Annotated in this window: 43 protein-coding genes and 1 other RNA gene (1 of these 44 cut by a window edge); 26 read left to right on the forward strand and 18 right to left on the reverse strand. The window is 64.6% G+C overall.

Annotation, left to right across the window (positions count from 1 at the left end):
* The 6 genes from ACTPOI_RS25565 to ACTPOI_RS25590 all read right to left on the reverse strand — a co-directional run.
* Nucleotides 1-292: the 5' portion of a DUF2523 domain-containing protein gene (locus ACTPOI_RS25565; protein ID WP_440114370.1), read on the reverse strand. The gene continues 8 nt to the left of window position 1, outside the view; only the first 292 of its 300 coding nucleotides appear in the window; it begins with the start codon at nt 290-292; its stop codon lies beyond the left edge, outside the window.
* 3 nt (nt 293-295) lie between these two features.
* The gene (locus tag ACTPOI_RS25570; protein ID WP_440114373.1) at nt 296-1,282 is read right to left on the reverse strand and encodes a hypothetical protein; all 987 of its coding nucleotides are present in this window, start codon (nt 1,280-1,282) and stop codon (nt 296-298) included.
* Between the two features lie 535 nt (nt 1,283-1,817).
* On the reverse strand, nt 1,818-2,072 hold the full coding sequence (locus ACTPOI_RS25575; RefSeq protein WP_440114376.1) for a major capsid protein: 255 nt from the start codon (nt 2,070-2,072) through the stop codon (nt 1,818-1,820).
* Nucleotides 2,073-2,075: 3 nt separating this feature from the next.
* Nucleotides 2,076-2,282, reverse strand: coding sequence for a hypothetical protein (locus tag ACTPOI_RS25580; protein ID WP_252659394.1), 207 nt, complete (start codon nt 2,280-2,282; stop codon nt 2,076-2,078).
* Nucleotides 2,275-2,463 (reverse strand): hypothetical protein, encoded by a 189-nt coding sequence (locus tag ACTPOI_RS25585; protein WP_440114379.1) that lies wholly within the window; start codon nt 2,461-2,463, stop codon nt 2,275-2,277. The genes ACTPOI_RS25580 and ACTPOI_RS25585 overlap by 8 nt, the downstream gene beginning before the upstream one ends.
* Nucleotides 2,463-2,792: a hypothetical protein gene (locus ACTPOI_RS25590; protein WP_440114382.1), complete on the reverse strand. Its 330-nt coding sequence runs from the start codon at nt 2,790-2,792 to the stop codon at nt 2,463-2,465. Before ACTPOI_RS25590 ends, ACTPOI_RS25585 begins: the two co-directional genes overlap by 1 nt.
* Before the next feature lie 700 nt (nt 2,793-3,492).
* On the opposite strand from ACTPOI_RS25590, the gene ACTPOI_RS25595 reads away from it, so the two are divergent.
* The 5 genes from ACTPOI_RS25595 to ACTPOI_RS25615 all read left to right on the forward strand — a co-directional run bounded on the left by ACTPOI_RS25595 (nt 3,493) and on the right by ACTPOI_RS25615 (nt 9,293).
* Nucleotides 3,493-4,155, forward strand: a complete 663-nt coding sequence (locus ACTPOI_RS25595; protein WP_094287870.1) for an RlmE family RNA methyltransferase — start codon at nt 3,493-3,495, stop codon at nt 4,153-4,155.
* 173 nt (nt 4,156-4,328) lie between these two features.
* Nucleotides 4,329-6,248: an ATP-dependent zinc metalloprotease FtsH gene (gene ftsH / locus ACTPOI_RS25600; RefSeq protein WP_094287872.1), complete on the forward strand. Its 1,920-nt coding sequence runs from the start codon at nt 4,329-4,331 to the stop codon at nt 6,246-6,248.
* Nucleotides 6,249-6,394: 146 nt separating this feature from the next.
* A complete protein-coding gene (gene folP / locus ACTPOI_RS25605) occupies nt 6,395-7,225 on the forward strand; it encodes a dihydropteroate synthase (protein ID WP_440114386.1) in 831 nt (276 codons plus the stop codon).
* Between the two features lie 118 nt (nt 7,226-7,343).
* Complete coding sequence (gene glmM, locus ACTPOI_RS25610) at nt 7,344-8,678, forward strand: phosphoglucosamine mutase (protein WP_094287876.1); 1,335 nt, start codon at nt 7,344-7,346, stop codon at nt 8,676-8,678.
* Between the two features lie 69 nt (nt 8,679-8,747).
* Complete coding sequence (locus tag ACTPOI_RS25615) at nt 8,748-9,293, forward strand: GNAT family N-acetyltransferase (protein ID WP_440114390.1); 546 nt, start codon at nt 8,748-8,750, stop codon at nt 9,291-9,293.
* Between the two features lie 42 nt (nt 9,294-9,335).
* Here the strand turns inward: ACTPOI_RS25615 and ACTPOI_RS25620 are convergent, their stop codons facing one another.
* Together ACTPOI_RS25620 and ACTPOI_RS25625 are read right to left on the reverse strand one after the other, a co-directional pair.
* A complete protein-coding gene (locus ACTPOI_RS25620) occupies nt 9,336-11,588 on the reverse strand; it encodes a sensor domain-containing protein (protein ID WP_252658277.1) in 2,253 nt (750 codons plus the stop codon).
* A 126-nt stretch (nt 11,589-11,714) separates the two neighbouring features.
* Nucleotides 11,715-14,666 (reverse strand): bifunctional diguanylate cyclase/phosphodiesterase, encoded by a 2,952-nt coding sequence (locus ACTPOI_RS25625; protein ID WP_252658276.1) that lies wholly within the window; start codon nt 14,664-14,666, stop codon nt 11,715-11,717.
* Between the two features lie 198 nt (nt 14,667-14,864).
* Here ACTPOI_RS25625 and ACTPOI_RS25630 point away from each other — a divergent pair, with 198 nt between their 5' ends.
* The 5 genes from ACTPOI_RS25630 (at nt 14,865) to ACTPOI_RS25650 (ending at nt 20,357) form a co-directional block, all read left to right on the forward strand.
* On the forward strand, nt 14,865-15,701 hold the full coding sequence (locus ACTPOI_RS25630; RefSeq protein ID WP_094287884.1) for a GNAT family N-acetyltransferase: 837 nt from the start codon (nt 14,865-14,867) through the stop codon (nt 15,699-15,701).
* Nucleotides 15,701-16,573, forward strand: a complete 873-nt coding sequence (locus ACTPOI_RS25635; RefSeq protein WP_094287886.1) for a UDP-2,3-diacylglucosamine diphosphatase — start codon at nt 15,701-15,703, stop codon at nt 16,571-16,573. Before ACTPOI_RS25630 ends, ACTPOI_RS25635 begins: the two co-directional genes overlap by 1 nt.
* Complete coding sequence (locus ACTPOI_RS25640; RefSeq protein ID WP_440114397.1) at nt 16,570-17,661, forward strand: glycosyltransferase family 4 protein; 1,092 nt, start codon at nt 16,570-16,572, stop codon at nt 17,659-17,661. The genes ACTPOI_RS25635 and ACTPOI_RS25640 overlap by 4 nt, the downstream gene beginning before the upstream one ends.
* A 174-nt stretch (nt 17,662-17,835) precedes the next feature.
* A complete protein-coding gene (gene ppk1, locus ACTPOI_RS25645) occupies nt 17,836-19,896 on the forward strand; it encodes a polyphosphate kinase 1 (protein WP_440114400.1) in 2,061 nt (686 codons plus the stop codon).
* A complete protein-coding gene (locus tag ACTPOI_RS25650; protein ID WP_440114403.1) occupies nt 19,893-20,357 on the forward strand; it encodes a SixA phosphatase family protein in 465 nt (154 codons plus the stop codon). Before ppk1 ends, ACTPOI_RS25650 begins: the two co-directional genes overlap by 4 nt.
* An 86-nt stretch (nt 20,358-20,443) precedes the next feature.
* Here the strand turns inward: ACTPOI_RS25650 and ACTPOI_RS25655 are convergent, their stop codons facing one another.
* Together ACTPOI_RS25655 and ACTPOI_RS25660 are read right to left on the reverse strand one after the other, a co-directional pair.
* Complete coding sequence (locus ACTPOI_RS25655; RefSeq protein ID WP_440114406.1) at nt 20,444-20,950, reverse strand: hypothetical protein; 507 nt, start codon at nt 20,948-20,950, stop codon at nt 20,444-20,446.
* A 52-nt stretch (nt 20,951-21,002) separates the two neighbouring features.
* Nucleotides 21,003-22,481 carry a Ppx/GppA phosphatase family protein gene (locus tag ACTPOI_RS25660; protein ID WP_440114409.1) on the reverse strand — a complete coding sequence of 493 codons (1,479 nt, stop codon included), beginning with the start codon at nt 22,479-22,481 and terminating at the stop codon, nt 21,003-21,005.
* A gap of 266 nt (nt 22,482-22,747) precedes the next feature.
* On the opposite strand from ACTPOI_RS25660, the gene pstS reads away from it, so the two are divergent.
* From pstS to phoR, 7 genes are all read left to right on the forward strand, one after another.
* A complete protein-coding gene (gene pstS / locus ACTPOI_RS25665) occupies nt 22,748-23,770 on the forward strand; it encodes a phosphate ABC transporter substrate-binding protein PstS (RefSeq protein ID WP_440114412.1) in 1,023 nt (340 codons plus the stop codon).
* 79 nt (nt 23,771-23,849) lie between these two features.
* Nucleotides 23,850-24,869 carry a phosphate ABC transporter permease subunit PstC gene (pstC, locus tag ACTPOI_RS25670; protein ID WP_063459538.1) on the forward strand — a complete coding sequence of 340 codons (1,020 nt, stop codon included), beginning with the start codon at nt 23,850-23,852 and terminating at the stop codon, nt 24,867-24,869.
* Between the two features lie 33 nt (nt 24,870-24,902).
* Nucleotides 24,903-25,757: a phosphate ABC transporter permease PstA gene (gene pstA / locus ACTPOI_RS25675; RefSeq protein WP_094287902.1), complete on the forward strand. Its 855-nt coding sequence runs from the start codon at nt 24,903-24,905 to the stop codon at nt 25,755-25,757.
* Nucleotides 25,758-25,817: 60 nt separating this feature from the next.
* Nucleotides 25,818-26,600, forward strand: a complete 783-nt coding sequence (pstB, locus tag ACTPOI_RS25680; RefSeq protein ID WP_094287903.1) for a phosphate ABC transporter ATP-binding protein PstB — start codon at nt 25,818-25,820, stop codon at nt 26,598-26,600.
* Nucleotides 26,601-26,612: 12 nt separating this feature from the next.
* Nucleotides 26,613-27,314, forward strand: coding sequence for a phosphate signaling complex protein PhoU (phoU, locus tag ACTPOI_RS25685; protein WP_094287905.1), 702 nt, complete (start codon nt 26,613-26,615; stop codon nt 27,312-27,314).
* Between the two features lie 20 nt (nt 27,315-27,334).
* Complete coding sequence (phoB, locus tag ACTPOI_RS25690) at nt 27,335-28,045, forward strand: phosphate regulon transcriptional regulator PhoB (RefSeq protein WP_063459542.1); 711 nt, start codon at nt 27,335-27,337, stop codon at nt 28,043-28,045.
* A 139-nt stretch (nt 28,046-28,184) separates the two neighbouring features.
* The gene (phoR, locus tag ACTPOI_RS25695) at nt 28,185-29,528 is read left to right on the forward strand and encodes a phosphate regulon sensor histidine kinase PhoR (RefSeq protein WP_252658272.1); all 1,344 of its coding nucleotides are present in this window, start codon (nt 28,185-28,187) and stop codon (nt 29,526-29,528) included.
* Here phoR and ACTPOI_RS25700 read toward each other — a convergent pair.
* The 5 genes from ACTPOI_RS25700 to trxA all read right to left on the reverse strand — a co-directional run bounded on the left by ACTPOI_RS25700 (nt 29,482) and on the right by trxA (nt 35,013).
* Nucleotides 29,482-30,849, reverse strand: coding sequence for an MATE family efflux transporter (locus tag ACTPOI_RS25700; RefSeq protein WP_094287909.1), 1,368 nt, complete (start codon nt 30,847-30,849; stop codon nt 29,482-29,484). The genes phoR and ACTPOI_RS25700 overlap by 47 nt on opposite strands.
* Nucleotides 30,849-32,549, reverse strand: a complete 1,701-nt coding sequence (locus tag ACTPOI_RS25705) for a hypothetical protein (protein WP_440114419.1) — start codon at nt 32,547-32,549, stop codon at nt 30,849-30,851. Before ACTPOI_RS25705 ends, ACTPOI_RS25700 begins: the two co-directional genes overlap by 1 nt.
* Before the next feature lie 108 nt (nt 32,550-32,657).
* Nucleotides 32,658-32,912 carry a type B 50S ribosomal protein L31 gene (locus ACTPOI_RS25710; protein WP_044396829.1) on the reverse strand — a complete coding sequence of 85 codons (255 nt, stop codon included), beginning with the start codon at nt 32,910-32,912 and terminating at the stop codon, nt 32,658-32,660.
* 234 nt (nt 32,913-33,146) lie between these two features.
* Complete coding sequence (gene rho / locus ACTPOI_RS25715; RefSeq protein WP_094287913.1) at nt 33,147-34,409, reverse strand: transcription termination factor Rho; 1,263 nt, start codon at nt 34,407-34,409, stop codon at nt 33,147-33,149.
* A gap of 271 nt (nt 34,410-34,680) precedes the next feature.
* On the reverse strand, nt 34,681-35,013 hold the full coding sequence (gene trxA / locus ACTPOI_RS25720; protein ID WP_008906761.1) for a thioredoxin TrxA: 333 nt from the start codon (nt 35,011-35,013) through the stop codon (nt 34,681-34,683).
* Between the two features lie 110 nt (nt 35,014-35,123).
* On the opposite strand from trxA, the gene ACTPOI_RS25725 reads away from it, so the two are divergent.
* The 3 genes from ACTPOI_RS25725 to ACTPOI_RS25735 all read left to right on the forward strand — a co-directional run bounded on the left by ACTPOI_RS25725 (nt 35,124) and on the right by ACTPOI_RS25735 (nt 42,647).
* Nucleotides 35,124-37,721 (forward strand): PD-(D/E)XK nuclease family protein, encoded by a 2,598-nt coding sequence (locus ACTPOI_RS25725; RefSeq protein WP_440114426.1) that lies wholly within the window; start codon nt 35,124-35,126, stop codon nt 37,719-37,721.
* Complete coding sequence (locus ACTPOI_RS25730) at nt 37,718-41,221, forward strand: UvrD-helicase domain-containing protein (RefSeq protein ID WP_440114429.1); 3,504 nt, start codon at nt 37,718-37,720, stop codon at nt 41,219-41,221. Before ACTPOI_RS25725 ends, ACTPOI_RS25730 begins: the two co-directional genes overlap by 4 nt.
* Before the next feature lie 94 nt (nt 41,222-41,315).
* Nucleotides 41,316-42,647 carry a TIGR03862 family flavoprotein gene (locus tag ACTPOI_RS25735; RefSeq protein ID WP_440114432.1) on the forward strand — a complete coding sequence of 444 codons (1,332 nt, stop codon included), beginning with the start codon at nt 41,316-41,318 and terminating at the stop codon, nt 42,645-42,647.
* Nucleotides 42,648-42,730: 83 nt separating this feature from the next.
* Here ACTPOI_RS25735 and ffs read toward each other — a convergent pair.
* An RNA gene (gene ffs / locus ACTPOI_RS25740) (signal recognition particle sRNA small type) lies at nt 42,731-42,827 on the reverse strand.
* Nucleotides 42,828-43,005: 178 nt separating this feature from the next.
* Between ffs and dnaX the strand changes: the two genes are divergently transcribed.
* The 6 genes from dnaX (at nt 43,006) to ACTPOI_RS25770 (ending at nt 48,580) form a co-directional block, all read left to right on the forward strand.
* Entirely contained in the window at nt 43,006-45,063 is a 2,058-nt protein-coding gene (gene dnaX / locus ACTPOI_RS25745) for a DNA polymerase III subunit gamma/tau (protein ID WP_440114435.1), read from the forward strand.
* Between the two features lie 230 nt (nt 45,064-45,293).
* Entirely contained in the window at nt 45,294-45,626 is a 333-nt protein-coding gene (locus tag ACTPOI_RS25750) for a YbaB/EbfC family nucleoid-associated protein (protein ID WP_055398201.1), read from the forward strand.
* Nucleotides 45,627-45,877: 251 nt separating this feature from the next.
* Entirely contained in the window at nt 45,878-46,468 is a 591-nt protein-coding gene (recR, locus tag ACTPOI_RS25755) for a recombination mediator RecR (protein ID WP_094287923.1), read from the forward strand.
* Nucleotides 46,469-46,562: 94 nt separating this feature from the next.
* On the forward strand, nt 46,563-46,988 hold the full coding sequence (locus tag ACTPOI_RS25760; protein ID WP_094287925.1) for an MAPEG family protein: 426 nt from the start codon (nt 46,563-46,565) through the stop codon (nt 46,986-46,988).
* 172 nt (nt 46,989-47,160) lie between these two features.
* The gene (locus tag ACTPOI_RS25765; RefSeq protein WP_252658267.1) at nt 47,161-48,216 is read left to right on the forward strand and encodes an ABC transporter substrate-binding protein; all 1,056 of its coding nucleotides are present in this window, start codon (nt 47,161-47,163) and stop codon (nt 48,214-48,216) included.
* 211 nt (nt 48,217-48,427) lie between these two features.
* Nucleotides 48,428-48,580, forward strand: coding sequence for a DUF3096 domain-containing protein (locus tag ACTPOI_RS25770; protein ID WP_015013605.1), 153 nt, complete (start codon nt 48,428-48,430; stop codon nt 48,578-48,580).
* 48 nt (nt 48,581-48,628) lie between these two features.
* Here ACTPOI_RS25770 and ACTPOI_RS25775 read toward each other — a convergent pair whose 3' ends face one another.
* Both ACTPOI_RS25775 and ACTPOI_RS25780 read right to left on the reverse strand, forming a co-directional pair.
* Nucleotides 48,629-50,137 carry a transglycosylase SLT domain-containing protein gene (locus ACTPOI_RS25775; protein ID WP_440114441.1) on the reverse strand — a complete coding sequence of 503 codons (1,509 nt, stop codon included), beginning with the start codon at nt 50,135-50,137 and terminating at the stop codon, nt 48,629-48,631.
* A partial coding sequence (locus ACTPOI_RS25780; RefSeq protein WP_440114452.1) for a hydroxyacylglutathione hydrolase C-terminal domain-containing protein occupies nt 50,134-50,298 on the reverse strand: 165 nt, incomplete at its 5' end. The genes ACTPOI_RS25780 and ACTPOI_RS25775, both read right to left, overlap by 4 nt.

The following is a 50,298-nucleotide window of genomic DNA, read 5'->3' on the forward strand; positions in this document are numbered from 1 at the left end:
GCACCCACTTTTTAACGGCGCCGCCGGTCAATCCTTGGAGGACCATGCGCGCAGACACAGCGCTGAGGATGATGGAGAGGAACTCACCGACGCCGAGCATGGAAAGCATGCCGACGACCTCAGGAGGCAGGGACGAGAACGACGATACAACGTTGTTCTTCGCCCAATCGAGGGTGGCGGAAAGGCCGGTGAAGGTGACAACGCTCAAGCCTAGCGATATGAGCACGCGACCCACCAACGTTCCGGCGATGTTGATCAAAGCGCCCATGAGCGCGGCGATAAATGCGGGCATGGCCTATCCCCTGAAAACAATGATGACCCAGAGCAGCGCGCCGAAGGCCAGAAGTGCCAACCTCAACGTGCCGAGCATTGGACAGATGTTGCTCAGCGGCAGCGTGATGCTTTGCCCCATGAGATCGGCCTGCACATCACCAATGCATGACCCGGCGCCCAGCATGTTTGCGTCGCTGTACATGCTTTGCCCAAAGGCGATGGTTTCGTTACCCGGGAGGTCGTCAGTGCGCTTGCCCGTCTTTCCCTTTTCCGCGTCGTAGAGGCGCGACTCTGGGGTTTGGTCGTCGAACAGCTTGCAGGCCCTGCGGTGTTGCTCTTGGGCCATCGCGCACTGGATGGCATCTCCTTCACACTGGAAGCCGCCGCCGCAGGAACCGGAGAAAGAAGAGCCTTTGTCGTCACCGTCACTGCAGAGCTTTGATTTAGGGTTCTCCTGGCAGAAACCGGGCTTGGAAGACGTTGAAGTCTCGGTAGTGGTGCTGGTGGAAGTGGCGCCCGTGCTGTTATTCCTGCGCGTCGTAGTCGTTGTAGTGGTGGTGGTGCACTTGTCGCCAACGCAGTTTGTAGAGCGGTCTACGCGCCGAGTGGTGGTCTCAGTGCCATCATTGGTCTCTGACTCGCTGGAGCCGCCATCCGCGCCACTATCGGGCACTTTGTTTATGCAGACATCGACGCCGTTCACGGTGCCTGTATAGCCGTTAGGGCACTTGTCCGGCTTGGGCGCAGGCTTCGGACTTTCGTTCGGGCCGATGGTGCAGGACTGGTCCACCGTGTTGGAATCCGGGGCCATGGAGATAGTGCCCTCAGAAATCGAATTGCCACCGCCGTAATCGAGATATGCGTCGCGGCTAAAAGTGACCTTGCAGCCCTTTGAAGGTGAGGACATGCCGCCGCCAGGGTTCTCTAGACATAGCTGCTGCCCGTGGGCGATGCTGCCTTGGAAACGGTAATTCTGGGTCAACACACCGCCCGGGAGCGTGCCTTGCACAGCAAGATTCCAGCAGGCGTCTTTGTCCTGGTTCGAGGTGGTGCATTGGCCGTTGGCTTCACGGTAGCCAGCATTGCAAGAGCAAGTGCCAGCGCCTGCGGGGCTGGAGTTTGCGGGGCAGACGGACCCGGCTGGAAGGCTTTGCACAGCATAGAAATAGTAGCCGCCAGACACGTTGGAACCAGTCTGCGCGATGCCATACAAGCACATCCCACTACCGTTGCCGGGATGGCCGGGCGGGCGAGTCTCAGGAGCGCAAGAGACGTTTTCCGCAGTGCAGCCGGGCGCGTTGTAAGTGGGCTGCGGATGAGGAGGACAACCAGACTCCGCAGGGATCAGTGCAAAGACGGTGGTGCACGCGAGCAGCGTACAAGCGGCGACGATCAGGCGGAGAAGATGAGCCACGCAGCCCCCAGAAACGCAACCATGACAATGAGGCCCATAACAGTTCCCTTGACGATGAGCGCACAGCGCGCGCATTGGCAAAGGCCCCCAGGTCTGCAGCCCCGGGGCGCTAGGCGGTTAGGCCCAGCGATCAGCGCATAGCGCCACGCACCCAGCGGAACACGTTGACGGCCACAGCGATCAGCAGGCGGGCATTGCCCAGCAGCACGACCGTTCCGATGGCAGCGGTCATATACGCGACCACATCGGTGACATCAGGCTGCGCAGGGGCAGCGGCGAAGGCCGGCGCAGAAGCCAAGGCCATCACCGCGGCACCGGTGGCAACGCGCTTGCCGTTCTTGACGTAGCGGGCACCGGCTTGTTTTGCACGGAGAAACAGGTTCATTGGTTACTCACTTTCTTTGGTTGAAGTTCCGTCAGAAAAGATGACCCGATAAAGCTCCCGGAACAGGAGCCCTACGGACCACACCGCGATGACGGCAATCGCGAGTTGGCCGCCCTGCTCAACGGTGAGATTGAGCAATGGCGTTGTTAATTCGACCTGCAGCGTTACGGTGCAGGCCGAGGCGCATTCGATAACGACAGGGTCAGCCATGGGCGCGATTGCGGGCGGCTGCGATGCGCTGGCGCTGGGCCATGCGGGCGTGCAGGCGGAGGGCCAGAACGTGCATGGAGCCAACCAGCAGTTGCCACAAAGCCGCGCCTATGAAGCCGCTGCAGATGCCGACGATGGCCAACCGCTGGGCTACGCGCACCAAGTCGATTTCCGGAGGCATTACGCGGCCTTAGGAGCCACAGGAGAAGGGGCCGCAGTGCGAGCAGGGGGCACGGGCGTCAGGCTGGTGAGAACGGCCACCACATCGCCCTTATCCGCGCCGTAGTCAGGCACGCGGAGGGCAAAGCCTGCGCGGAAGACACCGACCTTTGCGACGTCCACCAGTTCACGCGGAACGCGGAGACGGCCAACCGTTTCCAGCTCGCCGTCATCGTTGATCAGGGCCGTTCGGGCAATGTGGGAGACGTAGGGCTTGCCGGTGTCGGGGTTCAGCTTTTTGCTGAGTTCTTCGGAGACCTTGAGGATTTGGATAGTGCTGGTGAATGCCATGGTGTGCGCCTCTATTGGCTGTATTGATGAAGGTCCACATTGACCCAGGTGCTTCTGGCGGTAGGCCGGGCTGTTGATCACTGCACGCTGGCCGCTGGGTGTAAAGTGGCGAACCCCAAACCGGTGTACAAGTAAACCAAATTGGGGTATTTCGATAGTAACCCGAACTGGATTACACATGCAAGACCTGAAACGGATCAATTCGCTAATTGACAGCGCCCGGCTCTACTGCCCTGAAGGGAGTGACGCGACGGTGGCGGCCAAACTGGGCATAGGCTCTAAAGTTCTGAGCAACTGGAGAACGGGCCATAAGACCCCATCCCTCGAAGCGCAATGCGAGCTGGCAGCGATAGGAGGCGTAAGCGTGCCCACGACAGCACTCTTATCGATGATGGAAAACGCAGAAGGCTTGCGACAACGACGGTTTGCCGAGGCGCTAGAGCGTCAAATGGACCTAGAGGGAAACGCAAACCCAGTGCTGCGTGAGAGGATTCGGCAAATCACCATGAGCCACGAAATAGCATCCAGCACCATCGAGCGGCTTGCGCGAATCGATGAAACGCGTAAACCTAAGAACAAGAGCAGAGAAACGCTAGAGGCTGTGGTCGCACAACTGGACCCGACAGACGAAATCCAGGCGGGAGCAGCAAAGATGATCCAATCGATGCTGGACGCGTTCCCCCCAACCGAAGAAGCAGAGATGAAAGTCAAAACCCAGAGCAAGAAGGTCAACAAGGCGTGGCTGAACGACCACGTCAACGACACCTACGTCAAATTGGCGCAGAAAGAGGGATACCGCGCGCGCGCTGCCTACAAGCTCAAGGAAATTGACGAGCAGTTGGGCCTCATCAAGCCGGGTTACACCGTGGTGGATCTGGGTTCTACCCCGGGTGCATGGAGCCAATACCTGCGTCGGCGCTTGTCCCCCACCGGTGCGGCTGCGGGGCAGCTCAATGGCGCGATCATCGCGCTGGACATTCTGCCCATGGAGCCGATCGAGGGTGTAACGTACCTCAATGGCGATTTTCGTGAGCCCGATGTGCTGGAGCGCCTGGAGCAGGCGCTCGATGGCCGGGTGGTGGATGTGGTGGTGTCCGACATGGCGCCCAACCTTTCTGGCATCGGGTCGGCCGATGCGGCCCGTATTGCCCACCTGGTGGAGCTGGCGGTGGATTTTGCTTGCAACCATTTGAAACCGGACGGGGCGCTGGTCGTCAAGCTTTTCCACGGAAGCGGATACAACGATCTGGTGACCTTGTTCAAGCACACCTTCAAAGTGGTCAAACCGCTCAAACCCAAGGCCTCGCGCGACAAATCGTCAGAGACCTTTCTCGTGGGCATGGGGCTCAAGAAGGCGGCCTGAATTGGCTTGCCACCGGTCAAGAATTCGTGAAATTTGGCAGCAAAGCCCGCGCTGATCCCATGGCCGTCAGTGGGAATATGGGTGGCCCGGCGGCTTGAAAGACCTAAAATGCACCGCACATACGCCGTGACGGCAGTGTGTCCGTTTTCTGTTCCCCGCAACTGGAGCCCCGCTTGAACAATCAGTGGTTTTCAAAAATTGCCGTATGGCTGGTCATCGCCATGGTGCTGTTCACGGTGTTCAAACAGTTTGACACCCGCACTGGCGCCAGTGCCGGACATATCGGCTATTCCGAATTTCTTGACGAAGTCCGGAACAACCGCATCAAGAGCGCGACCATTCCCGAGGGGTTGAGCGGCGGTGAAATCGTGGCGATCACCACCGATGAGCGCAAGATCCGCACGAATGCCTCGGTGCTGGACCGGGGGCTGGTGGGCGACCTGCTCAACCACAACGTCAAATTCGACGTGAAGCCCCGCGAAGAAGGCTCGCTTCTCATGACCCTGTTGGTCAGCTGGGGCCCGATGCTGCTGCTGATTGGCGTGTGGGTGTACTTCATGCGCCAGATGCAGGGCGGCGGCAAGGGCGGGGCGTTCAGCTTCGGCAAGAGCAAGGCGCGCATGCTCGACGAGAACAACAACCAGGTCACGTTCGCGGACGTGGCAGGTTGCGACGAAGCCAAGGAAGAAGTCAAGGAAGTCGTGGACTTCCTGAAGGACCCGCAGAAGTTCCAGAAGCTCGGCGGCCGCATTCCGCGTGGCCTGCTGCTGGTGGGCCCTCCCGGTACCGGCAAGACCCTGCTGGCCAAGTCCATTGCAGGCGAAGCCAAGGTGCCGTTCTTCAGCATCTCGGGTTCGGACTTTGTGGAAATGTTCGTTGGCGTGGGTGCCGCCCGTGTGCGCGACATGTTCGACAACGCCAAGAAGAACGCCCCTTGCATCATTTTCATCGATGAAATCGACGCTGTGGGCCGCCAGCGTGGTGCCGGCCTGGGTGGTGGCAATGATGAGCGCGAGCAGACGCTGAACCAGATGCTGGTTGAGATGGACGGCTTCGAAACCAACTTGGGTGTGATCGTCGTGGCTGCCACCAACCGCCCTGACATCCTGGACGCGGCTCTTCTACGCCCCGGTCGTTTTGACCGCCAGGTGTATGTGACGCTGCCCGACATCCGTGGCCGCGAACAGATCCTGAACGTGCACATGCGCAAGATTCCGGTCGGTCAGGACGTAGCCCCTGCGATCATTGCCCGTGGCACGCCCGGCATGAGCGGCGCCGATCTGGCCAACCTGTGCAACGAGGCTGCGTTGATGGCGGCCCGCCGCAACGCCCGCACCGTGGAGATGCAGGACTTTGAGAAGGCCAAGGACAAGATCCTCATGGGCCCCGAGCGCAAGAGCATGGTCATGCCCGAGGAAGAGCGCCGCAACACGGCCTACCACGAGGCCGGCCACGCCCTGATTGGCAAGCTGCTGCCCAAGTGTGATCCGGTGCACAAGGTCACGATCATCCCCCGCGGCCGTGCCTTGGGCGTGACGATGAGCCTGCCCGAGCAGGACCGTTACAGCTATGACCGCGAATACATGCTCAACCAGATCAGCATGCTGTTCGGTGGCCGCATTGCCGAAGAAGTGTTCATGAACCAGATGACCACCGGTGCGAGCAACGACTTTGAGCGCGCCACGCACATCGCACGCGACATGGTGACCCGTTACGGCATGACTGCGGCCCTGGGGCCAATGGTCTATGCCGAAAACGAGGGTGAGGTCTTTCTGGGCCGTTCGGTCACCAAGACGACGAACATGAGCGAGCAGACCATGGAAAAGGTCGATAGCGAAGTGCGTCGCATCATCGACGAACAGTACAACCTGGCGCGTCGCCTGATCGAGGAGAACAGCGACAAGATGCACGCCATGGCCAAGGCCTTGCTCGAATGGGAAACCATTGATGCCGAGCAACTGGACGACATCATGGCGGGCAAGGAACCCCGTCCTCCTAAGGACTGGACGCCTCGCACCCCGCCCTCGGGTGGTGACAACTCCAGCGGCGGCACCCCTGCAGTGGCGGCAGATACCGCGCCCACGGCGGCTTGAGGGTTTGCCTGTTCAGCCGTTCCCACGGGGCCTTGTGCCCCGTTTTTCGTTGTGTTTGAGGCTGTTGCCTTTCTTCTCCTGCGCTTTCAGGTTCGGTCCATACGCGCCGTATCCACTGGCTCCACAGGCTCTCTTGTAGTGATTTCATGATCTGGCAAACATCCCGCTTTTCCATCGATCTGGAGCGGCCCAAGGTCATGGGCATCGTCAATGTGACCCCGGACTCCTTCTCCGATGGTGGGCGCCATGCCTCTACCATCGCAGCGTTGCGGCATTGCGAGCAATTGCTCAAGGACGGAGCCGATATCCTGGACATCGGGGGCGAGTCCACCCGCCCCGGCAGCCCGGCCGTGCCTCTGGACGAAGAGCTGGCCCGTGTGGTGCCGCTGGTGCGCGAGGCGGTGGCGCTGGGCGTTCCAATTTCGGTGGACACGTACAAACCTGCCGTCATGCGGGCGGTGCTGGACCTGGGAGCCGATATCGTCAACGACATCTGGGCCTTGCGGCAACCGGGGGCGGTGGCCGTGGTGGCTACCCACCCGCAATGTGGTGTGTGCCTGATGCACATGCACCGAGACCCCCAGACCATGCAAGCGACTCCCATGACGGGAGATGTGGTGCCGCAAGTGCTATCATTTTTAGAGCTGCATGCGCATAATCTGCAGGCCCAGGGGGTTAAAAAGGATCAAATTCTCCTGGACCCGGGCATCGGCTTCGGCAAAACGGTGGAGCAGAACTTCGCCTTGCTTGCTCGACAGCATGACCTGCTGGGGGCCGGTTATCCGCTGTTGGCGGGCTGGTCGCGCAAGTCGTCGTTGGGTGCCGTCGCGGGGCTGGATGTAGACCAGCGCATGGTGCCCAGTGTGGCTGCTGCGGTGCTCGCAGTAGAGCGGGGAGCTTCGGTGGTGCGCGTGCACGATGTGCGAGAGACGGTTGCTGCGCTGGCAGTGTGGTCGGCCATGCAGCGAGCGGGCTGAAGGGGCAGCGCGCGGGGTATTCATGAGGGCGGTCTTGGAGCCTGTTCACACTAACCAAACAGATGGGATGGCGTGCTGTCCCGCCAACAACTAGATCAACACGAGGAGACGCAGCAACATGACGCGCCAGTACTTTGGAACCGATGGCATCCGTGGCACGGTGGGGCAGCCACCCATTACGCCGGATTTTGTGTTGCGCCTGGCTCACGCAGTGGGGCGTGTCTTGCGGCAGACGGAAGAGCGCCCGACGGTGTTGATCGGCAAGGACACCCGAATTTCTGGCTACATGCTGGAGAGCGCACTGGAGTCCGGCTTCAATTCCGCAGGCGTGGATGTGGTGCTGCTCGGGCCTTTGCCAACACCCGGTGTGGCCTACCTGACCCGTGCACAGCGGGCCAGCCTGGGCGTGGTCATCAGTGCGAGCCACAACCCGTACCCCGACAACGGCATCAAGTTTTTCAGTGCGCAGGGCACCAAACTGTCCGACGCCTGGGAGCTCGCTGTCGAAGAGGCCCTGGCCCAGCCACCGGTGTGGGCCGACTCGGCCAGCTTGGGCAAGGCGCGGCGGCTGGACGATGCCGCAGGGCGCTACATCGAATTCTGCAAGAGCACCTTCCCGCAAGACCTAACCCTCAAGGGGCTGAAAATCGTGGTGGACGCTGCCCATGGGGCGGCCTATCAAGTGGCTCCCAAGGTGTTTCACGAACTGGGGGCCGAAGTCCTGTCGATCGGATGTGCCCCGGACGGCCTGAACATCAACCATGAGGTGGGTGCCACGCACCCGGACGCCCTGGTGCGCGCAGTGCGTGCCAACCGGGCCGACTACGGGATAGCGCTGGACGGCGATGCGGACCGACTGCAGGTTGTGGATGCCACGGGGCGCCTGTACAACGGCGACGAGTTGCTGTATCTGATGGCCTCCGATCGCATGGGCCGCGACGAGCATGTGCCCGGCGTGGTAGGCACCTTGATGACCAACATGGCGGTGGAGGTGGCTTTGCAGTCCCGTGGGGTGAAGTTCGTGCGTGCCAAGGTGGGGGACCGCTATGTCCTCGAAGAACTGGCACGCCATCGCTGGGTGCTTGGGGGCGAAGGCTCTGGCCACCTGCTGGCGCTGGACCGGCACACCACGGGCGATGGCCTGGTGAGCGCCTTGCAGGTGTTGCAGGCCTGTGTGCGCAGTGGCCAGACGCTGGCCCAATTGCTGGCCGGAGTCACGCTGTATCCCCAGGTGCTGCTCAATGTCCGCCTGGCCCCAGGCCAGGATTGGAAGTCGAACCGCTTGCTGGCGGATGCGACACAGGCTGTGGAGCGCGATCTGGGGGCTTCGGGCCGCGTGCTCATCCGTGCCAGTGGCACGGAGCCTTTGCTGCGCGTGATGGTGGAGGCCCGGGATGCTGAGATGGCGAGCTCCTGCGCGCAGCGGCTGGCCGATGCAGCCCGTGCGGGCTAAGCGGTTGTCTACTCTTGCACAGACCCCGGTGGGGCCGTTCTTCCCCATGCCAATCCTCAGGAGCGGTTTATGACGCCGGCCATAGACTCCGTGCCCCGCATCGCCGTGCGCGCGGTGGACTACGCCAACCCCCGCGATGCAGCCGCACTCGTGGATTTGCTGGACGGCTACGCGCGGGACGTGGCGGGCGGTGGCAAGCCCTTGGAGGCTGAGGTCAAGCAAGGGCTGGTCCAGGCGCTGCGCCAGCGGCAGCCCCAGGCGTTCAGCGTCATGGCCTGGGCCGAGGAGGAGGGGAGCGCCTCCGCGCCCTATGCCGGTGTGGCCGTGGGGCTAGTCAACTGCTTCGAAGGGTTCTCCACCTTTGCCTGCAAGCCCCTGGTCAATGTGCACGATGTGGTTGTGTTGCCGGCGTGGCGTGGCCATCGAATTGCGCAGCGCATGCTGCAAGAGGTCGAAACCCTGGCCCGGGGGCGCGGTGCCTGCAAGCTCACACTGGAGGTCCTGTCTGGCAACCGGGCGGCAATCCAGGCCTATGAGCGTGAAGGTTTTGCTGCCTACGCGCTGGACCCTCGGATGGGATCGGCGCAATTTTTTCAGAAGCTGCTGCGGGACTGAACGGGCGGCGGAGCCATCGCCCTGCCTGCTGAGGGCGCGGGCTCAGGCCAGGGCGTTCGCTGCGGAGGCCTGATGCAGGTGCTGGCGCATGAACACCTCCAGGTCCGCTGCAGGCAGTGGCGTGCTGAAGTGGTAGCCCTGGGCCTCATCGCATCCCTGAGCATGGAGGAAGGCCAACTGACCTTCCGTCTCGACGCCCTCGGCCGTGGTGCGGATGCCCAGCGCCTGCGCCATCCGGATGATGGCGCTCACGATGGCCCGGTCGTTGCTGTCGTTGCCCAGGTCGCGCACGAACGACTGGTCGATCTTGAGCTTGAATATCTGGAACCGCTTGAGTTGGCTCAGTGACGAGTAGCCGGTGCCAAAGTCATCCATGGACATGCGCACCCCTCTTGCATGCAACTGGTCCATGGTCGCTACGGCGGCATGTGGGTCGTCCACGGCCACCCCCTCGGTCAGTTCCAGCTCCAGTGAGTCGGGCGGAAGGTCAAACTCTGCCAGCATGCGGCTGACGAGTTCAGGCAACTGGGGCTGGCGGAACTGGATGGCGGAGAGGTTCACCGCCATCGTCAGCCCCGGGAAGCCGCAAGACCGCCAGGCCTTGAGCTGTGCGAGTGCTGTGCGCAGCACCCATTCCCCTATCTGCAGGATCTGCCCGCTGTCTTCGGCGATGGGGATGAACTCTGCGGGCGAGACCTGCCCGAGTTGTGGGTGTTGCCAGCGCAGCAAGGCCTCCACACTGCGGACATTGCCCGTGGCCAGGCTCATCTGGGGCTGGTAGTGCAGTCGGAACTGGTCGCGCTCCAGCGCACGGCGAAGGGCGTTTTCCAGCTGCAATGCGCGTACCGACTGGGCCTGCATTTCAGGAGTGAAGAAGCGGAATGTGTTGCGGCCATCCAGCTTGGCGCGGTACATCGCCACGTCGGCAGACTGGGTGAGCGTGTCGAAATCGCTCCCATCCTGCGGGAACAAGGCCACACCCATGGATGGCGCCATGGTCAGCTCGTGGTGGTCAATCTGGTAGTGCTGGCGTGATGCCTCTTGCAGCTTGCCTGCCACCCGGGCTGCCCCATGGGCATTGGCGCCTGGCAGCAGCAGGATGAACTCGTCCCCGCCGAGGCGTGCCACGGTGTCCTTTTCGCGCACCACAGCACGCAGCCGTTTGGCAATCTCGACCAGCAGGGCATCGCCCACGCGGTGCCCCAGCGAGTCGTTCACGTGCTTGAAATGGTCCAGGTCCAGGAAGATCACGGCCAGTGGCGTGTTGTGCTCCTGGGCCACCTGAATGGCCTGCTGGGCACGCTCGGCCAGCAGTGCGCGGTTGGGCAGGCCGGTGAGCGCATCGTAGTGGGCCAGCCAGTAGATGCGCTCCTGGTCGGCCTTGCGGTCGTTGATCTCGCGGTGCAGGTTGTCTACCGTTTCGCGCAGCTCTCGGGTGCGGTCCTGCACCTGCTGTTCCAGTTCCTCGTGGGCGCGGGCCAGCGCTGCCTGGGCCTGTTTGCGCTCGGTGATGTCCATCGTGATCCAGATGGAGCCCTGAGAGGGGTCGGCGGGATCGATGGACTTGCTGCGAACCTCGCAGATCACTGGCGTGCCGTCCTTGCGGCAGAGTTCCACCTCGCCTTCATAGGATTGACCGGATGCCAGGCCTGGATAGCAGCGGCGTCCCGCCTCCTCCCAGGCCTCGTCGCTGGCGTACCAGCGGCGCGACGAACTGCCCATGAGTTCGCCGGGCTGGAACCCCAGCATTTGCTCGAAATGGTCATTGCACCGGGTCAGGCGCCTGTCACGCAGAAACACAATGCCCACCATGGCACTGTCGAACAGCAGTTGCTTTTCGCGTTCAGCCGCGTTGAGGGCGGCCTGGGCGCGTTTTTGTTCGTCGATGTCGTCGAGGATCCAGATGGAGCCTTCGGAGGTGTCATGCGGATTGATGAGCCTGCCCGTGAGGCTGCCCCAAAAAAGGGTGCCGTCACGGCGGCGCAGCTGGCGTTCCACGCGGAAGGACTGTCCCTGTGCCAACACTGGGTAGGCCGAGCGACCCAGCTCGCGGAATGCTTCGCGGTCGGGGTAGAAGGCTTCAGTGTTGAGCCCGACCAGGCGCGCGGGGCTGGGGTAGCCAAAAATCTCCGCATATCGCTGGTTGCAGCGGACCACGCTGCGTTGGCGCAGGAAAACGATACCCACCCCTGCGCTGTCGAGCAGGATTTGTTGTTCACGCAGGGTGCGATGCAGTGGCGGATCAGTAGCTACTCCAGGACGCTGCAATTCCGGAGCGCTGTACAGCGGGGACATAGAGACCAGTACGGGCGGCAGGGCCAGACGGTGGCCTCAAAAAAATTTGTGCCAAAGTGTAGCAGTGCCAGCTTACAACCCTACTGCGGGTATGTCGCAGGGGGGGAGCATGCTGGTTGGTGCAGCCTAGCCGCGCAGGTGTTGGCGCAGGTAGGCCTCGAACTCATCGGCGGGCAGGGGGCGGCTGAAGAGGTAGCCCTGGCCTTCATCGCAGCCTTGTTCTCGCAGGAATTCGAGCTGGCCATCGGTTTCCACTCCCTCGGCCGTGGTCTGCATGCCCAGCGCCTGTGCCATGCGGATGATGGCGCTCACGATGGCACGGTCGTTGGCATCGTCATCGAGATCGCGTACGAACGACTGATCGATTTTCAACTTGTAGATCTGGAAGCGTTTGAGGTAGCTCAGCGAGGAGTAGCCAGTGCCAAAGTCGTCCATCGACAAGCGCACGCCGCGGTCGTGCAACTGGTCCATCATGGCCAGCGCTGCGGCAGGGTCATCCACCGCGGCTCCCTCGGTCAACTCCAGCTCCAGCCGACGGGCGGGCAAACCGGCCTGTTGCAGGCAGCGCGTCACCATTTCTGGCAGTTGCGGATGGCGGAACTGCACGGCAGAGAGGTTGACCGATATCGCCCGCAAGGGCAGTTGCATGTCCAGCCACCGCTTGGCGTCGTGCACGGCGGTGTGGAGTACCCACTCGCCAATCGACACGATCATGCCGCTGCTCTCCGCCACAGGGATGAACTCTGCCGGTGACACCATGCCCAGCTCCGGGTGGCGCCAACGCAGCAGTGCTTCGGCGCCCACCACCTGGCGCGTGGCGAGTGACACTTGCGGCTGGTAGTGCAGTTCGAACTGGTTGCGCTCTAGAGCGCGGCGCAGGGCATTTTCGATCTGCAGTGCGCGGGCGGTTCTGGCCTCCAGATCGGCCGTGAAGAACCCATATCGGTTGCGCCCATTTTGTTTGGCACGGTACATGGCGGCATCCGCGCGCTGGTACAGCGTGTCAAAGGAATCGCCATCGGCGGGATACATGGCGATGCCTACGGACAAGGTGGTGGTGAGTTCGTAGGGATCGATCTGGAAAGGCTGGGCCACAGCCGTCAGCAACCGGGTGGCCACTTCGGCGGCATGGGCTGCAGAGGCCGAGGGCAGCAGCAGCAGGAACTCATCGCCCCCCAGCCGCGAGACAGTGTCCTGCGGGTTCAGCAGGGACTGCAGGCGGCGTGCCACGGCCACAAGCAGGATGTCGCCAACCCGGTGGCCAAGCGAGTCGTTCACATTCTTGAAGTGGTCCAGGTCCAGGAACAGCATCGCCAGGGTGCCACCTTTGGCCTGCTCGTCAGCGATGTGGCGCCGGGCCCTTTCGGCCAGTAAGGCGCGGTTGGGCAGTTCGGTCAGGGGGTCAAAGTGCGCGAGTCGCTGAATGCGGTCTTGCGCCTCGCGCTGCACCGTAATGTCCCGGAACAGCGTGATCGAATGGGTGGCGCAGCCATTGCCGTCGCGCACGCTGCTCACGGACAGCCATTGGGGGTAGGTGGAACCGTCCTTGCGGCGGCCCCAGGCCTCGCCTTCCCAGTGCCCCTCTTGGGTGAGGCGGGCGTAAACGGCATCGGCATCGAAGTCCGGGGTGGACTCTGCCACGGTGAGCAGGCGCACGGACTGCCCAACAGCTTCGGATTCCTGGTAGCCCGTGATGCGCGTGAAGGCCCGGTTGATGCGCACGATGGTGTGGGATGCATCTGCAACCACGATGGCTTCGCTGCTCTGGTCGAACACCTGGGCGGTCAGCAGCAGCTGTTCTTGCGAGCGTTTGCGTTCCGTGATGTCGCGCGACAAAAGGATGAAGCGGGGTATGGCGCCAGGCGAACCAGATTTGCGCGCAGCCGACAGTTCGAACCAGGTGGCACCAAGACCAGGCAGGTCCAGCACAATTTGCCGTCCGGCAGACCAGCCTTGCGCCTGGGCTTCTTTCAACACATCCATCACCGACAGTGCAGCCAGGGCAGGGAGCACATCGGTCACATTGCGCCCAATCAATTGCTCGGCGGGGGCTACAAGCAGCTCGGTACGCGGGCTGTGTACGCTGTAGTAGCGGCCATCGACGTCAAGTTCGAACAGGGGATCGGGAATGGCGTCGATGGTGGCCCGCAACTGCTGCTGAGTGGCCTGGATTTCGGAGGTGCGCTGGGCCACTTGAAAGGCCAGCCCGCGCTCATGCGCTTTCAGGGCTACAAGGAGGCGGGCCAGGAAAGCCATAAGCAGCGCAAACAGCAGGCCCAGGGCACAACGCAGCGCCAGTACGGCTGGTGTACCCCAGCCCTTGGCAGGCGCCAGGCTCAGCGTCCATTGCCCGTTGGGCAGAGTCAGTGCGCGGCCCACTGCATCGGCTCCGGGGGGCGGAGTCGATGCCGCAATGGTCTGTTCTTCGCCTGTGTCGGGCCGCACCCGCCAAAGACGGTAGTGGTAGCCGCGTTCGGTGAGTTGGGGCAGCCGGGTGGCTGCCAGTACCTCGGGCAGGCGAATGGTGACATAGGTGAAGCCCCAGAAGCTGCGCTGCCCCTGTTCGCCGTCCAGGTACACCGGCTGGCGGCCCACCACCCCAAGGCCCCCCTGCACAAGCTCGATGGGGCCGGCCAGCGTGAGCAGACCCGTATCGCGCGCGCGGATCGATTCTGCGCTTTGCCTGGGGTCGTTGAGCTGGTCAAACCCGATCAGGCTTTCATTTCCTTGGCGAGGGACAACCTGCTTCACCACTCCTCCGGGCGAGAGGCCCATGGCCGCAATGCCGGGGTAGAACGGCAGCATCTGCGTGCCCACTTCCTCAAATTGGGTGACATTGCCCCGCCCTTGCCGGACCAGCGCTACGAGTGCGTTGTTGGCCGACAGCGCCAGTTCGATCGCGCGTTGCAGCGCCTGCACATGGTCACCCGCCATGTCTGCGGCCTGGGTGCGCTGCTGGGCTCTGTCCTGTTGCTCCAGGGTCCAGATCAGCGCGCCCGCACAGAGTGCGGCCAGCGCAAACACGGCCAGGAAGGCCGTCAGAGCGCGGCGGGATGAGGGCGGGGGCTGTGCGGACATGTTGCAGCTTCCTGAACCGATTATGCAGGCCCAGGGATTGCGTGGCACCCGTCGCAAAGGGCCTCTTTGTCATGTTGCTGACATGCTGCCGACACGCTGGCGTCATGCACCAATTCCACACTCGCGGCCAGGGAAAAGGATTCCCTGAGTGGCTGGCGGCTCCAGCCGGCCCGTCCTCAAAGAAAGAGACGCTGCACCATGAATGAATTGTCCCGTCTGACCTTGTCGCCCGCTGCCGATGCCCTTGGTGCCGGCGCTTCGCATCGCCCTGCAGCTGTGTCGGGGGCTGCGAAGCCTGGCCAGGAGCGAGGAGCCATTGAGGTGACGTGGGCAAGGCATCTGGATGAGGTGCGCGCGGCGCAGCGACTCCGGTTCGACGTTTTTGCTGCTGAGATGGGCGCTCGATTGACGACCCCCATCGCAGGCCACGACGTTGATCTGTTCGACGACTACTGCGAACACCTTTTGGTGCGCGATGCCCAGAGCCAGCAAGTCATTGGGACTTACCGAGTGCTCACGCCCGCACAGGCCAGGCGGGTGGGCGGTACCTACAGCGATACCGAATTTGACCTGACGCGCTTGCGCACCCTGCGTCCCCGCATGGTGGAGCTGGGCCGCAGCTGCGTGCATCCCGACCACCGCCATGGGGGGGTGATCATGGCCTTGTGGAGCGCCCTGGCGGATTTCATGGTGCGCAACCAGCTCGACACCATGATTGGCTGCGCGAGCATTCCGATGCTGCACAACGGCGTGGTCAGTGGTGATGCCGCTGCGAGCATCTGGCAGCAGGTGCGCAAGACCCATCTTGCCGCGATTGAATACCATGTGCTCCCGCGTCTTCCCTTGCCGGTGGAGCACCTGGACAGCTCCATCGCCGTGGAGCCTCCAGCGCTGATCAAGGGCTATCTGCGCCTGGGGGCGCGCGTGCTGGGTGCTCCCGCCTGGGACCCCGATTTCAACACCGCAGACCTGCCCATGCTGATGCGGCTGGCAGACCTGCATCCCCGCTATCGCAAGCACTTCCTGGGGGCCTGATGCGCGCCGCGTTCGACGCACTCGGTCCTTGGCTGCATGAGCCCTTGGGGCCGGATGAAACCGAGCCCGACACCCTCTTGTCTGCCAGCGGGCCGCACCGGTACCGCGCCGTGTTCATTTCCGATTTGCACCTCGGTACACCAGGGTGCCAGGCCGTGGCTCTGTTGGACTTTCTCAAGCACCACCCCAGCGATCATCTTTATCTTGTGGGTGACATCGTGGACGGCTGGCAGTTGCGGCGTAAGTGGTTCTGGCCGCAGACCCACAACGATGTGGTGCAGAAGCTGCTGCGTCGGGCGCGCAAGGGGTGCCGGGTGGTGTTTGTGCCGGGCAACCATGATGAATTTGCGCGGGCGTTTGTAGGTCACTCGTTTGGCGGCATCGAGGTCGTGGCGGATGCGGTGCACACCACGGCCGATGGACGCAGCCTCTGGGTTACGCATGGAGACCACTTTGACGGTGTCATCCAGTGCGCCAAGTGGCTCGCATACCTGGGTGACAACCTGTACGAGTTCACGCTCAAGCTCAATCGTCACCTTAACACTTTGCGTGCGCGCTTGGGGTTGCCTTACTGGTCGTTGTCGGCTTACCTCAAAGGCAAGGTGAAGAAGGCCCTCAATTACGTGACGGATTTTGAAGTTGCTGTGGCCACAGAGGCGCGCCGCCGTGGTCACGATGGTGTGGTATGCGGCCACATCCACCGGGCTGAGATGCGGGAGATCGGTGGCACGCTGTACTGCAACGACGGTGATTGGGTGGAAAGCCACACCGCACTGGTAGAGCATTTGGACGGTCGGCTTGAACTGCTGCAGTGGCCCGCTGTGCCCGCGCACAGCACAACATCCTCTGTCAAAGCCGGAGCCTCCGCATGAAAATTGCTCTGCTCACAGACGCGTGGTTGCCACAGGTCAATGGGGTGGTCACGACTTTGCTGGAACTGGTGCGGGAGCTGGAAGGGGTGGGGCACGAAGTGCAGGTGGTGCATCCGGGGCTGTTCACCACGCGGCCTTGCCCTGGCTATGCGGGCATTGATCTGGCGGTGCGTCCAGGTCGCTTGGTGGCCAAGATGCTGGATGACATGCAGCCCGATGCCATCCATCTGGCTACCGAGGGGCCGCTCGGCTGGGCTGGGCGCAGCCATTGCCTGCGGCGCGGGCTGGCGTTCACGACTGCGTTTCATACCAAGTTTCCAGAGATTCTCCATGCGGCGCTGAAGGTTCCTCTGTCGTGGGGGTATGCGCTGTTTCGGCACTTCCACCGGCCTTCGTGCGGCGTGATGGTGCCCACGCATGGGGTGTTGCAGATGCTGGAGCAGCGGGGCTTTCGCAATCTGCGCCCGTGGACGCATGGCGTGGACACACAGGCTTTCCCATTCCAAGGCGCGGCCTGTCCCAGCCCGCTGGCCGGGGCTTTGGCCCACCCTGTGTCCTTGTATGTGGGGCGAATTTCCTACGAAAAGAACATTGAGGCTTTTTTGCAGTTGGACATGCCAGGCACCAAGGTGGTGTGTGGCGTCGGGCCGCTGGAGGCGCGGTTCAAGGCAAAGTACCCACAGGTGCGCTGGCTCGGTATTCTGGACCGTGCGGCTCTGGCGCAGGTGTATGCAGCAGCCGATGTTTTTGTTTTTCCGAGTCGCTCGGAAACTTTTGGACTCGTGATGCTGGAGGCCATGGCTTGCGGGACCCCCGTGGCGGCCTTTCCAGTGGACGGTCCCATGGAGGTGCTGGGGGCTCACCTGGGGCGTGTTCCCCGTGGTGGCGTGCTGCATGACAACTTGCTGACGGCCAGTCAGCAGGCACTGGCGATTCCACGCTCCGAGGCGCGCAGCCGTGCCATGGATTTCACCTGGAGCCAGGCCGCGCAGTTGTTCCAGCAATACCTTGTGCCTGCCCGCAGTGCGCCTGTGACGGGTTGTGCGACCGTCACAAAATCTGTCACATCATTGTCATCTGGTCGTTAAATACTGGGGCTATCCTGCATTTGTTGCGTTTGCGTATCCATGTTGCCTTTGCTTCCAAATGATGCTGTGTCCGTGCAGCGTGAGCGTTCAGACACTGTGGCAGATGCATCGCGGGCGCCGCTTCCCGGCGAGGGGCGCGCGCCAGAGCTACCACATGACGGGGTGCCGCCCGCGATGTTCCTCGACCGTGACCACAGCATCCTGGCGTTTAACGAGCGGGTCTTCGACTGGGCGGTGCGCGCGGACGTGCCGTTGCTGGAGCGGCTGCGCTATTTGTGCATTGTGTCGTCCAATCTGGACGAGTTCTTCGAGGTGCGCGCCGCACCCCACATAACCGCTGCCAAAAAGGGCGAAACCAAGGGGCTCTACACCGTAGGCTCCTTTGAGGCGCTCTCTATCAAGGTCCACGATCTGGTGGAGCGGCAGTACACCCTGTACAACGACGCCCTGGTGCCCGCTTTTGCTCAGCATGGCATTCGTATCGTTGGCCATGGTGACAGATCACCCGAGCAGAGGCGTTGGGTGCATGACTACTTTGTGCGCGAAGTGCGTCCTTTGTTGATTCCTGTGGGGCTGGACCCAGCGCACCCCTTTCCGCAGGTGGCCAACAAATCCTTGAACTTCATCGTTCGTCTCAAGGGACACGACGCTTTCGGGCGCGAAAACGAAATCGCCATCGTGAAGGTGCCGCGCGCGCTGCCACGCCTGATCCGCATTCCGGCGAAGGTGGCGCCCAGCGAGGCACTGTTCGTCAGCCTTTCAAGCATCATCCGCGCGCACCTGGAAGACCTTTTCCCAGGCCGGGAAGTCACCGAGTTCTCGCAGTTCCGGGTTACGCGCCACTCCGATCTGGCACTGGATGAGGAGGACGTGCGCAACCTGCGCACCGCGCTTCGCCAAGGGTTGCAGCACCGCCACTACGGGCAGGCCGTGCGGCTGGAGGTGTCGGCGGGGTGCTCGAAATTTCTTTCGGATTTTTTGCTGGCGCAGTTCGGCCTTCCGGCTGCAGCGTTGTACCGCGTGCATGGGCCTGTGAACCTGGTGCGGCTGACGCAACTCGTGGACTTGGTCAACGACCCTGCGTTGCTGTTCCCGGCCTGGAGTTCGTCGTGGCCGCGCCAGTTGCAGCCGGGGGTGTCCATCATGGACCAGTTGCGCCAGCGGGATGTGCTGATTCACCAGCCCTTCGAGAGCTTTGACGGCCTGCTGGCCTTCTTGCGCGAGGCCGTGAACGATCCGCAGGTGTTGGTCATCAAGCAGACCATCTACCGCACAGGCGCCGATTCGGAGCTCATGGACCTGTTGTCCGAGGCGGTGCGGCGGGGCAAGGAAGTCATGGCGGTCGTGGAACTGAAAGCGCGTTTTGACGAAGAGGCCAATATCAACTGGGCTGAAGCGTTGGAGTCGATTGGCGCGCAGGTGGTGTACGGCGTGGTGGGGCTCAAGACCCATGCGAAGATGCTGCTGGTCACGCGCAGAGAGGGGCGGCAGCTGCGGCGCTATGGGCATCTCTCCACCGGCAACTACAACGTGCGCACGGCCCGGTTGTACACCGATCTGAGCTACTTGACAGCCGACGAGGAAACCACCGCCGACATGGACGGGGTGTTCAACCACCTGGCCAGCCAGAATCGCCCGCCCAAGCTGCGCAAGCTCATGCTGGCGCCTTTTCATCTGCACCGCCGCATGATCGACAAGATCGAGCAGGTCGGACAGGCAGCAAGCCGGGGCGAGGACGCGCGGATCGTCGCCAAGATGAATGCACTCACGGATGAGACATTGATTCGCGCACTGATCCTCGCGGGGCAACGCGGAGCGCGCATTGACCTCATTGTGCGCGGTGCCTGCATGCTGGCTGCCCAGGTGCCGGGCGTCACGGACAACATCCGTGTGCGCTCCGTGATTGGCCGTTTTCTCGAACACACGCGTGTCTTCTATTTCCGTGCGGGCGTAGAGGAAGACCTGTATCTATCCAGTGCCGACTGGATGAACCGCAACATGATGCGCCGTGTCGAGCTGGCCTGGCCCGTCACGGACCCTGGCTTGCGTCAGCGGATCGTGGACGAATGCCTGGTTGCCTATCTGCATGATGACCGCGACGCCTGGACCCTCAACGCGCGTGGCACCTATGACCGTGCCCCGCGACCGGCGGATGGACTGGGTGCACAGAATGCCTTGATGGTGCGCTATGGGCCCGCCACGGCCATTTCCGGGGTCGAGCAAAGGGCGGAATGATGGATCTGATTCTGTGGCGTCACGCTGAAGCCGAAGAGGCTCTGGACGGCGGCGATGATCTGGCGCGGGTGCTGACTTCCCGGGGGGAGAAACAGGCTGCGCGCATGGCGGCATGGCTGGATCGGCAACTGCCGGAGGGGTTGCGCGTGCTGGCAAGCCCCGCACGGCGGACCGAGCAGACCGCCAACGCGCTGGGGCGCAAGTTCAAGATGCGGGCGGAGTTGCTTCCCGGCGGAAGTGTCGAGGATCTGCTGGAGCTGGCCCAGTGGCCTCGCGCCAAGGGCGCGGTGCTGATTGTCGGACACCAGCCTGTGCTCGGGCAGACCATTGCCCAGTTGCTGGAGTTGCAGGCCACCGAATGCGCAGTCCGAAAAGGCGCCGTGTGGTGGCTGCGTCAGCGCCAGCGGCTGGACCAGAGCCAGACGGTGCTGCTGACGGTGCAATCCCCGGAGTTCCTCTAGCTCGCGCGGCGAGCAATAGGACGCGGCGGGCGGAGCGCTTATTCGCTCTCGCTCGCTCGTCTGCCGGCTGTACGACCGTCGTTGTCTTACTTGCGGGATTTTGTGTTGGCCTTTGTCGCCGGTGCGGCGGCGGGGGCTGGGGCCTCTGCCTTGGGGCGCCCCGTCTTGATGGAGGGCACGGCCTGCAGCGCGCCGCGCAGCGCAGTGTCAGACAGGCCTGCCAATACCTTGAGGCCTGCGCGCAGCAATTCGCTCTTCTTGACTGGCTGCGCCAGGGTGGCAGCGCGCTGCTTGAGCGTTTCGATCACTGCATACTCATCCTTGGGGATGGTGAAGCTGTCGCGCACCAGTTTGGGCTTCTTGGCCTTGACGTCCTTGGCAACGACTGTCGCAGCAGCTTTGGGTGCCTTGGGTGCCACAGTTTTTTTGGTGACAGGCGCCTTTTTGGTTTCGGCTTTTTTGGCAGGCTCGGCTGCGGCGCTGGCTGCAGGTTTGGCTGCTTTGGCGGGTTTGATCGTCTTGGCAGGTTGTGCCGAAGGGGCGGGGGCTGCCGGGGAGGTCGTAGTGCCGGGTGTAGAGGTCGCGTTGGTCATGGCAATAAATCAATAAACGATATAAACAGTTTATATAGTTTATTGCCGATTGCTACGGTAGGTCAATGAGTAGCTCCCAAGGCGTTTTTTGCCAGGCCTGTGCCTCTTCACGCAGAAGGTGTGCGGACTGCGGGTACGCAGCGGCCCAGTCGGCCCGCGTGCGGACAAAGAGGCGCTGCCCATTGCGCTGCAGCGTCAGGCCGGCGGTGTCTGGGGCGCGGCGCGCGTGGCACAGGGCCACAGCAAGCCGCAGACAGAGTAGTTGAAGCACGAAGATGGGGTCATCCAGGTCCACGCCGAGCTTGCGGACCTTGCCACGCTGACCTTGCACGAGCACGCCGAGCCGGTGCAACTCAGGCACGGCAAAGCCAGCGGCATCGGTGTTGTCGAGGATGTAGGCGCCGTGGCGGTGCGCGTCGCTGTGCGAGATGAGGCAGCCGATCTCGTGCAGACGGGCTGCCCAGTCCAGTTTGCGCGATGCGCGCTCGCTGCCCTGCGGGGCTGCCTGGTCGAACAGCGCGCACGCCGTGCGTGCCACCCGCTCCGCATGTTCCAGGTCCACGCCAAAGCGGTGCATGAGCCCGTTCACGGTGGTGGTTCGAAGATCGGTCTCGGGTTGTTCGCGGTCGAGCAGGTCGTAGAGCGCGCCTTGGCGCAACGCGCCTTGCGCCACCTGCATTTCGTTGATCTCCAGAAGGTCAAAAATGGCGCGCAGCACACTGATGCCGCCCCCGATCACGGCGCGCCGCTCTTCTTTCAGCCCTTCCATGCGCAGGCGGTCGGCGCTTTGTGCGCGCAAGATGCGGTCATGAAGCCAGTTCAAGCCGTCGCGCGTAATCAGGCCTTCGGGCCCACCTGCGGCAGCCAGCACATCCCCCACGGCGCCTGCGGTGCCCGAAGACCCATAGGCAACCTCCCAGGCGTCGGGCCGGAAGGTCGCCAGGGCCTCGTCCAGCACCGCCTTGGCCGCAATTTCTGCCGCCAGGAAGGCCTGGGCCGTGAACTCGCCATGGGCAAAGTAACGCTGGGACCAGGCAACACTTCCCACGCGAAACGAGGCGACGGCGTGTGGGGTGAACTGCTGGCCGAGGATGAGTTCGGTGGAGCGTCCTCCGATATCCACCACCAGCCGCCGTTCATCCGATTGAGGCAAAAGCCGCGCCACGCCCTGGTAGATCAGGCGGGCCTCTTCGGGGCCGGAAACCACGTCGATGGGGTAGCCCAGCACTTTGCTGCCGCGCGACAGGAATTCCTCACGGTTGCGGGCTTCCCGCAGGGTTTGGGTGGCCACAGCCCGGACCTGGGCCCGGGGGAAACCTGCCAGCCGCTCGCCAAATCGCGCCAGACAGGCCCAGCCCCGCTCCATGGCGTCTTGTGTCAAGTTCCGGTTCTCATCCAGTCCGTTGCCCTGGCGCACGGTCTCCTTGAGGTATTCCACCCGTTGTATGTGACCGAACTCATAGCGCCCGATTTCAAGGCGAAAGCTGTTGGAGCCGAGGTCTACCGCGGCGAGGCGTGTGCCGTTCTGCATGGGATTCTGGTGAAAGCGTCGTGCGGCATCGTACCGCGAGCTTCTGAGGGGCTGGGGCAGCAAATCCCCTGTCAGCCGGAGCAGGGGGATTTTTTAGAACACTGGAGTGTGTGCCTCATTTATGACAAATGGGTGACTTCAGCCGGGTGTTTGTCGTCACTTGTGTGGCAACAGCCTGAGGGTGGCTATTTGTGTCACTGAATTGTCATCTTGGAGCCCTAGAGTTCAGCCTGTTCCTGTCAACCCTAGCCAAAAGGTACTGAATAATGAAACGCACATTTCTCAAAACCGTCGCTGTAGCCTTGGCCTCCCTGGCCGTTGGCAGCGCTTTCGCGGCGGATATCACCGGTGCGGGTGCCACCTTCCCCTTCCCCATGTACGCCAAGTGGGCGGAAGCCTACAAGAAGGAAACGGGGACAGGTCTCAATTACCAGTCCATTGGTTCTTCCGGTGGCATTCGCCAGATCCGTGCCAAGACCGTTGTTTTTGGTGCCACGGATGCCCCGGTGCCTGGCGCAGACCTCGACAAGGATGGCATGGTGCAGTTCCCCGCCATCATCGGCGGCACGGTGCCCGTGATCAATCTGGACGGCTTCAAGCCTGGCGAGCTGCGTGTGACCGGCCCCGTGCTGGCCGAAATTTTCCTGGGCAAGATCGCCAAGTGGAATGACGCCAAGCTGGCTGCATTGAACCCCGGCAAGACCCTGCCCGACCAGAACATCACGGTGGTCCACCGTGCAGATGGTTCCGGCACCACCTTCAACTGGACGGACTACCTGTCTGCCGTCAGCAAGGAGTGGGCGGATTCCGTGGGCAAGGGTGCGGCCGTGAAGTGGCCTGCTGCGTCTTCGGTGGGCGGCAAGGGCAATGAAGGCGTTGCAGCCAATGTGACCCGCGTGAAGGGCGCTGTCGGCTACGTGGAATACGCCTACGTCAAGAAGAACAACATGAACTTTCTGCAACTGCAGAACGCCGACGGCAAGTATGTGAGCCCGGACGACGCCACGTTTGCCGCTGCTGCCGCCAGCGCCGACTGGTTCAGCGTGCCTGGCATGGGCATTTCGATGGTGAACGCCAAGGGTGCGAACAGTTGGCCGGTCAGCACGGCCTCCTTCATCCTGATGTACAAGGACCCCGCTGACAAGGCCCAGTCGGCCGAAGTGCTGAAGTTCTTTGACTGGGCGTTCAAGAACGGCAAGGGCATGGCCGCAGAGCTGGACTACGTGCCTCTGCCCGACAGCCTGACCGCCGAGATCCGCTCCAAGGTGTGGTCGCAAATCAAGAAGTAAGCAGTCTGCTCCAAAATAGCGCCCATCGGTCGGCCTGGCTGGCCGATGGGTGCTGGTTTGTGGGGCCTCCAGAAGCCAGATGGGAGTCAACATGAGCGTGGGAACCACCATGAGTTCACAACCCGCGTCTGTCAAAGTGACGGGCGCCCCCACTAAGTCGATGGTGTCGATTGCCAAGCGGCAGCGACTTCAGGACATCTTTTTCCATCGGCTGACCCAGAGCCTCTCTTTGCTGGTGCTGGCTGCGTTGCTCGGCATCATCGTCTCGCTCTTCATTTACGCGTGGCCAGCGTTTCACAAGTTTGGCGTCCAGTTCATCTGGCGTGTGGAATGGGACATCGTCAATGAAGAATTCGGTGCCGCCATTGCCATCGTCGGCACGCTGGCGAGCGCAGGCATTGCGCTGCTGATTGCGGTGCCGCTGGCCTTCGGTATCGCCCTGTTTCTGACCGAAACCTGCCCGGTGTGGCTGCGCCGCCCGCTGGGCACGGCGGTTGAACTGCTGGCGGCCGTGCCGTCCATCATCTACGGCATGTTCGGCCTGTTCGTGTTCGCGCCGCTGTTTGCCGATTACTTCCAGATGCCTGTGCAGAAACTGCTGGGCTCCATGCCGCTGGTGGGTTTCCTGTTTGGTGGCAGCACCAATGGCTTCGGCATCCTGGCAGCGGGCATCGTGCTCGCCTTCATGGTTTTGCCCTTCGTGGCAGCCGTGATGCGCGACGTGTTCGAGATCGTGCCCCCCATCTTGCGCGAATCGGCCTACGGCCTGGGCTGCACGACCTGGGAGGTGGTGCGCCGCGTGGTGCTGCCCTACACGCAGAAGGGCGTGATTGGTGGCGTGATGCTGGGCCTGGGTCGCGCGCTGGGTGAGACCATGGCGGTGACCTTTGTGATTGGCAATGCCAACCGTATGCCCACGTCGCTGTTTTCGCCAGGTACCTCCATCGCTTCGACACTGGCCAACGAGTTTGGCGAAGCGGCGGATTTCCACCTCTCCACGCTGTTTGCCCTGGGCTTCCTGCTCTTCGTGATCACCTTTGTGGTGTTGTCGGCCGCCAAGATCATGCTGCTGCGCGCCGAGAAGGCCAAGGGCCTTTGAGCCCCCATGAAACCCTCTATCGAGACAAGCTCCATGGAATTCAACCAACAACTCTACAAAAAGCGCCAGCGCTCCAATGCCATCGGTCTGACCCTGTCCCTGGGCGCCATGGTGCTGGGCCTGTTTGTGCTGCTCTGGATCCTGAGCGTGCTGCTGACCAACGGCTTCGCTGCGCTGGATTGGAACATGTTCACCCAGTCCACGCCAGCGCCCGGCTCGGAAGGCGGCGGTCTGGCCAATGCCATCGTGGGCAGCCTGCTGATGGTGGGCTTCACCGTGCTGGTGTCTACCCCCATCGGCGTGTTGGCCGGCGTGTACTTGGCCGAATACAGTGAGCAGAGTAAGGTGGCGGAACTGACCCGGTTCGTGACCGACATCATGCTGTCGGCACCGTCCATCGTGTTGGGCCTGTTCGTCTATGCGATTGCCGTGGCCACGGTGGGCAACTTCTCTGGCTGGGCAGGCAGCCTCGCGCTGTCGCTGATCGCTGTGCCCGTGGTCGTGCGCACAACGGAAAACATGCTGCGCCTGGTGCCCGGCAGCCTGCGCGAAGCCGCCTTTGCCCTGGGCGCTCCGCGCTGGAAGGTCTCCACCATGGTCACTCTGCGCGCTGCCCGCAGCGGCGTGATGACCGGCCTGCTGCTGGCCGTGGCCCGCATCAGCGGAGAAACAGCTCCTTTGCTGTTCACGGCGCTGAACAACCAGTTCTTCAGCACCAACATGAATGCGCCCATGGCCAACCTGCCCGTGGTGATCTTCCAGTTTGCGCTGAGCCCATACGAAAACTGGGTGCGCCTGGCGTGGGGCGGCGCGCTGCTGATCACGCTCTCGGTGCTGATTCTCAACATCGTGGCGCGGGTGTTCCTGCGCGAGAAAAACCGCGTCTGACCCGGCCCGCAGACCCCACTGCAGACACTGACAAGACAGTCTCCATCTTCAGGAATTGACATGAACGCCACTGCTACCGCCACTGCCAGCAAGAACGCGCTGGAGCTGCGCAACCTGAGCTTTTTCTACGGCAAGTTCCAGGGCCTGCGCAACGTGAGCCTCAACATCGCAGAACACAAGGTCACCGCTTTCATCGGCCCCTCGGGCTGCGGCAAGTCCACGCTGCTGCGCACGCTGAACCGCATGTACAGCCTGTACCCCGGCCAGCGCGCTGAGGGCTCCATCAACTTCTACGGCCAGGACATCCTGGACCCCAAGCAGGACATCAACCTGCTGCGTGCCCGCATCGGCATGGTGTTCCAGAAGCCCACGCCGTTTCCCATGTCCATCTACGACAACATCGCGTTTGGCGTGAAGCTGTATGAAAGCCTGAGCAAGAGTGAGATGGATGACCGCGTGGAATGGGCGCTGTCCAAGGCCGCGCTGTGGACCGAAGTGAAGGACAAGTTGCACCAGAGCGGCCTGTCGCTGTCCGGCGGCCAGCAACAGCGCCTGTGCATCGCGCGCAGCGTGGCGGTGAAGCCATCGGTGCTGTTGCTCGACGAGCCCACCTCGGCGCTGGACCCGCTGTCCACCGCCAAGATCGAAGAGCTGATCGACGAACTCAAGCACGACTACACGATCGCCATCGTGACCCACAACATGCAGCAGGCCGCGCGCTGCAGCGACTACACGGCCTATATGTACCTCGGCGAAATGATCGAGTTCGGCGCCACCGAGCAGATCTTCTTCAAGCCCGAGCGCAAGGAAACCGAAGACTACATCACCGGCCGTTTCGGCTAAGGAGACAACGAGATGCCCGATAAACATCTTTCCTCGCAGTTCGACAGCGAACTCAACAGCGTCTCTGCCCGCGTCATGGAGATGGGCGGCCTCGTGGAGTCGCAGATCCGCCAGGCGGTCTACGCGCTTTCGCAGTTCAGCCTGGAAGCCGTGGACACCGTGGCCTCGATGGAGACCCGCATCAATGCGATGGAGGTCGAGATCGACCAGGAGCTGTCTTCCATCATTGCCCGACGCCAGCCCACGGCGCGCGACCTGCGCCTGCTGCTGGCCTTCTCCAAGGCCACGGCCAACCTGGAGCGCATGGGTGACGAGGCCAACAAGATGGCCCGTATGGTGCGTTCCATCATCGAGAGCGGTGCCCCGCGCTCGCTGCCGTCGAGTGACCTGCGCACGGCGGCTGAGCTGGCCTCGGGTCTGCTCCGCAAGACGCTGGATGCATTTGCGCGCCTGGATGTGAAGGCTGCCGTTGCCATCCTCAAGGAGGACGACCTCATCGACAAGGAGTTTGACGGCTTCGTGCGCAAGCTCATCACCTACATGATGGAAGACCCCCGCACCATCTCGCCCAGCCTGGACCTGCTGTTCCTGGCCAAGGCGATCGAGCGCATCGGAGACCATTCCAAGAACGTGGCCGAACTCATCATCTATCTGGTCAAGGGCAAGGATGTGCGCCACACTGCCCTCGACGAGATCGAGTCGGCCGTGCTGTAAAGAAAGGGCTTTGGCAAGTTATGAGAAAGCTCCCACGCGTCCTCATCGTCGAGGACGAACCCGCAATTGCCGAGCTGATCGCAGTCAATCTGCGCCACAACGGATTTCAGCCCTTCTGGGCAGAAGACGGCGACTCCGCCCAGCGCGAGCTCGATGCCGTGCTGCCGGATGTCATCCTCCTCGACTGGATGCTGCCCGGCCAGAGCGGCCTGTCGCTGGCCCGCAAATGGCGCGCCGACAGCCGCACCAAGCCCATCCCCATCCTCATGCTGACCGCCCGTGGCGACGAGCCGGACAAGGTGGCGGGTTTGGACGCCGGTGCCGACGACTACATCACGAAGCCGTTCTCCACGCAGGAGCTGCTGGCCCGCATCCGCGCCGTGCTGCGCCGCCGCGCTCCTGAGCAAGTGAGTGACAGCGTGACGATTGGCGAACTGGTGCTCGATGCTGCGACCTACCGCGTGTCCTACCAGGCGCAGCCCCTGAAGGTGGGGCCCACCGAATTCAAGCTGCTGCACTTTCTGATGAAACACGCAGAGCGTGTGCACAGCCGTTCGCAACTGCTGGACAAGGTATGGGGTGACCATGTGTTCATTGAAGAGCGCACGGTGGATGTGCATGTGAAGCGCCTGCGCGAGGCGCTGGGCGGCGCATCGGTGATGGTGGAAACCGTGCGCGGCGCGGGCTACCGGCTCACGGCACAGCCACAGGTGCAATTGCAGCAGGCCTGAAACGGCGTGGACGAACCCGGCGTGCCCGTGCCCCGGACGGGCCGGGGCCTTGCATACCGTCTGAGCTGGTTCTCCTTGTGATGTAAACGGGGCGCACGCGTTGCGCCCCTGGTGTTTTTGAAAAGGCTTTGCTGAGCGCATGCTATGGCGAATTACGTATTTCCTGCTCTGGCAGATTGCGGGCGGAGGGCTGGGCTGGTGGGAGGGTGGCCCCTGGGGCGCGGCCTTGGGCGCAGCGCTGGCGGGCTGGGCCTGGTTTGTGTGGGACCTGCTGCGCGGCGTGCGGGTGCTGCGCTGGCTGCGCACCGGCGATCTGGTGAACGTGCCCGTGATGCGTGGCATCTGGGGCGAGGCGGCGGACCGCGCCCGGCGCCTGCTGCGCAGGCAGGAGGCGCTGGTCCGGGACAGCCAGGACCGGTTGCAGGAGATCCTGGCCGCGCTGCAGGCTTCGCCCAATGGCGTGGTGCTGCTCGATGCGCAGGGCCGCATCGAGTGGTGCAACCAGATGGCGGCGAGCCAGTTTGGTTTTGATGCCCAGCGCGATGTAATGCAGTCCATCGGCAACCTGCTGCGCAACCCCGAGTTCACGGCCTACTTCGCGGCCAAGGATTTCTCCAGCGACGTGGTGCTGGAGGGGCGCCTGAGCACGCCCTCGCGCCCGGTGCGCATCTCGGTGCACCTGCACCCGTATGGTGACGGGCGCACCTTGCTGCTCTCGCGCGATGTCACGGCACTGGAGCAGGCCGACGCCATGCGGCGCGACTTTGTGGCCAATGTGTCGCACGAGATCCGCACCCCCCTCACCGTGCTCACGGGTTTTGTCGAAACCCTGCAGACCCTGCCCCTGAGTGCCGACGAGCGCGCCCGCTACCTAGGCATGATGGCGCAGCAGGCCCAGCGCATGCAAAGCGTTGTTCAGGATCTGCTCACCCTGTCGCGCCTGGAGGGCAGCCCGCTGCCTGGCATGGCCGAATGGACGCCCGTGCAGTCGCTGATGCAGCGCTGCGAGGAAGAGGGCCGGGCGCTGTCGGCTCTGCTCACGCAGAACCAGCAGCGCACGCATGAGATCCGCTTCCCGACAGCCGAGGCCTTGCGCAGCGAGGGCGAGATTGCCGGTGTGCCCGCCGAGCTGCAAAGCGCCTTGTCCAACCTGGTCAACAACGCCGTGCGCTACACGCCCGCTGGCGGCTCCATCGCCGTGGTGTGGGAGCGCAAGGAAGACGGCGATGCCGTGTTTTCGGTGCAGGACACCGGCCCCGGCATCGCGCCCGAGCACATTCCGCGCCTGACAGAGCGCTTTTACCGTGTGGACCGCAGCCGCTCGCGCGAGACGGGCGGCACTGGTCTGGGCTTGGCCATCGTGAAGCATGTGCTGCAGCGCCACGGCGCCACGCTCGACATATCCAGCACCCTGGGCAAGGGCTCGGTGTTTTCGGTCACCTTCCCTGCAAACCGGCTGCGTGGTTTTGCTCTGCCGGGGTGATGGCCTGCCAGAGCATGGCCATGAACAGGGCGGCCGTGACCGCCAGGGCGGCAGCGCTGGCCGCCCAGAACGGGATGGGCGAAGGGGCCTGCGCCCAGGGGCCGTGGCCAGCGTAGGCCAGCCAGTAGCCTCCGCCCAGGCCCGCACCCCAGAGCAGGGTGCAGTACACGGCCAGCGGGGCCAGGGTGATGCGGTAGCAGCGCAGCACAAAAACACACAGGGTTTGCAGCACATCGGCCACGTGGTAGGCGGCAACCCACACCAGCACGCCCCCGGTCATCGCCACCACGCTGGCGTTGGCCGAGTACACGCTTCCAATATGGTCTTTTGCTATCAATAATATAGCTGCAAAGGCAATACCAGCAGGCGCAGAAAGCCTGAAGCCTATGAAAACAACCTTGCGCGCCTGCGCCGGGTTGCCCGCACCCAGCCAGTAACTTACCCGCGCGCTGGTGGCGATGGCCAATGACAGCGGCACCATGTAGAGCACGGCGGCCAGGTTGGCGGCAATCTGGTGGGCTGCGGATGCCGTGGTGCCCTGGCGCGCTATGAACAGCGCCATCAGCGTGAACGAGGTCACCTCGACCATCACCGCCAGGCCTGCAGGAATGCCCAGCCGCGCGAAGCCCGCAATGGTGGGCCAGTGGGGCGGTTCCATGCGGCGCCACAGGTCCAGGGGTTCGTAGAGGTCTTGCGTGCGCAGCAGCCAGATGGCCAGGGCCAGCATGCTGCAGTTGACGACCAGGGTGGCCCAGGCGCAACCCACCACGCCCTGCGCGGGCAGGCCCGCACCACCAAACGTGAACCACACCGACAGCGGCAGCTTGATGAACAGCGAGCCCACCTGCAGCCAGGTCACCAGCTGGGGCTTGCCCAGAGCCTGGTTCAGCGTGCTGTAGATGCGGAACAGCAGGGCCGGGGGCAGCGCGAGCGCCAGCACGGCCAGGTAGTTCTCCACGTCGGGTTGCAGTGCGGCTGGCACATCGGTCCAGCGCAGGATGGGCCCCGGCGAGAGCAGGATGGCCATGCCCGCCACCGAGGCAGCGCCGCACAGATACAGGGCCTGGCGCAGCGAGCGGCCCACTCCCTCGGTCTCGCGCGCACCGCGCTGCTCGGCCCACACGGGCAGCAGCGCCTGCAGCACGCCAATCAGCGCCACATAGACGCTGATGAAAATGGCCGAGCCCACGGATAGCGCGGCGAGCGAGGCTTCGCTGTAGCGGCCAGCCACAATGGTGTCCGTCACGCCAAACGCCATGACAGCCAGTTGCCCGGCCAGCACCGTCAGGGCATGCCGGGTAATGGTGGAGCGTTCCGACATCAGCGCGCCGGGCCTTTGCGGCGCAGCAGCAGCAGGTGGTCGTTCTTGTCCGTCGGGCGGGGCAGGGTGGCTTTGAGCTCCCACAAGGCAGCGTTGACCATGCGTTCAGACGCGGGCCAGGATGCGATGTCTGCCAGCAGCCACTGGCATTCGTCCTGCAGGCCCGCCCGCTGCAGCGAGAGCCGGCCGTGGTACTGCAGCGCGGCCACCTGGGCGCGGCTCAGCCCCACCGTCTGGATGCACCCGGGCTCCGGCCCCATTGCTGCCAACACACTGCGCACCTGCGGGGTGTAGCTGCGCGCATAGTCCAGCAGCGGCAGCCACAGCGTCATCAGCAGCACCCAGCCCAGGGCGGCACCGCCAGCGGGCAGCACCAGGCTTTTCCAGATCGGAGCGCGGTTGCGGGACGCGCGCCACCAGACAAGTCCACACCAGCCCACGGTGGCGGCCAGGGCCACCACCAGGGCCAGGGTTGAAAACTGGGGCTCGAAGCCTGGAGCCAGCTTGGCCACATTGGCGGCGGGCTTGGCGGGCACGCCGGTCTGCATGGCGATCCAGATCACCCAGATCACCAGCGCAGACACGGTGAAGAACAGCAGTGTGAACCAGTCGATCAGGGCCCCCACGCTGCGGCGCAGGGTGGGCAGTGCAAACGCGGCCAGCGCCGCCATGGCGGGCAGGCCCAGCAACAGGGCACGGTCTGCAGGCTGGGTGCTGAGGGTGGCTGCAACGGAAACCACCGAGAACCATAGCGGCAGCAGCAGATGCCGGTGGCCCTGGCGGCTCACGATCTGCTTGCGCCAGCGCCACAGGGTCCACAGCGCCAGCGGCCAGGCGGGCCAGCCAAACCATATCAGTAGCCGCACCAGGCTCTGCCACTCCTTGGCGCCTGTACCGCCGCCCACAATGCGCCAGCGCCACAGGTCCAGCGCCCAGGCCGCCCAGGCTGCCAGCAGCGTGACGGCCAGCAAGCCCAGCGCCCAGGGCCACCGGCGGTCGGTGCTGCTGCCTGGGGCCAGCGCTACCAGCGCCATGCTGCCAATGCCCAGCATCGCGGCCAGGGCAGGGGCCCCGGCCAGCGTCAGCCCGAGCAGGCCTACCACCAGCGCAATGGCTGGTGCCACGGTGCGGTGGGGCATGGCGGCCACCGCAAAAAAGAGCAGTGCGGTGCAGCTGAGCTGCACCAGATAGCTGGTGGTTTCGTGCGACAGCTGGGCCAGCCCCAGGCAGGCGATCAAGGCCAGCAGTGCGCCATCGGCAATCGCACGGGCATAGTCGAGCGGAGGGGCCTCGCCGCCAAACGCAAACGCCACGGGCTGTGCGCCGGGGCTGCGGGCCAGGTAGTACACGCCGTACCAGGTCGCTATGAGTGTGAGAGCCAGCAGCCCGGCAAACGGAATGCGCACGGCCATCTCGGCCGACAGCCAGGAGGGCGCAATCTGCATCGCCCAGGCGCCCAGCCAGTAGGGCAAGAGGCCCTCGGTTTCGGGTGGCATGCCACCCAGCAGGGGGGCGAACCATGGCGTGTGGCCCTGGGCCAGCTCCAGCATGTAACCAAATGCCGTGACATCGGCATTCTTCCAGGGGCCACGCCCGACATAGCCCGGCACCACGTAGGCGATGCACAGCAGCAGCAACGCCCAGCGTGGAAGTGGGCTCACGGCATTCTGGGTAACGATGGCGGGGGTCGGTGGGGTCACGCGTCAGTGGGTAGCAATGCGAAGAGCCACCGAGAATAAGGGCAAAAACAAAGAAAAAGGCAGCCCGGTTGCCCGGGCTGCCTTTTTGGCGGGAACGCAGGAAGCGAATTACTTTGCTGCGGTCTTGCCGAAACGGTTGCGGAAGCGCTCCACGCGGCCACCCATGTTGTCCACGGACTTTTGCGTGCCGGTGTAGAAGGGGTGCGATTCAGAGGAGGTGTCCAGCTTGAACAGCGGGTATTCCTTGCCTTCGAAGGTTTCGGTTTCCTTCGTGTTCACGCACGAGCGGGTCACGAACTTGAAGCCGTTGGACAGGTCCACGAACAGAACTTCGCGGTAGTTGGGGTGAATGCCTTCTTTCATGATCTTCCTTTGAGTCAACTGCGGGAGCCGCACCGGCCAGTCCGATGTACTTTCCGCAAGAAAAAGCCCTCTATTATTGCATAGACGGCGATTTCTCCATTTTCAGGTTTCCAGCGTTTGTTCGAAACTGCCACGGCAGCCCATGCGAGAACCGCCGCGCTGGCGGTGTCCCCCTTCCCGAATTGCAGCGCAATTCGAGAGAAGGGGGAAGGCGCAAAGCGCCTCAGGGGGATGTCACCCGCCTCTGCGCATCATGTCGAAGAAGTCCACATTGGTCTTGGTGGCCTTCATGTTCTTGATCATCAGCTCCATGGACTCGATCTCGTCCATGTTGTACATGAACTGGCGCAGGATGCGCGTCTTCTGCAGGATCTCGGGCGCCAGCAACAGCTCTTCGCGGCGCGTGCCGCTCTTATTGAGTTCGATGGCGGGGAACACGCGCTTCTCGTACAGGCGGCGGTTCAGGTGGATTTCGCAGTTGCCCGTGCCCTTGAACTCTTCAAAGATCACTTCGTCCATGCGGCTGCCGGTATCGACCAGCGCAGTGGCGATGATGGTCAGCGAGCCGCCTTCCTCGACCTTGCGCGCGGCGCCAAAGAAGCGCTTGGGGCGCTGCAGTGCAGCAGCGTCCACGCCACCCGACAGCACCTTGCCGCTCGACGGCACGACGTTGTTGTAGGCGCGGGCCAGGCGGGTGATGGAGTCCAGCAGGATCACCACGTCCTTCTTCAGTTCGACCAGACGCTTGGCGCGCTCGATCACCATTTCGGCCACATGCACGTGACGGGCGGCGGGCTCGTCGAAGGTGGAGGCAATGATGTCGCCCTTGACCGTACGCTGCATTTCGGTCACTTCTTCAGGGCGCTCGTCCACCAGCAGCACCATCAGGTGCACGTCAGGGTTGTTGGCCGTGATGGCGTGGGCGATGTGCTGCATCATCACCGTCTTGCCGCTCTTGGGCGGCGCCACGATCAGTGCGCGCTGGCCGCGGCCGATGGGGGCAATGATGTCGATGATGCGACCGGTGATGTTCTCGTCGCCCTTGATCTCGCGTTCCAGGCGCATCTGTTCCTTGGGGAACAGGGGCGTCAGGTTTTCGAACATCACTTTGTGCTTGTTCTGCTCGGGCGGTCCGCCATTGACCGAGTCGAGCTTGGTCAGGGCAAAGTAGCGCTCACCGTCCTTGGGCGTGCGCACTTCGCCTTCGATCATGTCGCCGGTGTGCAGGTTGAAGCGGCGCACCTGGCTGGGGCTGATGTAGATGTCGTCCGTGCTGGCCGTGAAGCTGGTATCGGGGCTCCGCAAGAAGCCAAATCCGTCAGGCAGGATTTCCAGCACGCCATCCGCAAACACCTGCTCGCCCGCCTTGGCGCGTTTCTTGATGATGGCAAACATCAGCTCCTGTTTGCGCATCCGTCCTGTGTTTTCGATTTCGAGTTCTTCGGCTTGCTTCAGGACTTCAGACACGTGCAGTGCCTTGAGTTCGTTTAAGTGCATGGAGTGACTCCTTGGCGGAGCTGGTAAGAATCTTGGGGGAGGGGGCTGGTGCCGGAAGGGCTGCTGTTTGCAGGCCCGGCCCGCCGGGGATCTTGGTCCGGCTGCCAATGCGTGCAGGCCGGTGATCGAGGAGAATTATGACAGGAAAAAAAGCAGGTGCTTCAGGGGTGTGCTATGAGCAGCTGCATGCAGCGCCACTCTGGCACTGCATGCATGCCATATGCACCCAAAAAAATGCCCCGCAGGCAGCGCACCAGCGGGGCTTGGGGGATCAGGCCAGTTGCTGATCGATGAAGGCGGTCAGTTGTGCCTTGCTCATCGCACCGACCTTGGTGGCGGCCAGTTGGCCGTCCTTGAACAGCATCAGGGTGGGGATGCCGCGGATGCCGAACTTGGCGGGGATCTCGCGGTTTTCATCCACATTCATCTTGGCGATCTGCAGCTTGCCCTGGTAGGTGCCTGCGACTTCATCCAGGATGGGGGCAATCATCTTGCAGGGGCCGCACCATTCGGCCCAGTAGTCCACCAGCACGGCGGAGCCGGGTTGGAGCACGTCGGCTTCAAAGCTGGCGTCAGAGACATGTTTGATGAGTTCGCTGGCCATGGCGGAATTCCTTGATCTTGGGCGGGTTGGAACCGGTGTACGTTTAAAGTCAGGGCATTGTGACAGAAACCAATTCCCCATTCACCGGTATGGCCGGGGCTTGCGACGCTATGACTGTCATAGCGAAAAGCGATCAGTGCGCAGGCTGGAGCATGGGCCTGTGGCAGCGCGCATTGGCCCAGGTGGCCGCGCATGCCAGCGCCCAGGGCGCTCACCTGGCACGCACCGTGGTGCTGGTGCCCTACGCGCAGCTCATGCCCTGGGCCCAGCGCCACTGGGCGTTGCAGTTTCCGCAAGGCTTTGCGCCGCGCTTTGAAACCACCCGCAACTGGGCCCGCCAACTGCAGGTGTTTGAGCCTTCGGCCGACGACTTTGCGGGCGACGTGGCGCGCGACACCCTCACGGCCCGCGCGTTGCTCGACCGCGTGGGGCAGGGCGCCCAGCGCGAGATGCTGGCCACGCCCCTGCAAGAAGCCGCCGCCCAGTTGGCCCCCGCCGTGGCCGCTGTGCCCCCCGCGCAGCGCGCCGCCTGGGGCGACGAGGCCCGCAAACTGCTGACCACCGCCGACGAGGGCAGCAGCCTGCATTACGAGGCCCTGGTGGCGCGCCTGGCGCTGGAATGGGTGCTGGCCTCACGCCACGCCACCGATGTGCTGTTCGAGCCCGGTGTGCGCGCGGCGGTGGATGCGCTGGTGGTGCTCGAAGGTTTTCAATCCGACGCGCTGCCCCAGGCCCTGCTGGCCCATTGGGGCGAGCAGGGGGCTTGTGTTGCGCTGCCAGTATTGGTCGATGAAGCTCCCGCGCCGCCAAAACGCGCCCAGCATGCCGCCACCGATGCCGAAGACGAAGCCCACCGCGCCGCTGCCTGCGTGCTGGCCCACGTGCGAGATGGCCGGGTGCCTGTGGCGCTGGCCGCCACCGACCGCGCACTGATCCGCCGCGTGCTCGCCCACCTGGACAGCAGCGGCGTGCTGGTGCGCGATGAAAGTGGCTGGATTCTCTCGACCACACGCGCCGCTTCGCGGGTCATGGCCGCGCTGCAGGCTGCGGCGTGGAACGCTTCATCCAACGCGGTGCTGGACTGGATCAAGCACACCCCTGCGCTGATGTCGGGCGACGTGAATCGGCTGGAGCAATGGCTGCGCAAGGGCGGGGTGCAGCACTGGAGCGCCGCCGCCGCGCGGGATCTGAGCGCGCAGCCCCAGTTGGCCCGCACCGTGGCTACGGTGGAGGCCTGGCGCGAATCCTTGCGCGCCGCGCGCCCGCTGGCGCAGTGGCTGCCCGCCCTGCGCGCCGTACTGGAGCAAGCCGGCCAGTGGCAAGGCCTGCAGGCCGACCCGGCGGGCATGCGCGTGTCGGCCGCCCTGCGCCTGCAAGACGGCCAGCAGGCCGAGCTGGACGGCTGGGGCGACAGCGCGGGCCGCCGCATGACGCTGGCCGAATTCACCCGCTGGGCCAAAGACGTGCTCGAAGCAGGGCGCTACGTGGCCGCCCAGGCCGCCGATGCGCCCGTGGTCGTGCTGCCGCTGGCCCAGTTGCTTGCCCGCCCCTTTGCCGCCGCCGTGCTGCCGGGCTGCGATGAAAAGCGCCTGCAGGCCGCGCCTGAACCATCAGGCGATTGGTCGCAGGCCCAGCGCGAGGCTTGGGGCCTGCCTACTCGCCAGTCGCTGGAGGCCGCCCAGCGGGCCGCCTGGGCACACGCCCTGCGCACACCTGAGGTGGACGTGCTGTGGCGCACCGGCGATGAGGGCGGAGAGCCCCTGCTGGCCAGCGCCCTGGTGCTGGCCCTGCAATTGGACGGCACCGCCACACCCGGCCTGGACGACCGTGCGGTCCGTGCTGTGGCCGCGACCCCCACGCTGCGTCCCCAGCCCGTGGGCCAGGCGCTGCCCGTGGCGCACTTGTCCTCCACCGCGTATGCCGACCTGCGCCACTGCCCCTACCGCTTTTTTGCCCAGCGCCAGCTGGGCCTGCGCGAGGCCGACGAGCTGGACGCCGAGGTGGACAAGCGCGACTTTGGCAACTGGCTGCATGCGGTCCTGCAGCGCTTTCACGAAGACCTGCGCGATCAGCCCACCGACGATGCAGACGAGCGCCGCGCCCGCATGGACGCCGCCGCCGAAGCCGTGACCCGCGAGCAACGTCTGCAAGACGGTGACTTTCTGCCCTTTGCCGCAGGCTGGGCGCAACTGCGCGACGGCTACCTGCAATGGCTGGCAGGGCACGAGCAGCGGGGCGCCACCTTCCGCCAGGCCGAGGTCAAGGCCCGCCAGCCGCTGGGCGACTTGGAGCTGGTTGGCACCCTCGACCGAATCGATGGTGTCTCGTCCACTGGCGAGCCCACGGTACTGGTCATTGACTACAAAACCGAAAGCGACAGCGTGACCCGCCAGCGCATCAAGAGCGGAGCGGAGGACACGCAACTGGCCTTCTACGCCGCCCTGCTGAGCCACGACACCCTGCGCGCTGCCTACGTCAACGTGGGCGAGCGCGGCGAGACGCAAATGCACGAACAGGACGAGGTGGTGCACCTGCGCGATGTGCTGATTGAAGGCATCCAGCACGACATGGCCCGCATCGCCGCCGGTGCGCCGCTGCCCGCGCTGGGCGAGGGCTCGGTGTGCGAGTTCTGCGCCGTGCGCGGCCTGTGCCGCAAAGACTACTGGGCGGACGCTGAACAGGCGTTGCCTGCGCAAGAGACGCCATGACCGTCAGCGTTCCACAACCCACCCAGGCCGCCTACGAACAGAACGGCCGCCCCGTTTCGCGCGAGGCCTTCTATGCCATTGCCTGCGACCCCGCACGCAGCGTGGCGGTGGAGGCCTGCGCGGGTGCGGGCAAGACCTGGATGCTGGTCTCGCGCATGCTGCGAGCGCTGCTCGACGGCTGCGCGCCGCACGAGATCCTGGCCATCACCTTCACCAAAAAGGCGGCGGGCGAAATGCGCCAGCGCCTGCAAGAATGGTTGGAGCAGTTCAGCCACAAGCCGCTGGAAGAGCTTACGGCCGAGCTGATTGCACGCGGAATCAGTCCCCAGGGCGCACTGGACAAGCGCGAGGCGCTACAAAATCTATACCGCCAGCTGCTCGAAGCGGGCCGCCCGGTGCAAATCCGCACTTTCCACAGCTGGTTTGCCGCGCTGCTGGGCACAGCCCCGCTGGCGCTGCTGCAGCAACAGGGCCTGCCCGCGCACTTTGAGCTGCTCGAAGACGATGCCGAGGCCGTGCGCGAGGTCTGGCCCCCGTTCTTGCAGACCGTGGCCGAAAGCGCCAGCCTGCGTGCCGACTATGAAGCCGTGGTGGCCCGCCACGGCCGCTCGCAAACGCACAAGGCGCTGGCGGCGGCACTGGCCAAGCGGGTGGAGTTTGATCTGGCCGACGCGGCAGGCGTGGTGGATGCATCCGTGCCGCCCTTCCAGCAGGCATACCCCGAGCTGGCCGCGTTGGCCGACCCCGCCGAGGCCCTGCAGACCGAAGCCGCCCTGCAACGCTGGCGCAACTGTGCCAGCGCTCTGGGCGCAGAGGCCAACAAGACCCCGCAGAAGGCGGCGGACGCCATCATCGACGCGCTGGGCTGCACCGACCTGAACCAGCGCCTGGACATGCTGCGCAAAGCGATGTTTGTGGCCAAGGAAGACCGCCTCTCCAAGAACCTGGAGAAGTTCCCCGCCGCGCAGGAGGCCGAGCCCGAGTTGCGGCGCCTGCTCACCGCCCGCCGCCAGCACGAGGCCTGGCAGCACCAGCAGCGCATGGCCCGGCTGGCGCGCTGCCTGATTGCGCAGTTTGTGGCCGTCAAGCAGCAGCACGGCTGGGTGGACATGAACGATGTGGAGCGCACGGCCCTGGTCATGCTGGCCGACCCGGTGCTCAGTGGCTGGGTGCAGGAGCGGCTGGACGCGCGCATCCGCCACTTGCTGGTCGATGAGTTCCAGGACACCAACCCGCTGCAGTGGCAGGCGCTGCATGCGTGGCTGGCGGGCTATGCGGGCTCGGGCGGCGGGTCTGCCGCGCCCAGCGTGTTCATCGTGGGCGACCCCAAGCAGAGCATCTACCGCTTTCGCCGCGCCGAGCCGCAGGTGTTCATCGCTGCGCAGGCCTTTGTGCGCGACGGGCTGGGCGGCGACCTTTTGAGCTGCGACCACACGCGCCGCAACGCGCAGGGCGTGATTGCCGCCGTCAACGCCGTCATGGGCCAAGCCCAGGCGCAGCAGGAGACCAGCGGCTTTCGCGACCACACCACCGAATCCAAGCACCTCGGCCAGCTGCTGTGCCTGCCCGCCATCACCGATGCGGACGACGACAGCCAGGGTGCAGCCCGCGACCCCCTGGCCTGGCGCGACAGCCTGACCGAACCCCGCCACGAGGCCGAAGAAACCCAGCGCATGCGCGAATGCACCCAGGCCGCCGCCTGGGTGGCCGCGCAGATCGCCAGCGGCACCCCACCCAAAGAAGTGCTGGTGCTGGCCCGCAAACGCGACCGCCTGGCCAGCATGCAAGACGCCCTGCGCGCCCTGCATCTGCCCTGCGTGCAGCCTGAAAAGGCGGACCTGTTCGACGCGCCCGAGGTGCAGGACATGGTGGCACTGCTGGATGTGCTGGTCTCGCCCACACACGATCTGTCTTTGGCCCGTGTACTCAAGTCGCCCTTGTTTGGCCTGGGTGACGAGGCCCTGGTGGCCTTGGCCGCGCTGCGCCGTCAGAGCGAGCATGCGAGCAGCAGCTGGTTTGATTTGCTATCAAAAAATGAGCTACCAGGGCATGACCATCAGGCGGTAGGGGCTGTTTTGACCCAATACCAAGCCTGGGTGGGTAGCCTGCCGCCGCATGATGCGCTGCATGCCATCTACGAACATGGCGATGTGCTGGCCCGCTTCGCCGCTGCTGCCCCAGTCACCCAGCGCCAGGCAGTGCAGGCCAACCTGCGCGCGCTGCTGGCGGCATCGCTGCAGCACGATGGCGGCCGCTACCTCACGCCCTATGCGTTTGTGCGGGCCATGAAGAAGGGCGGCGTGCGCGCCCCCGGACGGGCCGATGCGCAGGCCATCCGGCTGCTGACGGTGCACGGCGCCAAGGGCCTGGAGGCCGACTGCGTGCTGCTGCTGGACACCGATACCCGCCCGCAAAAAGCCGAGACCATGGGCGTGCTGGTGGACTGGCCGGGCGAGCAGCCCGTGCCTGCGGCCTTTGTTTTTCTCGCCAGCGAATCGACTCCCCCGCCCAGCGCCGAAGCCGCGCTGGCTGCTGAGCAGCAGGCCCGCAGCCGCGAAGAACTGAACATGCTCTACGTGGCCATGACGCGTGCCAAGCATTGCCTGGCGCTGTCGTCCGTGTTGCCCAGCAATTCGGCGCCGGGCAGTTGGTGGAACCGGCTGGCACCACTGGTGACCGAGGTGGACGCGGGCACGGCCCCGGCGCCTTCCGCCGGAGCCGGGGCAACCCCCGACACTTTCACCATCGCCGCGCTGAAACCCTTGCCCGAGGCCCTGCAAAGCGCCCGCACCCAACCGGGTGCAGCCGCCGCCGACCCCAGTGGCGCCACGCCCGTGGCCATGCCCGGCGATGGCGACTCCACGCCCCTGTCCCGCCAGGGCGACGCCATGCACCAACTGCTGGAGCAGGCCGGTGTGGCCGGTGCCCCGCTGGCCGATCTGCGTGCCCACGGCTGGCCTGCTGCGCGCATCGCCCGGCTGGCCAGCGACCACGACATCCCCCCCGCCGCCGCCGAGCTGGCCGCGCGCATGGCCCAGGGCATCCTGGCCGGGGAGGGCGCCTGGGCCTGGGACCCGGCCCAGGTACAGACCGCCATCAACGAAGCCCCGCTGCACTACCAGGGCCAGAGCCTGCGAATCGACCGCCTGGTGTTGCGCCGCGCGGCGTATGCCGACGACGCAGCGGCAGGCTGGTGGGTGCTGGATTACAAAAGCGCCGCCCAGCCCCAGCGCCAGCAGGCGCTGGTGGCGCAGCTGCAACGCTACCGCGAAGCCGTTTCGGCGCTGATGCCGGGCGAGGCCGTGTACGCCGCCTTCCTCACGGGCGATGGGCGCTTGGTGCCCGTGGGCGAAGTGCCCGGTGCGGCAGGGGCATCGGCCGCCCAGGTGCCTGCGGTGGGGCATACTCTCGCCCCCGCTGCGCCGGTCGCCCCCGCAAAGCCCGAGCGCGCCCGGGCCGCGCCGGGGCCTGCGGATTCTCCGCAAGGCTCCTTGTTCTGACGGGTCCTTCCGCCCCCCGGCAGCGCAGCGCTCTCCCTCTTTTTAGCAAGGCCCTTCTGTGTCCCACACCCTTCCTCCTTCCGATGCTCCCACCTTGTCTGCGGAACCGTTGCAGTGCGATGTGGCCGTCGTCGGCGGCGGTCCAGCGGGCCTGATGGCCGCCGAGGTGCTGGCCCAGGCGGGTGTGGCCGTGCATGTGTTCGACGCCATGCCATCCGTGGGCCGCAAGTTTTTGCTGGCAGGCAAGGGCGGGCTTAACCTCACCCATTCCGAGCCGCACGAGCCCTTTGTGGGGCGTTATGCGGAGCGCGAGCAGCAGATCGAGCCGCTGGTCCGCGCCTTTGGCGGCCCCGAACTGCGTGCCTGGGCCCAGGGGCTGGGGGTGGAGACCTTTGTGGGCACATCGGGCCGTGTGTTCCCCGCCGACATGAAGGCCGCGCCGCTGCTGCGCGCCTGGCTGCAGCGCCTGCGCGGGCAGGGGGTTCTGTTCCACATGCGCCACCGCTGGCTGGGCTGGGCCGAAGAGGGTGCGCTGCGCTTTGCCGCACCGGCAGGCGAGGTGCGGGTGGCCACCAAGGCCGTAGTGCTCGCGCTGGGCGGCGGCAGCTGGGCACGCCTGGGGTCGGATGGTGCCTGGGTGCCGCTGCTGGCGCAGCGCGGGGTGGCGGTGGCGCCGCTGCGCCCGTCCAACTGCGGTTTCGATGTGCTGCGCGCCGATGCCCCGGCAGGCGAAACGCGCCGCGCCTTTTTGCAAGAGCTGCTGGGCCGCACGCCCGCGCCCACGGTGGGCTGGACGCCGCATTTTTCCGAGAAGTTTGTAGGTCAGCCCTTCAAGACCGTGGTGCTCAGCTTCACCGACAGCCAGGGCCGCAGCTTCAGCCGCCGGGGCGAATTTGTGGTCACGGCTACGGGGGTGGAGGGGAGCCTGGTCTATGCCGCGTCGCACCTGCTGCGCGACGAGGTGGAAGCCCATGGGCATGCCACCTTCCACCTCGACCTGATGCCTGACCACAGCCCCGAGCGCGTGCTGGTGGAGGTGCGCCATCCGCGCGGTTCGCGCTCGCTGTCGAGCCACCTCAAGAGCCGCCTGGGCCTGGACGGCATCAAGGCGGGCATCCTGTACGAACACCTGGGCAAGGACGGCATGAATGACCCCGTGGCCCTGGCTCACGCGATCAAGGCCTTGCCGATCACCGTGGTGGCTGCGCGCCCGTTGGACGAAGCCATCAGCACGGCGGGTGGCGTGGCGTTTGAGGCGCTGGACCCGCACCTCATGGCCACGGCCTTGCCGGGCGTGTTCTGCGCGGGCGAAATGCTGGACTGGGAGGCGCCCACGGGGGGTTACCTGCTCACCGCCAGCATGGCCAGCGGCCGCGTGGCGGGCGAGGGGGCGCTGCGCTGGCTGGGGCAGTCGTCAGGGGCCTGAGCGGTCGCTGAAGCGCACGGCGCGCGATGGAAATACTGGAGAAAGGGGAGTTTTTTGCGCGACCGCGCAAAAAGAAAGAAGAAGTTGACGAGCCTTACCCCCGGCACTGACTCCACAGTTAGGGCTGCTTGGTTCCCCACCTGACCCGGTTGGCCGCTTCACCATGCGAGGAGGCCCGTCAGCTCGCATTCTACCTCCTGAACGGCTGCGCCGTTTCCCCCTTCTCTCGAATTGCTGCGCAATTCGGGAAGGGGGACGACACCAGCGCTGCGGGGCGGCCCTTGCGCGGTGTCCCTGGTGGTGAGCGTGCCGGTATCGAAGGGCGGGGGCACTTGGTTGGGCCCTAGAATCACCCCCCATGTCCTACCTCGTGCTCGCCCGCAAGTACCGCCCCCGCAATTTCACCGAGATGGTGGGGCAGGAGCATGTGGTCCAGGCCCTGTCGAATGCGCTGACCCAGCAGCGCCTGCACCACGCCTACCTGTTCACGGGCACGCGCGGCGTGGGTAAGACCACGGTGTCGCGCATTCTGGCCAAGTCGCTCAATTGCCAGGGGCCTGACGGGCAGGGCGGGATCACCGCCACGCCCTGCGGCGTGTGCCAGGCCTGCACCGACATCGACAGCGGCCGGTTTGTGGACTACACCGAACTGGACGCGGCCTCCAACCGGGGCGTGGATGAGGTGCAGAGCCTGCTGGAGCAGGCGGTCTACAAACCGGTGCAGGGGCGCTTCAAGGTCTTCATGATCGACGAAGTGCACATGCTCACGAACACGGCGTTCAACGCCATGCTCAAGACGCTGGAAGAGCCGCCGGAATACCTCAAGTTTGTGCTCGCCACGACGGACCCGCAAAAGGTACCGGTCACGGTGCTGAGCCGCTGCCTGCAGTTCAACCTGCGCCCCATGGCACCCGAAACCGTGCTTTCGCACCTCACGCAGGTGCTGGCAACCGAGAACGTGCCCGCCGAGCCGCAGGCGCTGCGTCTGCTGTCGCGCGCTGCGCGCGGCTCCATGCGCGATGCGCTCTCGCTCACCGACCAGGCCATCGCCTTCGGCAGCGGCCAGCTGCAGGAAGCCGGTGTGCGCCAGATGCTGGGTGCGGTGGACCGCTCCTATGTGTTCCGCCTCATTGAAGCGTTGGCCCAGGGCGATGGGAAGACCGTGGTCGAAACCTCGGACGCACTGCGCATGAACGGCCTGTCCGCTGCGTCCACGCTCGAAGAGATGAGCGCAGTGCTCCAGCGCATGGCTGTGTTCCAGGCCGTGCCGCAGATGGCCGGTGCGGTGGATGCCGACGACCCCGAGGCTGCCGAAACAGCCCGCCTGGCGGCGCTGATGCCCGCCGACGAAACCCAGCTGCTCTACAGCCTGTGCCTGCACGGGCGCGGCGAGCTGGGCCTGGCGCCTGATGAGTACGCGGCGCTGACCATGGTGCTGCTGCGCCTGCTGGCTTTCAAACGTGCGGGCGGTGTGGGCGGCGCTGGCGAATCGGCTGAAAAAAAAACTCTGACGCGGCCTGAAACTGCGGCCACAGGGGCTTCTACGGCTGCGGCACCGCCCCCCCTGGCGGCGCCTGCAGCGCCGATTCCCCCGGCTGCGCCTCTGGTCGCCGCCGTCCCGGTGGCTCCGCCCACACCGGCGATGCCCGTGCCACCTGCCGTGGCCCCTGTTGCGGCATCTGCCGTGCCGACCCCCGCCCCCACAACAGCGGCCGTGTCGGCGCTTGATGACGGCGCTCCTGGCTTTGACGACGCCTCTTCCTCCGAGCCTCCGCCCTGGCCCGGGTCGGAGGACGATGCAGGTCCTGCAGCCGGTGCGCTGATTGCACCTACGGCGCCCGCCGCCGTCACGGCGCTGCCCGTGCGCCAGGCGCGAAATTTTGAAGAAAATCAGGCCCCTGCGCGCACTCAGCAAGCGCAGGGTGCTCCTGAATTCGTAGCAATTCCCGTGCGCGTGGCCCCCGAGCCCGGTGCGCGTTTGCAGCCAGCCCCCCATTCGGCCCCTGTGCCCGCGTCGGCCCGGTACACACCCACCGAGGAGGGCGACGTCTGGCATGCCACGGTGCAGCAGATGGTGGCGGCCGAGGCCATCAACGCCCTGGTGCGGGAGCTGGCCCTGCAGTCGCAGCTGGTGGCGCGCGATGGTGGCCACTGGCTGCTGCGCGTGGAGCGCGAGTCGCTCAACCAGCCCACCGCCCGCGAGCGCCTGCGCGCCGCGCTGGAGGCGGCAGGCCATGCCACCCAGATCAGCGTGGAGGTGGGCGTGGTCATTGACAGCCCCGCCCGCCGCAACGCCGCTGCCGCGGCCGAGCGCCAGCGCCGCGCTGAGGAAATCGTGCACAACGACCCCTTCGTGCAATCGCTGATGCGTGACTACGGCGCGAGAATCGTGCCGGGCAGCATCAAGCCAGCGTGAGATGAAACACCCCCTGAGTCGCCTTCGGTGCCTTCCCCCTCTCTCGCTACGCGGGAGGGGGGCGCACTCGGTGGCCTGGCAAAGCCAGCTCCACGAGTGCACTGGATGGGCGTGTGCCAGTTTCGACGGCCGCTGACATTGCGCAGCACAATACCGTTCACCTCGGATACCGAATCTCTGTCCCTTCGTGGGAATCGATCAACCAGAAAGAAAGCAAAGGAAACCACACCATGTTCAATAAAGGACAACTCGCCGGCCTGATGAAGCAAGCCCAGGCCATGCAGGACAACCTCAAGAAGGCGCAGGACGAACTGGCCTTCATCGAGGTGGAAGGCGAATCGGGCGCGGGCCTGGTGAAGGTGGTGATGACCTGCAAGCACGACGTCAAGCGCATCACCATCGACCCCAGCCTGCTGGCGGAAGACAAGGACATGCTGGAAGACCTGGTGGCGGCTGCGTTCAATGCGGCGGTGCGAAAGGCCGAGGAGACTTCGTCGGAGAAGATGGGCAAGCTCACGCAAGGCATGCCAGGCCTCCCCGGCGGCATGAAATTCCCTTTCTGAGGGTTGGCTACCGAGCGGGCCATCTGCGTTTTGCGTCGTTGGGCGGTGCTCGCCATCCTCACTTACTTCAAGTACGTTCCGGTGGCTGTGCTCCGTCCGCCTAGCAGCTGATCCCGCTCGCTACGCCCTTGAGGGCGGGGTGTGAAGGCAAGGACCACATGCCTGTTGTTTTTGCCTGCATCCGTTCGGGCTGAGCTTGTCTAAGCCTTGCCCAGCTCGTTCCTCACACCTTTCCTGCATCGCTCGCTCCCATGTCCACCACCAACTCCCTCGACGTTCTGATCCAGGCGCTGCGCCGGTTGCCGGGGGTGGGGGTGAAGTCTGCGCAGCGCATGGCGTTTCATCTGCTGCAGCATGACCGCGAGGGGGCGCTGGCCCTGTCGCGGGCGCTTTCGGAGGCGGTGGGTACGGTGCACCACTGTGCGCGTTGCCACACGTTCACTGAGGCCGAGGTGTGCAGCACCTGCCTGGACCCGGAGCGCGATGCCACACGGCTGTGTGTGGTCGAAACGCCTGCGGACCAGTCCGCCATGGAGCGGACCGGGGCCTTCAAGGGACTGTACTTCGTGCTCATGGGGCGGCTCAGCCCGCTGGACGGGGTGGGCCCCAAGGACATCGGGCTGCAGAAGCTCATGGAGCGGGCCACCGGTGGCGAGGTGCAGGAGGTGATCCTGGCCACCAATTTCAACGCCGAAGGCGAGGCCACGGCCCATGTGATCAGCGAGGCCCTCAAGAGCCGGGGCGTGCATGTCACGCGGCTTGCACGCGGGGTGCCCGTGGGCAGCGAGCTGGAGTACGTGGACCTGGGCACCATTGCGCATGCACTGGTGGACCGCCGTTGACAGCGCCGCATCGGGGTGCCCACTAGAATACTCACAATTTAATAGCTGCTCGCGCTTGTCCAACAGGCGGTAGCGGCCAAAAAGAGTCGCAAAAATGAATACCACCATGCATGTTGCCCGGTTCACCGCTGCCTATTGGTGCGTGCTGATTGCCGCACTGCTGCCCATGGGCTGCGCCTGGCTGGCCAAGAGCGGCAGCCTGGGCAAGTCGCGCAAAGACGGCGGGTTTGACAACCATGACCCGCGCGCCTGGATGGCCCGGCAGACCGACTGGCGGGCGCGGGCCAACGCGGCGCAGGCCAACAGTTTTGAAGCCCTGCCGTTTTTTATCGGCGCAGTGATCATTGCCCATCTGCTGGGCGCCGGGCAGACGCTGCTCGACATGCTGGCGCTGCTGTTTGTGTTGCTGCGCATCTTCTACGTGATGATGTACGTTGCAGACATGCCCACGGCCCGCAGTGCCGTGTGGGCGGCAGGATTCCTGGTCAACGTGGCGATTCTTTTCATCGGTTACCGCTGACCCTGGCGTGGGCCCAGGCAGGCCGACGCACCCAAGGGGTGCATCGCCGCAAGAGCCCTTCCACATCATTTTTTTGCTTACGTAGAAACCCGCAGGGAATCTCCCTGATGCGGCCTGCCCCCCTTCGGGGCACGATTGTTGCAATGCAGCATTGTTTTTTTTGCCTGACTCCATGCCCCAGTCTCTGATCACCCGCCGTGCCTTTGGCGCCGTGTCCGCCGTCACGGTGGCTGCGGTGTGTGCGCCTGCGCTGGTGCGGGCGCAGACCGATGGGGCCATGCTGGGGCGCGTCACCGTGGCGGTGGGGGGGCAGGGGGTGCTTTACCACCTGCCGCTGGCGCTGGCAGATGCACTGGGCTACTTCCGGGTGGAAGGGCTGGAGGTGGTGGTGCGCGATTTTGCGGCGGGTGCGCTCGCGCAGCAGGCCGTGCAGGAGGGGGCGGCCGATGTCTGCTCGGGGGCTTTCGAGCATGTGCTGCGCGCCCACGTGCGGGGCCAGTCCTACCGTGCGCTGGTGCTGCAAGGGCGTGCGCCCCAATTGGCCCTGGGGGTGTCGCTGCGCTCGCTGCCTGCCTACAAGGACCTGGGCGATCTGGCGGGGCGGCGCATCGGTGTGTCGTCGGTTGGCTCATCCACCCACCTGGCGGCGAGCCTGATGCTGGTGCGTGCGGGCCTGTCGCCCCGGGACGTGGCGTTTGTGGGCGTGGGTTCGGGCACCAACGCGATGAATGCGCTGCGCTCGGGCCAGGTGCATGCGCTGTGCCATGCCGACCCGATCATGACGCTGCTGGAGCAGAAGGCCGACACGCGCATCGTGGGCGACCTGCGTTCGCTCAAAGCCGCGCAGGAGCTGGTAGGCAGTGGCACCCTGCCTGCGGGCAGCCTGTATGCGCCCCAGTCGTTTTTGCAAAAGCAGCCTGCCCAGGCCCAGGCGCTGGTCAACGGCATCGTGCATGCGCTCAAGTGGCTGCAGACGGCGGGGCCGGCCGACCTCGTCAAGGCGGTGCCTGCTGCATATTTGATGGGCGATCGGGGGCTGTACCTGGCGGCCTTTGGCCGCGTGCGCGAAACCTTTTCGCCCAACGGCCTGATGCCGGACGACGGTCCGGCCACGGCGTTGCGCATACTGGCGCGCGTGCAGCCCGAGCTGGCCGAAGCCAAGGTAGAGCTGGCACGCACCTACACCAACGACCTGGTGCGCAAGGCGCGCCAGAAGTACAGCGTCTGACCCCAGCGCCCTGCGTTTCGGGCCGCCATGGTGCGGTCTGCGGAATGGGGCTTTTGTACCGGGGGAGTCGCCCGAAACAGGGGCTGGTTTGGACTACAGTGCAGGGGCGTTTGCCAAGGTGCAATCACCGGCGCGCCCCAAGGCAGTTGCGGCCAGTTCACCTGGCCCTTTGGCCCTTCACACCCTCATTGATTTTTCCAAGGACTGACCCATGTCGCTGAGCCTCAGCATCGGCCCGCTTGTTTCCCTGATCGCAGGCATCCTCATTCTGGTGATGCCGCGCCTGCTCAGCACCATCGTGGCGCTGTACCTCATCATCATGGGCATCCTGGGGCTGCTGGGGATGCACACGCTCCGGTTCTAAGTTTCGCCCGGCGGGGTGGCCCATGCCGCCAGAGGCCGCCCTTCGCCATCAACGGCGTTTGACCTTGGAAGGGGTACCGCCCTTGCGGGCGGGGGCGCTTGCGGCGCGTTTGCTGGGGGCTCCGCGGGTATTGGCCTGCGCTTGCCGCACAGGCAGGTACACCACCACCTGCTGTCCCACCTTGAACGCGGCGTTGGCGCGCACGTCGTTCCAGTCGGCCACATTGGCGGCGGCGAGTTTGTAGCGCCGTGCAATGCTGGCCACGGTTTCGCCCTTGCCTGCGCGCACCGTGGTGCGGCGGGTGACGATCTCGGGTGTCAGCGCCACCTGCCCGTTGTCGGCAAGGTGCGAAGACACATCCTGCCTTGTGGTGTTGGCGCGCGGCACCATCAGGGCCGAGCCCGCCTTGATCAGCATGCGTGGCGGGATGTTGTTCATGCTGCGCAGGTCGGCCTCGCTCATGCCCACGCGCTGCGCGGCCTCCGCCACGCTCATGGTGGTGGGCACGGACCACACGGTCCAGCTCGCGTACTGGCCCTCGCGGCGGGCTTCGAGGTTGCGCTGGAAGACCTTGGCGTTGTCCCAGGGCAGCAGGATCTGGGGTGTGCCCGCCGCCAGGATCACGGGGCGCTTGTAGGAAGGGTTCAGCGCGCGGAAGTCTTCCTCGCGGATGCCTGCAAGCTGGGCCACCAGGGCCACGTCGATGTCGTGCGTGATGTCCACCGTCTGGAAGTACGGGTGGTTCTCGATGAGCGGCAGCTCGGTGCGGAAGGCATCGGGGTTGGCCACGATGTTCTTCACGGCCTGCAGCTTGGGCACATACATGCGGGTCTCGGCGGGCATGTTCAGGTCGGTGTAGCTGGTGCCCAGGCCTTGCTTCTGGTTGCGCGCGATGGCCCGGCCCACGCTGCCTTCGCCCCAGTTGTAGGCGGCCAGGGCCAGGTGCCAGTCGCCGAACATGTTGTAGAGCTTTTGCAGGTAGTCGAGCGCTGCGCGCGTGGACGCGAGCACATCGCGGCGGTCATCGCGGAAAGCGTTCTGCTTGAGGTCGAAGTAGTTGCCCGTGGCGGGCATGAACTGCCACATGCCCGCCGCCTTGGCGCTGGACACGGCCTGGGGGTTGAACGCGCTCTCGATATAGGGCAGCAGGGCCAGCTCGGTGGGCATGCCACGCCGCTCCAGCTCTTCAACAATGTGGAACAGGTATTTGCTGGAGCGCTCGGTCATGCGCTGCATGTAGTCGGGGCGGGTGGCATACCACTGCTCGCGGTCCTGCACCAGCTCGTGCTGCAGGTCGGGCATGGCAAAGCCGCGTCGGATGCGGTCCCACAGGTCGGCCGGGGCCGACAGCGAGGCCACCTCGCCGCTGCTGGCTTGGGCGGCCGTGATGGGCTTGAGCGGCCCGTTGGGGATCAAAGGGGTGTGGGGGGAGGAGCGTGCAGTGCTGGGGATGGCTTTGGTGTCCGTGCCCGCCTGGTCGGGTGAGGTGCCCCCGGTGGTGGCGCAGCCCGTGAGCCAGAGCAGGCCCGCCAGGCAAGCGATGTGCAGAATTTTCATCGGAATTCGTTCTTCCATTGGCGCAGGGCGGCCAGCACCGCCACGGCGTCGTTTTCAGGCACCTGCGCATCGTGGTCCCGGGCGGCCTGAGCCACTGCAGGTTGCCTGACGCGCAGGAAAGGGTTGATGTCCCGCTCCAGGTCCATGCGGGACGGCAGCGT

This window comes from Acidovorax sp. BL-A-41-H1 (genome assembly GCF_051942715.1).

What these genes read in the sequence shown, in the direction of transcription:
- ACTPOI_RS25575 (WP_440114376.1), bottom strand. Translation starts at nt 2,072, where the DNA reads ATGAACCTGTTTCTCCGTGCAAAACAAGCCGGTGCCCGCTACGTCAAG.
- ACTPOI_RS25730 (WP_440114429.1), top strand. Translation starts at nt 37,718, where the DNA reads ATGACCGTCAGCGTTCCACAACCCACCCAGGCCGCCTACGAACAGAAC.
- pstB (WP_094287903.1), top strand. Translation starts at nt 25,818, where the DNA reads ATGAACGCCACTGCTACCGCCACTGCCAGCAAGAACGCGCTGGAGCTG.
- recR (WP_094287923.1), top strand. Translation starts at nt 45,878, where the DNA reads ATGTCCACCACCAACTCCCTCGACGTTCTGATCCAGGCGCTGCGCCGG.
- pstA (WP_094287902.1), top strand. Translation starts at nt 24,903, where the DNA reads ATGGAATTCAACCAACAACTCTACAAAAAGCGCCAGCGCTCCAATGCC.
- ACTPOI_RS25640 (WP_440114397.1), top strand. Translation starts at nt 16,570, where the DNA reads ATGAAAATTGCTCTGCTCACAGACGCGTGGTTGCCACAGGTCAATGGG.
- glmM (WP_094287876.1), top strand. Translation starts at nt 7,344, where the DNA reads ATGACGCGCCAGTACTTTGGAACCGATGGCATCCGTGGCACGGTGGGG.
- ACTPOI_RS25590 (WP_440114382.1), bottom strand. Translation starts at nt 2,792, where the DNA reads ATGGCATTCACCAGCACTATCCAAATCCTCAAGGTCTCCGAAGAACTC.
- ACTPOI_RS25585 (WP_440114379.1), bottom strand. Translation starts at nt 2,463, where the DNA reads ATGCCTCCGGAAATCGACTTGGTGCGCGTAGCCCAGCGGTTGGCCATC.
- pstC (WP_063459538.1), top strand. Translation starts at nt 23,850, where the DNA reads ATGGGAGTCAACATGAGCGTGGGAACCACCATGAGTTCACAACCCGCG.
- ACTPOI_RS25650 (WP_440114403.1), top strand. Translation starts at nt 19,893, where the DNA reads ATGATGGATCTGATTCTGTGGCGTCACGCTGAAGCCGAAGAGGCTCTG.
- ACTPOI_RS25615 (WP_440114390.1), top strand. Translation starts at nt 8,748, where the DNA reads ATGACGCCGGCCATAGACTCCGTGCCCCGCATCGCCGTGCGCGCGGTG.
- ACTPOI_RS25635 (WP_094287886.1), top strand. Translation starts at nt 15,701, where the DNA reads ATGCGCGCCGCGTTCGACGCACTCGGTCCTTGGCTGCATGAGCCCTTG.
- ACTPOI_RS25660 (WP_440114409.1), bottom strand. Translation starts at nt 22,481, where the DNA reads ATGCAGAACGGCACACGCCTCGCCGCGGTAGACCTCGGCTCCAACAGC.
- ACTPOI_RS25775 (WP_440114441.1), bottom strand. Translation starts at nt 50,137, where the DNA reads ATGAAAATTCTGCACATCGCTTGCCTGGCGGGCCTGCTCTGGCTCACG.
- ACTPOI_RS25760 (WP_094287925.1), top strand. Translation starts at nt 46,563, where the DNA reads ATGAATACCACCATGCATGTTGCCCGGTTCACCGCTGCCTATTGGTGC.
- ACTPOI_RS25625 (WP_252658276.1), bottom strand. Translation starts at nt 14,666, where the DNA reads ATGTCCGCACAGCCCCCGCCCTCATCCCGCCGCGCTCTGACGGCCTTC.
- ACTPOI_RS25765 (WP_252658267.1), top strand. Translation starts at nt 47,161, where the DNA reads ATGCCCCAGTCTCTGATCACCCGCCGTGCCTTTGGCGCCGTGTCCGCC.
- trxA (WP_008906761.1), bottom strand. Translation starts at nt 35,013, where the DNA reads ATGGCCAGCGAACTCATCAAACATGTCTCTGACGCCAGCTTTGAAGCC.
- ACTPOI_RS25770 (WP_015013605.1), top strand. Translation starts at nt 48,428, where the DNA reads ATGTCGCTGAGCCTCAGCATCGGCCCGCTTGTTTCCCTGATCGCAGGC.
- ACTPOI_RS25620 (WP_252658277.1), bottom strand. Translation starts at nt 11,588, where the DNA reads ATGTCCCCGCTGTACAGCGCTCCGGAATTGCAGCGTCCTGGAGTAGCT.
- rho (WP_094287913.1), bottom strand. Translation starts at nt 34,409, where the DNA reads ATGCACTTAAACGAACTCAAGGCACTGCACGTGTCTGAAGTCCTGAAG.
- pstS (WP_440114412.1), top strand. Translation starts at nt 22,748, where the DNA reads ATGAAACGCACATTTCTCAAAACCGTCGCTGTAGCCTTGGCCTCCCTG.
- ppk1 (WP_440114400.1), top strand. Translation starts at nt 17,836, where the DNA reads ATGTTCCTCGACCGTGACCACAGCATCCTGGCGTTTAACGAGCGGGTC.
- ACTPOI_RS25725 (WP_440114426.1), top strand. Translation starts at nt 35,124, where the DNA reads ATGACTGTCATAGCGAAAAGCGATCAGTGCGCAGGCTGGAGCATGGGC.
- ACTPOI_RS25700 (WP_094287909.1), bottom strand. Translation starts at nt 30,849, where the DNA reads ATGTCGGAACGCTCCACCATTACCCGGCATGCCCTGACGGTGCTGGCC.
- ACTPOI_RS25710 (WP_044396829.1), bottom strand. Translation starts at nt 32,912, where the DNA reads ATGAAAGAAGGCATTCACCCCAACTACCGCGAAGTTCTGTTCGTGGAC.
- phoB (WP_063459542.1), top strand. Translation starts at nt 27,335, where the DNA reads ATGAGAAAGCTCCCACGCGTCCTCATCGTCGAGGACGAACCCGCAATT.
- ACTPOI_RS25750 (WP_055398201.1), top strand. Translation starts at nt 45,294, where the DNA reads ATGTTCAATAAAGGACAACTCGCCGGCCTGATGAAGCAAGCCCAGGCC.
- phoR (WP_252658272.1), top strand. Translation starts at nt 28,185, where the DNA reads ATGCTATGGCGAATTACGTATTTCCTGCTCTGGCAGATTGCGGGCGGA.
- ACTPOI_RS25595 (WP_094287870.1), top strand. Translation starts at nt 3,493, where the DNA reads ATGAAAGTCAAAACCCAGAGCAAGAAGGTCAACAAGGCGTGGCTGAAC.
- folP (WP_440114386.1), top strand. Translation starts at nt 6,395, where the DNA reads ATGATCTGGCAAACATCCCGCTTTTCCATCGATCTGGAGCGGCCCAAG.
- dnaX (WP_440114435.1), top strand. Translation starts at nt 43,006, where the DNA reads ATGTCCTACCTCGTGCTCGCCCGCAAGTACCGCCCCCGCAATTTCACC.
- ACTPOI_RS25630 (WP_094287884.1), top strand. Translation starts at nt 14,865, where the DNA reads ATGAATGAATTGTCCCGTCTGACCTTGTCGCCCGCTGCCGATGCCCTT.
- ACTPOI_RS25655 (WP_440114406.1), bottom strand. Translation starts at nt 20,950, where the DNA reads ATGACCAACGCGACCTCTACACCCGGCACTACGACCTCCCCGGCAGCC.
- ACTPOI_RS25580 (WP_252659394.1), bottom strand. Translation starts at nt 2,282, where the DNA reads ATGGCTGACCCTGTCGTTATCGAATGCGCCTCGGCCTGCACCGTAACG.
- phoU (WP_094287905.1), top strand. Translation starts at nt 26,613, where the DNA reads ATGCCCGATAAACATCTTTCCTCGCAGTTCGACAGCGAACTCAACAGC.